The following is a 44,487-nucleotide window of genomic DNA, read 5'->3' on the forward strand; positions in this document are numbered from 1 at the left end:
CGTCGCCGTCGCCGGTGAGACGTTGAGCGAAGCGGCCGCCGCGGAAATCGAGTCGGTTGTCTCCGAGAATGCGGATTTCACCTTGGACGCGGCCCGAACGCACCAAGAGCTTCGAAGTATCCCACAGATTGATTCCGCTAACGCCTACGGAAGAGTCCTGAGCGAAGTCAAGGGTCAACGTCGCATTGCCACGCACGTCGATCGTTTGATCCATCGGGATGTTGTTAGTACCAATGACGTAGTCGACCGGAACGTCGAGGGCCCAACAACGCGAGGCGACCGCCATTGCGCACAAGGTTGAGAGTGTTCGCGCGAACATGATCCGGGCCTCTTTGCCGGCGCTTTCGTCCGCTTCCGTGCCGCCGTGGGACGTCGCGCTATCACGAATCTATCCCGAAAGTAGTAAAACCACAATAATTAGGTTGCGACGCCTTCGGCGGATGGAGTTTTTTCCCATCGGCCCACACAACGCAGTCAACCTACGGCAACCACGCGGCTAAGAGGCGACCAATCGGTGACTTCTCGATTGGCACTGTTTCGTGGATGATGATTCGATTCATACTTCGCCAGGTCTCGGATAGTCTGATGCGTTGAGTGAAGCTAGTCTAAAGGTGGGGTGGCGCAGGATTGTAGGCTCGCCAGCTCGCCTGTTCGTAACATGGATGTAGGAGGGCTTGGCGTGCCGTTGCTTCCGCCGGAGAAGGACATCTATCCCGATGATCTGTTGTCCCCACGGGACCCAATGGGGGCCGCTCGCAATTGGTGGACCGTCTATACGCGCGTACGGCAGGAAAAGTCGCTGGCGCGTGAACTGTTTACCTGGAAAGTCCCCTTCTACTTGCCCCTGGTGAAGCAGACTCGCCTCTATCGTGGCCGCAAGCGCAGCTCCTTTCTGCCCCTCTTCACCAGCTACCTGTTCCTTCAGGCTACCGACGAGGAACGCGTCAAGGCTCTGGGCACAGACCGCGTGGCGCAGATCTTACCGGTACCAGACCCGGCGGGATTGCTGCGAGACCTTCGTCAGATTCAGCGCCTGATTTTGGCTGACGTGCCGCTGACGATCGAAAGCCGGCTGCAGCCCGGGACGCATGTGCGCGTGCGTAGCGGCGTATTGGCGGGAATTGAGGGCGTGGTCCAATCGCGCACCAAGCCGACACGTCTGGTCGTGCTCGTGAACTTGCTTCAGCAGGGCGTTTCGCTCGAAGTCGAGGACTTCCTGCTCGACTCCTTGGAATAGACGCCGTTCACTTCGTATCGGCGACAGGGAGTTGAACCTCCTCGTCCGACGCAGGTAACTCGTCGGCCTCGCGGAGCACGACTTCCGGGCTTGCCGGCCGGAGCCGGAATTGTACCGCGCCGTCGCCTTGCGTTGACGGTTGCGGCGTTTCCTCTAGCAGGGGTTCCGCCATGATTTCGAGCGGTCGCGGCGCCGCCGAAGCGTCCTCATGCCGCACTGGCCGAGGCGATTCGGAATTCTCCGTTTCTTGCTCATTCAATTCTCGCCACTTCGACTTGCGATCCGCGGCGATCAACGAAGCAAATCGGTCAGTCCAAGGACTGGGCGCCGCATCGAGCGAAAACGGGATTTCGATCGTTGGCGGCTCGACGGCGACCGTCGCCGAACCGGCGACGAGCTCGACCTCGGGGAGAATCGCTGGAGTTGCCGGAACGACGGCCGGCGTCGACGCCAACGGTCTCCGTGCAGGTCGCTTACTCATCCCTGGCTTGAGCGTGCGCGCTTCGGGGGCGTCGCCCTGCTCCGGAATATCAGCACCTTCTTCCTGCACTTCCGGCTGCGGCAGCTCCTGCGATGGCTCGCCATCGGGCAACTTCTCTCCTTGCTCAACGGACTTGTCGACATGACGGGACCAGCCGCTGTGGCGATACTCCTCGGGCCAAGAATCCCACGACGTGCGGTGAAATCCGTGGAGCGTGGTGTGCTCCTCGTACATAAAGTCCGGGTGCGTGACGCGATCCCAGGTGGCGCTGCGTTTCAAGCTGCACCCGCCCAGTAACATCGTCGCCAAACAGGCGGTCAGGGCGCAGCCCTGCCGCGTTAAGCGTCGCGCACCGAGTTTTGTCGACGTCACGTTCATCTTATGCCCATTCCGAGGTCAAAAGCCTGTGGCGCCGCCACGAGTTCCACGCGACTTGAAGAAGCGAATGCCCGACACAGTTTGCGTGCCGAGCGACACGAAACCGGCCACGCGTTCGAACGGCGAGATGATCTTGCTCACGACCGTGTCGACGGCGACCAGTGGATCCTCTGCGACGAATACGCGGTCACCCGGCATCAACTGGTAGTTCGTGCTCGACGAACCCAATTCAGTGACTGCGTTCCAGTCCACCGGCAAAATCAGGTGACCGCCTTCCACGTCCGGCGCGGGCCGGGAAATCCAGATGCGCTTCGAACTCACCGAGTCGAGCCCTTGAATCTCCGCGATGGCGTCGAGCACTGTCTCATTGCCGGTGATCGAGAACTTGAGCAGTTGGTCGCCCAGTCCGGCGCCTTGCGTATAGACGTAATAGAACTTGCTGTTGTAGGCGTAAATCTCGACGGAGACCTCGGGGCCTTCCAACTGCTTGGAAAGTTGCGTCTCGATGGCTGTTTTCGCTTCATCTTGGGTCAGGCCGGCGACAAACACCTTGCCATAAGTGCCCAGGCTGACTTTGCCATCCGGCCCGACGAGATGTTCGCCGGCGATCTGCTGTTGCCCGATGGTTTCGCCCAACTGCACGGTAACTACCGCTTGAGTGAGCGCTTTGCCAAGGTGCGTTTCAATCGCGGCGACAGCCTCGTCGAGCGTCATCCCCACGACTTTCACGGAGCCGTACGGCTGACCAAAGTTGATCACGCCGCCCGATTCCACCGCGAACATGCCGTCGATCGGATATTCCGGCAACGTTCCTTGCACCTGCACCAGCACAGTGTCCAAGGCATGCAGGTGATACGGGGGCTTCGGGATCACCTGGATCGCATCGATCAACAGGATGTCCGGCGGTTCGATTACATATTCGGGCAGAGCTGTCTTGGCGAGTTCGCGCGGCATCGACGCCGCCTTAATCGAATCCTTACCGTGAGCTGGCATTTGCTCGTCGAACCACGGCCGGTGCGGCCTATGAATCGTCATGCAGCCCGTGCAGAGGCTGAGCGTCAATAGCGCGATGATCGGCAAAGTGCTGCGTCCGTTCGGCATCAGCTCGGCTCCCCTGCGAGTGAAAACCGCCAGGCGGGCTGCCTTGGCGCCCTGAAGCGTCAAGTGCGGCATCGCGTCTGGCGCGGTGACGTCCTGATGGAACGCTCCCGCCTGGACTTCATCGGATTGCGCGGATCACAATCTTTGTGCCGACTAGTGAAAATTTTCCGGTTGTGCCGGTTGTCACGGCACGTCGAGTGCGCCTGGGGGGACTGCGCAATGTGGGCTGAAGCCGGCGTGATTAGGGTCGTCCGCCAAGATGAGGCGGAGCCATCGACTCGATCGGTCGATGGGGCGCTTTAGAAGGGCGCCCTTCGTAGTAGGCCGTTCAAGCGCTTGTCTGGGGCCAGAGCCGGCAGACGATCCTATTTCTTCCGGCTGAAGTAGTGGGAATAGTGCCGGAAATAGGAGACGTGTCCGGTGGTCGGCAGCGGTTGCTGCTGCCGCGCCTGTTCGGTCGCCAATTGAGACCGCAATTGCGTCAATTCAGACTGCTGAACTTGGTTCACCCGCTGTTGCTGGACCTGGGGACGCACGAGCGTCTGGTACGTCGGCAAATCCTCGGTGTCCTGGCGATAGAGGTTCAAATAGGGGCTGACCGTGGGACGTTGAATCCGGGCTCGGGCGGCATTGCCGCGGCTGCCGCCGCCCTGGGCATCGGCGGAATTAGCCATCGCCATAATTCCCAACGTCATGACGAGCAGGCAAGTCGGCCGGATCATTTTGAGCTGTTTCATCGTCATCGGCCCCCACTGCGGAACGTCGGAAAGGACGGTCGTCCGAAGTATTATATCGTCCCCGCGTGGCGGTGAATCTACAGAACCTCCGCTGACTTTCCCGGCGGCGATTTGTCGAGAATCGCTTCGGGTTGCCAGGGAAGACACGTTGCGAATTGGATCGCGGCCGCCGTTCGATCAACGACCGCCAATGGGTTGGCGTGGTCATTTGCGGGTAGCCGCACAGGCGATTCCTCGACCGACGGCATAAAGTATTACGGCGAGCCATGGGACGCGCGCTTCGTGGTGCGACAGCGCCGGCGCCACTTAATGGGCAGATAAAGGCGTATGTTTGATTGAGAACGCAAAACCCCGCCGCTAGAATAGCGGCGCAGCGGCCACGAGTCCGTGGACGTTCTCTTCGTTTTCCTTCGCTTGCTCCGCTCACCAGGCTTCCTTGGAGGCGATCGTCATGAACTCGTTCCGTGCGCTGGCACTGTCTTTTGTAGTCGTCGCGGTCGTCGCGGCGAATGCCGCGGCCAACGAAACCGAGGTACGCGCCGCGTTGACTGCCTATGTGGAGTCGTTCAACAGGCAAGACATCGCGGCAGTCGCGGCCGCTTGGACGGAACAGGCCTCCCACACGGATCGCGAAACGGGCGAACGCACGGAAGGTCGCGAAGCCATTCAATCGGACATCGCCGCGTCGTTCAAGGAACAGCCGAACGCTCATTTGGCCGGTCGCGTGGATCGCGTGCGGATGATTAAGCCGGACGTGGCCAGCGTGGAAGGCGAAACCACGTTCGGAGCCGGAGACGAAGCGCCCGTCGTCAATAACTTCGCGGCCATCCTCGTCAAGCAGGGCGACAAGTGGTTAATCGATTCCATCGAAGAACTGCCACTGCCCACGCCGGCGACGTCGACAGAAGCGCTGCAAGATCTGGAGTGGATGATCGGAAGTTGGCTCGACGACGGTGGCGAATCGCGCGTCACGACCCAAGTGCGCTGGACCGCGAGTAACGCGTTCCTGTTGCGATCGTTCACCATTGAATCGGCCGACGGCACGCAACAGGGTACGCAAGTCATCGGCTGGGATCCGCGCAGCCAAGAAATTCGCTCCTGGTCGTTTAATTCCGACGGCTCCTTCGGCGACGGCGTTTGGACTCAGAGCGGCGAAGATTGGTTGATCAAGTCGAGCCAGACCCTGTCCGACGGCCGCGCGGCGTCGGGCACTTATGTGTTGAAGCGCCTCGACGACAACACGATCACGCTGGAACTGATCGGCCATGAAATCGACGGCGAGCCGCAACCCGCGAAAGAAGCCGTGAAAATGGCGCGCGCACCAATGCTTGGCGCTCCAACGGCGCCGGCTGGTCTGCCCACCAAGTAACATTCAGGCAAGCCTTGGAGAATCACCGATGTTCGGTTCCATCAAACAACTTGCCGTGGGCTTGGCGATCTTGGTATTGCTTACCGGCGACGCCTCGGGGCGCGGTGGCGGCATGAAAGGTGGCGGAGGAGGAGGAGGAGCACGTGGAGGAGGCGGTGGTGGCGGCGCCGCGCGCGCCGCGGCAGCTCGACCTGCTTCCCGCCCCGCGGCACGCCCCAGTTCACCGCACATCGGCGGCAGTCGGCCCCCGCCACGGCCCAATGTCAGCCGCCCCAGCGCAAGTCGCCCGGCGGTTAGTCGACCATCAATGAATCGCCCGACGCCTGGCCGTCCGGCTTCGATCAATCGGCCGACGCCCAGTCGCCCGCCCGCGATGAATCGGCCCGCTGGCGGCATGAAGCCGTCGACACGACCCGCCCCGCGTCCGGGCGGTCCCTCGACGCTGCCTGGGGTGAATCGCCCCGGGGCTGGCAATCGTCCGGACTTTAATCGCCCCAATATGAATCGCCCGACGACGCGACCGAGCGTGCCGAATTTGGGCGGCGGCGGTGGCAATCGCCCGGGAGTTGACCGCCCGAATCGTCCCGGTGGCGAGTTACCGAATCGACCAAGCGTCGATCGCCCCAATCGCCCGGGAAATACGCGTCCGAATCTTCCTGGCGCTGGAAACCGTCCGTCGCCGGGAGATGTCGGCGACTTCCTCGGCATGGACAGGCCTGTGCGCCCGGATACGTTGCCAGGCATCGTGCGTCCCGGCGCGGGGGGCGGAGGAATTGCCCGCCCTGGTCTGCCGGGACCCAATCGTCCTGGCGCTGGCGGAGGAGGAATCGCCCGACCCGATCGGCCTAGCAACCGGCCGGGTTTTGATCGACCCATGCGTCCCGGCCAGAACGATCGCCCGATCAACATCGGTAACGTCAACATTGGGAACAACGTCGCCATCGGCAACCGCCCGTCGTGGGCGAACATCGATCGCAATCAAATCAACGCGATCGGCAATCGCTGGCAGAACCAGATCGGCGGCATCCGCAATTGGGGCGGGCGCTATCCCAACCGGCTGGGCTACTGGAACGGCTGGGGCAATGGCGTGCGAAATAATTGGGGCTATTGGCACAACCACGGCAGCTGGTTTGGCGCCAACTGGTGGAACGGCCATCATCATCCTTGGTGCGGTTGGCACTATGGTTATGGGTTCAATCGATATCCGTGGAGCTACTGGTGGCGCTATCCGGCGTACGGGGCGCTGGCCAATTGGTTCGCCTGGTCCGCGCCAGCCGATGTCTGGTCGGAGCCGGTCTACTACGACTACGGCCAGGACGGCAACGTCACCTACCAAGACAGCTCCGTTTACATCGGCGGCGAACAAGTTGCCACGAGCGATGAATTCGCGCAGAGCGCCATGGATCTTGCCACCGTGGCGCCGCCGACCGATGAAGCCGCGGCCGAAGCGGCCGAATGGCTGCCCCTGGGGACGTTCGCCATTTCGTCGAGCGACAAGGATGTCGATCCCACGCGCGTGATTCAGCTCGCAGTCGACAAGCAAGGCGTGATCTCCGGAACGCTGTTCAACACGCAGACTGACGAGGCCCAGTCCATTCAAGGGCAAGTCGACAAGAACACGCAACGCGTGGCCTTCCGGATTGGCGAGAGCCAGGACATCGTCGTCGAGACGGGAATCTACAACCTGACGCAAGAAGAAGCGCCGGCGCTGGTGCACTTCGGCGAAGACCGTGTGGAGAACTGGCTGCTGGTGCGAATGGAGAATCCGGAAGCGGACGCGGCGAGCGCTTCGAACCCTTGATGTGAATTCAAATAACGATCCCGAAGTAGCGAGATGCGCCACCATGCAGAAAAGAATTCGACACCTGTTCGTGGTTATTGCCGCAGGCGGTTGCTTGGGGTGGCTGGCTAGTGCGTATCAAACGACGCATGCTCAAGAAGCGGCGACTAAGCCGCCGGCCTCCACGTCGGTCGGCGACGTGCTGCCGCTGCCGCCGAAGCCGTTTCAAGGCACGATCAATCTGCGGGCGAAGGATTCCAAGTCCGACTTCCCGCAGCCGATTCAAGTGCCGGAAGGCGCGCCGAACATTCTGCTTGTCTTACTCGACGACGTCGGGTACGGAGCGACGAGCACGTTCGGCGGTCCGTGCAACACGCCGACGCTCACCAGACTCGCCGAGAAAGGATTGAAATACAACCACTTCCATACCACGGCGCTCTGCAGCCCGACGCGCGCGGCGCTCATCACCGGGCGGAATCATCACTCCGTGCATACGGCTGCGATCATGGAAGGCGCGACCGGTTTTCCCGGCTATGACTCGCTGATGCAGAAAGATACCGCGACCGTCGCAGAAGTGCTCAAGCAAGCCGGGTACGGCACCGCATGGTTTGGCAAAAACCACAACGTGCCAGATTGGCAAACGAGCCAGGCCGGCCCGTTTGATCTGTGGCCGACCGGACTCGGTTTTGATCACTTTTACGGCTTCGTCGGCGGCGACACGAATCAATGGCGGCCGGCGGTCACCGAGGGAACGAAACCGATCGATCCCTACATCGGCAAGCCGGACTATAACTTCGACTACGACATCGCCGACCAGGCTTCGAAATGGATCAAGATGCAGAAGACGGTCGCGCCGCAGAAGCCGTTCTTTTGCTATTACGCCCCCGGCGCCACGCACGCGCCGCATCATCCAAAGCCGGAATGGGTCGCGAAGTACAAAGGCAAATTCGATCAAGGCTGGGACAAGGTTCGCGAGGAAACTTTCGCGCGGCAGAAAAAGTTGGGCGTGATTCCGGCGGATGCGAAACTCACGCCGCGTGCCCCCGGCGTGCAAGCCTGGGACGCCTGCAGCCCGGAAGAGAAAAAGGTCTACGCGCGTTTCATGGAGGTCTACGCTGGATTCCTGGAGCAGACGGATCATAACGTCGGCCGCGTGCTGGAGACGATCGACGAACTCGGCCAGACGGAAAACACGCTGGTCATATATATCGCTGGCGACAATGGTGCGAGCGCCGAAGGAAGCTTGCAGGGATTGCTCAATGAAATGACCTTCTTCAACGGCGTGCCGGAGAATCTCAAAGACGTCCTCAAGCATGCCGACGATATCGGCACCTGGAAGTCGTACAACCACTATCCGGTCGGCTGGGCGAACGCGATGTGTACGCCCTTCCAATGGACCAAGCAGATCGCCAGCCATTACGGCGGCACCCGCAACGGCATGGTGGTCTCGTGGCCCAAGGGGATCGCGGCGAAGAACGAGCTACGCGCGCAGTGGCACCACTGCATCGACATCGTCCCCACGCTCTTGGACGTCGTGGGCTTGCAGCAGCCGGCCTCGGTGAACGGCGTCGCGCAGAAGCCGATCGAAGGCGTGAGCATGGCGTATACCTTCGCCGACGCCCAGGCGCCGAGCACGCGCACGACGCAGTACTTCGAGATGCTCGGCAACCAGGGGATTTATCACGACGGCTGGACCGCTTGCACGACGCCCATCGTGCCGCCTTGGAGCGCCGCCGCGACCGAGGCGGACGTGATCTCCGGCTACAATTGGGAACTTTACGCTCCGACGGACTTCTCGCAGTCCGAGAACCTCGCGGCGAAGATGCCGGACAAGTTGCTGGAATTACGGTTGCAGTTTTACACCGAGGCGGCCAAACATAGCGTGCTACCGCTCGATAGCAGCAAGACGTCGCGCCTCGACCCGGCCATCCGGCCGAGCCTGACGCGCGGCCGGAAGTCGTTCACGTTCTACGATGGGCAAAGCCGCATTCCCGAGGGCGCTAGCCCGGACATCAAGAACAAATCGTGGTCGGTCACGGCTGACGTTGACGTGAAGGCCAATTCGAACGGCATGCTGATCACGCAAGGCGGCCTGTTCAGCGGCTGGGCCTTGTACCTGGAACAGGGCAAGCCGGTGTTCCACTCCAACTTTGTCGACGTGGCCCACTATCAGGTCGCCGGCAAAGTCGCGCTCACTCCCGGCAAGCACACCATCATGATGGATTTCGCCTACGACGGAGGTGGCATCGGTAAAGGCGGCATGGCCACGCTCACCGTGGATGGCAAGGAAGTTGCCAAGGGCCGCGTGGAAAAAACCGTGCCGATCCGCATTTCGCTCGACGAAGGCCTCGACGTCGGCGAAGACACCGGCACGCCGGTGAGCCTCGACTACGACGTGCCGTTTAAGTTCACGGGTGAAATCGAGCACGTGACCATCGATTTGAAGTAAACCGCGACCATCCGTCCTTGCGTTCGCGAATACGCTCCAACACTGTAATAGGCGCTTTTAGCATGCATCTACTGCGTTCAAACTTCATCGCCGTTCTCGTTGCTTACACAGGAGTCTGGTTGCAACCGGCGCATACGTTCGCGCAATCACCCGCTGTTGTTCCGCTCCCTTCGTGGAATTCGGGCCCGGCCAAGACGGCGATTCTGGAATTCGTCCAGAAGACGACGACGGCAGGTTCGCCGGAGTTCGTTCCGCAAGACGAACGCATGGCCGTGTTCGATAACGACGGCACTCTGTGGCCAGAGAACCCGGTCCCGTTCGAAGTAGCCTTCGCGCTTGATACGGCCAAGGCCATGCTGGCGGGGAATCCGAAGCTCCAGGAGCAGCCGGCTTACAAAGCGCTGGCGAGCCATGACATTGCCGCGCTGACCGAGAACCACTTGAAGTTGCTCTTGCAATTGGTGATGGAGACGCATGCGGGCCGCACGACGACGGAGTTTGAGAGATCGGTCGCTGATTGGATCGCCACGGCCAAACATCCGCGATATGGCAAGCTTTATTCGGAATGCACGTACCAGCCCATGCAAGAAGTGCTGAAGTTGCTGCGTGCGCACGGCTACAAGACGTATATCGTCTCCGGCGGCGGGCAAGAGTTCATGAGGGTTTGGGCGCAACAGGTGTACGATGTTCCGCCGGAGCAAGTCATTGGATCGGTGCTCAAAACAAAGTATGATCTGATCAACGACCAGCCAACGTTGACGATCCTTCCCGAACTCGCCCTGAACGACGACAAAGCCGGCAAGCCGGTGGCCATTCACCATCTGATCGGCCGCACGCCGGTGATGTGTTTCGGCAACTCAGACGGCGATCAAGAAATGTTGCAGTTTACCACGATCGGTCGGCAACCAAGTTTCGGGCTGATCGTCCACCACACCGACGCCGTCCGCGAATATGCCTACGACGCCCAACCGAAAAGTTCCGGCAAGCTTATCGAGGCCTTGGCCGCGGCGCCAAAACGCGGTTGGATCGTCGTGGACATGCAACGCGACTGGAAGCGCATCTTCTCCTTCACTGAATAAACGTCTGGCGGAATCAGCTACATGAAACGCAACAGTGGGACATCCCTGGCGACGGTCATCGCCGTCGGCGCACTTGCCGGTTGGTTGACCGCAAACTGGCAATCGAACCGCGCGCACGCACAGGCGGTCAAGCAACAGGCCGCTTCCAGCGCAGTCACGCAACTGCCGCAGCCAGATCCGGCGTTTGAGGGCAAAATCGGCGACACGTACAAGGACTCGACGCCCAGCTACCCCGCGTCGGTCACTGCGCCCCAGGGCGCGCCGAACGTATTGCTGATTCTGTTGGACGACGTTGGCTTCGGCATGTGCTCGCCGTTTGGCGGTCCCGTGCCGACACCGCAAATGGAAAAGCTCGCCGCGAACGGGCTGAAATACACCCGCTTTCATACGACGGCGCTTTGTAGCCCGACGCGCGCCGCCCTCTTGGCCGGCCGCAATCATCACAGTTGCGGGACCGGCGTGATCATCGAGATGGGGACGGGTTACCCCGGCTATACGGGGATTATTCCGCGCAGTACCGCGCTCATCTCGGAAATGCTGCGCGACAATGGCTATGCCACGGGAATGTTCGGCAAATGGCACAACACTCCCGAGCCGAATATCAGCCCGGCCGGCCCATTCGATCGCTGGCCGACGGGTCTCGGGTTCGATTACTTCTACGGCTTCAATCAGGGCGAGACGAATCAGTATTACCCGGTGATTTACCGCAATACGACGTGGACGCCGCAGCCGAAGTCGCCGGAGCAGGGGTATCACTTCACGGCCGACATGACCGATGAAGCGATCGCCTGGACGCGCAACGTCCGCGCGGCCGATCGTGCCAAACCTTGGTTTGTGTACTTCAGTACTTCGGGCGTGCATGCTCCCCATCACGCGCCGCAGGACTATCGGGAAAAATACCGCGGCAAATTCGACCACGGCTGGGACAAGCAGCGCGAATTGACGCACACCAGGCAATTGGAAATGGGCGTCATCCCTTCCGGCACGAAGCTGACGCCACGGCCGGAAGGTATTCCGTCCTGGGAGAGCCGCTCGGCGGATGAGAAGCAAGTCTACACGCGACTGATGGAGAATTACGCGGCGTACATGGAGTACACCGATTTCGAGGTCGGCCGCCTGATTGACAGTCTGGCGGCGTCAGGGGAACTCGATAACACGCTGGTGATGTACGTCGTCGGCGACAACGGCGCAAGTGCTGAAGGCGGCTTGGAAGGCACGTTCAGCGAAATCGCGAGTTTGATCGGAGTGCAGCTTGGTCTGGAAAGCACGATCAAACGACGAGACGAGATCGGCGGCCCGCGCAGCGAGCCCCATGTTCCAGTTGGTTGGGCGTGGGCCATGGACGCGCCGTTTCAATGGACCAAGCAAGTGGCGTCGCACTTCGGCGGCACGCGCAACCCGATGATTGTTCATTGGCCCCAGGGCATCAAGTCCAAAGGAGAAGTGCGCACGCAATTTCATCACGTGATTGACGTCGTGCCGACAATTCTGGAGGCCTGCAAGGTTACGGAGCCGAAAACCGTAAACGGCATCGTGCAGAAGCCGATCGAAGGGACGTCGATGGTTTACACGTTCGACGACGCCCAGGCGACAGGACGGCGCACAACCCAGTATTTCGAACTCGCCACCAACCGCGCGATCTACCACGACGGCTGGGTCGCGTGCAGCCACTTTGGCCTACCTTGGGAGACGCTTGGCAAGGGAGACGACTTCGTCAACGCGGCGTGGGAGTTGTACCACGTGGACGAAGATTTCAGCGAAGGCGTCGATCTGGCCTCGCAGCAGCCGGCGAAATTGAAGGAATTGCAAAGCAAGTTCCTCGAGGAAGCGAAAAAATACGGCGTGTTCCCGCTCGATCCCCGCTTTAGCGAGCGCATGGATCCCAAGTTGCGCATCTCTGGCGAGCCGCCGGCAAGCTGGGAGTATTTTGGCGACGACGTCTGGCTGCCGGAGCCGATTGGCCCGCAGCTCTTCCCGCGCTCGCATACGATGACCGCGACGCTCGATATCCCGGCCGGAGGCGCGGAAGGCGTCGTAGCGTGCGCCGGCGCATTCTCCGCGGGGTGGTCACTCTACATCAAAGACCAGAGGCCGATGTTCCGATATCAAGCCTTCGAATTGGCCGACGTCGACATTGCCGGCACGGCGCAGATTCCGGCAGGAAAAGTCGTGATCAAAACAGAATTCACGCCCGATCCCAAGTCGAAAACCGGCGGCGGCACGCTCAAGCTGTTCGTGAACGATCAGCCAGCCGGCGAAGGGGAACTCGCACGCACTTTTTTTCGGCACGGGCTGGAACCATTTGAAGTCGGACGCGACTCGATTACGCCCGTCGCACCGGCCTACAAGGATCAAGGAACGTTCGAATTCACCGGCAAGATTGAGTCGGTTCGCTTCGAGCTGACGAAGTAAGCATCTCACACAAGCCCGTAGCGCCAGCAAGGAACGAAAGCTGGTGATAATCCAATCGAAGACGCCCGACAGAACGCATCCTTACAATCGAATGCCGTTTTGGCGAAACGGACGATCAGCCCGGCGTTCACTTCAAGCGATCAGAAACGTCGACTCCCCCTTGCTGGCGCTTAGCGCTCGCAGGCCGCTGAAGAACTCCGCAAACGAGGCGTTTGTTCTCTTTTTGCGAGCTGGCTTTTGCTTGAGCTGGGCGGGTTGCCGGCAGGATCGCGGTGGTCAGTGGCGCTGTTCGCCCGACGGGCTTTCAGGCAACGGGCGCCGGGCGTCTCATGCTGACCAGGTTGAACGCTGCCGCCGACACGTCCAGCAGTTGCCGCAGTTTCCAGCGACCGACCACGCGACTGCGATCCATGCCTGCCACTGATTTCAGCCAGCCGAAACATTCCTCAATCTTCTTGCGGCACTTCTGACTCAGCGAAGTTCCCTCGGTCTTCATGCGTCGCTTCAAGCATCGCTTCATGCGACGACGCGCACGAATGCCAGGGGGCCGCTTCGGATGTCGCACCGTCTTCAACTTCGCCGGTTCGCGCACCAAGGGGGTGTGCGGTTCGATCGGGCGATCTTCCCACTCCTGGAAAAACTCGCCGTCATCGCATCCCGTATCAGCGCCCATCGTCGTGGGAACGCGTTGGTGTTTCGTTTTTAGATCATCGAGCATGTCCGTCGCGGCCTGGCGTTCGGTCTCGCCGTTGGCTTCCGTCACCGCGATCGTCACGATCAGGCGCTGGCGAAGCTCGCGATGAGCGTACTCCTGGCGGCTGAAAATAGCCAAGGCATATTCTAAAATGTCCCGCTCCCGTTCCAACTCCTGAATGCGGGCCTCCAGCGAGGTGGCCACCGGCCCGCTACGCTTCAACTGCTCGCGCTTCCAGCGATACAACTGGTTCGTGCCGGCCAAGCCCAGCCGCTCAGCCAACTACCGGCGATGCTCGCCACGAACACCGCCGCCATCCGATCGCTCCTGCCTGACCTCTGGGCCCTCAACACATCCACGCCTCGCGCGATCAAGTACGACAAAACGCCACCAGCCGCCGCCGTCGCACCCACGCAAACCGCCGCGCCGAAATGGCGGTGCGTCAACGGTTACATAAAACCTCTCACCCGAGCGCTTTTCCAAGCTCGTAAATCTCCACGGCATCGAGCACCAGATCGTTTTGCTCGAACAGCCGTTTCACGGCGGCCTTGTGGATTTTCATCTTCGCCCCGCCGACGCCGATGGCGCCATAGCAGATGCGCCCTTCGCGTTCTTTGCCTTTGTCCATGACGTCGATGCCGGCCAGACCGGCCGGAGGCACAGCGTTCAAATCCACGGCGACCTTCAGATCGCGCGCTTGCGTCAACGCGTGCGCGGATGCAAGTTCTACGCCCGCGGCGCCGGCCGCGATGACCACTGCAACGCCGTCGAACGCCGCCGCAGTCTCCTCGGCTTTGCCCGCGGCCACCGCCGTCAACTTCGCATTCGGTTCCTGCGCACGAATCGCCGCGCAGACTTGTTCCGCCCGAGCGACATCGCGTGAGGCGACTCGGACCGTAGCGCCTTGTCGCGCCAACAATCGGACTGCCCGCTGACCGACTGGGCCTGTGGCGGCGAGCACCAGTGCCGTCACGCCTGAGAGCGCGATGTACTTTTCCACCGCCAATACCGCTGCGACCGCGGTGGTGTTGGCGCCGCCGGAATCGATCATCGCGGAGACCCGCATCGGTCCGAAAAACGCCTTCTTGACGGCCTTCAGTACGGCTTCACCGCTGCGCACGTCGGAACCGCCAATGAAGAGCGCCGTCCGCGCCAAATCCTCTCCGCCTCGGGTAAAGATGGCCCCATACACGCGATCGCGCACGTTCTCCGGCGTGATCCCATGATGCCGCAACAGATGCTCCGCGCCGGCGTCAATCGCCACGACGCTATCAAACACGCTCGGCTGGTCGTCCGTATCCAGTTGAATGAGGATGGAAGGCTTCATCGCAGACGATTCCCGACGAAATCGGATGGTGCGAAAAATAGATTTCGAAACTCGCAACCAAAATGAGCAACGCCGACCAGTTTGGTCGGCGTCGCGTAAAACTCAATTCTCCCCAATCCTCTCCGCGCCTCAGCGACTCCGCGGTTCAAGGAAATAAGTCTAAAACCCGCGGAACGGATGCGCGGCTTTGTCCTTGCCGGCGAGCATTTCATCCACAGTGGGCTTGCCGCCCATGGCGTTGATGATCGACTGCTTCGTCGCGGCGTAGTTGTATTCGTAAATCTTCTTGTCGTCCGCGGCCTGCCAATGGATGAACACGCCGCACACGATGACGAGATCTTCCGCTTCGCTCTTCTTGATGACACCTTCGGCCACCGCATCGGCGACCGCCTTGGCAACCGCGGCTTGCGCCGGGCCGAACATCTGCACCGCCTGCCGCGCGTCCTTGATCGTCACCTTGGTGATCATCACCGTCGACGGCTTGACCGGCAAATTCGGCTCCAAAACGGCCAGCAAGTTGCTGTGACCTTTGCTCTGCCGCGCCAATGCGTTGGCGAACGCCACGCCCACGGGTCCGTCCTTGCTGCCGATCAGCAAGTCGATATGCGCGATCTCGTTTCCTTCCCCGACCAAGGCTTCCCCGACGAACATCGACACGGCAGTTCTCCCTATACAATGCGATTTTTGTTGCGCGATTTTCTCCACGGACCATTGGCAGGGCGTACTAGACACCGCGTGCGCGACCGCCGTGGGGCAAGTGTTTTGACCGGCTCAAGGTAGCAAACGGGGGGCAAGTTGCAAGCACCCCCACCAGGACGGCCCGAAGTTGCCCGGTCGGGCCACTTGAACGAAAAATCTCACCAGTTATGCTGGCCAACCTAACCGGAACACTCACCGCAACCAGCAAAGTCGCGAATGCGACCTAGCCATCCCCGCGGTGAGTCCCTGGCGACGCCTTGATGGAAGCGGTCGGCGCCGCCTGTTTTGCGGCCGACTGAGCGTCGCCACCCATGTCCCCCTTGGAGGAATCTGCATGTTGGCATCGCTGTTTGTCGTCGCTGCGCTCTCGGCCGCCCCTGAAGCCCAGCCGAATCCCGAGGTCAAGCCGAAAGTTGAAGCCGCCGAGCTGCACGCCATCGAGAAACGCATTCTGCAAGAGACCAACCGCGTGCGCCGCCGCCACGGTCTGCGTCCCTTGCGACTCGACGGCGGCCTGTTGAGCAGCGCTCGACGACACACCAGTTGGATGACGCGACGTCGCTCCTTGCAGCACACGTCGGCCCCGGTCGCGGAGAACATCGCTATGGGCCAGCACACCGCGCCGCAAGTGTTGAACGACTGGATGAACTCGCCCGGCCACCGCGCGAATATCCTCAACGCCAGCTACACGAAGATTGGCGTCTCGGCCTATCAGACAAACAGCGGCACGGTGTATTGGTGTCAGCAGTTCGACTAAACAAGTTTGAAGTTTTCAGTGTTCAGTTTTCAGTGAGGAACGCGGGCGTTCGCGAACTGGTTGCCTGATTGACGCACATCGTCCATCATGCAGCGTTCCGACTTCCGCGTTCCTCGCTTCGCGTTTTCCTCATGTCTCCCGTCGTGATTCTTGGCGCCGGCATTAATGGCGCGGCGCTCGCGCGGGAGTTGGCGCTGAACGGTGTGGACGTGGTCGTCCTCGACGCGGCCGATCTGGCCTCCGGGGCTACGGCCTATTCCTCGCGCCTCATTCACGGCGGCCTGCGTTATCTGGAATACGGCGAATTCGACCTCGTGCGCGAATCGCTCGCCGAACGCACGCGGCTCTTGAAACTCGCGCCGCAATTCGTCAAGCCATTGCGGCTGTTCATTCCCGTCGCGCATCGCTGGGGCGGACTGGGGCCGACGATGCGCCGCTTTCTCGGTTGGGAAACCAAGGCCGATCGCCGGCGCAACGTCCCGCGCGGGCTGTGGCTCGTGCGGCTGGGCCTGCGTTTGTACGACGCCTACGCGCGCGATCCCTCGTTGCCGGGCTACGAAGTTCATCCAGCGACAACATCGTCTGTCCCCGGCGTGAATCGCCAAGACTACCGTTGGTTCTGCGCGTATTGGGACGCCCAGATTCGCTACCCGGAGCGATTCGTCGTTTCGCTCTTCATCGACGCCCAACGCGCCGCGGCGGAACGCGGCGCGTCATTCGAGCTATTGACCTATCATCACGTGCGGCGCGATGGCGATTCGTTGATCGTCCGTCCGCATGATGGATCAACTGCGTCGGGGCGAATGATTCGTCCCAGCGCCGTGATCAACGCGACCGGCGCTTGGGTTGATCTGACGTTAGGACAAATCGAAACGCCCGCGCGAAAACTGATGGGCGGCACGAAGGGCAGTCACTTAGTCACGCACAGCGCGCCTCTGCGCGAGGCCCTACGTGGCGACGCCATTTACGCCGAAGCCGCCGACGGTCGGCCGGTCTTCGTATTGCCGCTCGGGGACTCGACGCTCATCGGCACCACCGACGAGCGCTACGAGGGAGATCCGCGCGACGCGACCGCCTCGCCGGAAGAAGTGCGCTACCTGCTCGAAACGGTCAATCGACTGGTGCCTGAAGCGAAGCTCACCGAGCCCGACATCGCCTTCCACTACAGCGGCGTACGCCCATTGCCGGCGGTCGACACCTCGAAAACGTCGGCGATTACGCGTCGGCACTGGCTCGAAGAACACGCCGGCGCGCCGTGGCCGCTGTATTCGGTGATCGGCGGGAAACTCACCACTTGCCGCTCTCTCGCGGAAGGCGCGGCGCGCACCATCGTGAACAAGCTTGGCAGCGAACCGAAAGAGAACTCGTCGAACCGCCCGCTGCCCGGCGCGCAGTATTATCCGGCGGACGCGCCATCACAAACGGCTCAATTCGCGCGCTGGACCAAGGATTCGCAACTCAGCGCCGAGCAAATCGCCGAGATCTGGCCGCTCGTCGGGATGGAAATCGAACGCTTTCTCCGCGAGCGACCTGCTGGGGATCACACATCCCTCCCCGGCACATCGCTCCCCGTGGAGTTCATCCATTGGGTGATCGACCAAGAATGGGTCGCAACCCTCAGCGACCTGATCGAGCGAAGATTGATGCTGCTGCATCAACCACAATTGAGCGCGTCCACGATTCATGCGCTCGCGGAAATCCTGGCGCATCATCGGCCGCTCGATTCAATCCTAATCGCAGCGCAGGTCGCCGCCACCGCGAACCAACTGCGCACCCGCTACGGCCTCGAACTAAAACCGTAGCGCCCGCCAAGACCAGCTGTTGTGGCACGGTCTCCCGACCGTGCCACGGCGGAACTATTGGCGCCTGAGCGGGAGACCTTCGGTCGGGCTGGTGACACGGTCGGGAGACCGTGCCACAACTTGGATTCCACCCACAACTCGCGCCCGGCCCGCCCTACCGCGACTCCCACTCACTTCTCCCGCCTCTCTCCCCTTCCGCGTCTCAGCGCCTCTGCGGTTCAAATCGAAGGCGCATCAATACTTCAACCCGTTCGCCCGCACATGGACCAGCGGTTCTCCTTCGCGGTGCCGTCGACCACCGACGATTTCTCCGAGTACGATGCGATGGTCGCCGCTCGAAATATCGCCCTTCACCACGCATTCCAAATGTCCCAGCACGTCGGCCAGCACGGGCACGTCGCGCGTTGAGCGTTCGATCTCCAGTCCCGTGAACGCCGGCTCGCCCGGCGCGAAGCCCCGGCCAAAGTGACTCAACAATCGGCGTTGATCGCCCGCTAGTACGTTCACCACGAAGGGCGATTCAGGCGTCAGCCATTCGGCAACATATCGGGCCTGGTTAACGGCCACGGTCAGCATGGGCGGCTCGATCCCGGCCTGCATGACCCAACTGGCGAGCATGCCGGTCTCTTGGTCGCCTTGCCGCGCCGTCACGATGAACAGGCCGCTTGGGATTTGGCCGAGGATGGGAGCGATATCCATGAGTTTGAAGTTTTCAGTGTTCAGTTTTCAGTGGGAGCGGGGGGCGGCGTGGGTTCTAGAACGACGTGTTCGTTCAAGTAGTTCACCATTTCGCGCAGGCGGCCGAGGTTGCGGCGGTTGAATTGGAAGACCAGTCGCGGTAAGTGTAGCACGAACTCGTCGTCCCGCTCGTCCGGCAAGAAATCCCGCACGGTGAATTGCCCGGAAGCGAGGATATCCGTGAAGTGCGTTTGAATGTATTCCAGTTGTTCCGCGTTGGGGGCCGCCTGGAGTCGTAACGCCAACTTGTTGCGCACGTACCGCAGGCTGTGGTAGATGCGATAGAACTTGAGAATCTCCGCCACCGCTTCGTCGACGCTGTCGGTGATCCGGAACAGTGCAAAATCTTCCGGCGAGATCAGCTTGTGGCCCAAGAGTTGCCGCTCGATAAACTCCTTCCATTCGAGCCAGAAGGAACCGCCCGGCGCGTCGAGGAACACCATCGGTACCAGGTCGCGCTTGCCGGTTTGCACCAGCGTCAACACTTCGAACGCCTCGTCCATCGTGCCGAAGCCGCCCGGCAGATTGCAGACGGCGTCGCACTCTTTCACGAACATCAGCTTGCGCGTGAAGAAGTATTTCATATGCACCAGCTTGGCGTCGCCGGCGATGATCGAGTTCGACGATTGCTCGAAGGGGAGCATGATGTTCAGCCCCATCGAGTTGTCGCGCCCCGCGCCCAGGTGACCGGCTTCCATGATGCCGCTCGCGGCGCCGGTGACGATCAGCCAATCGTGTGCAGCCATAATGCGCCCGAACGCCACGGCCTGTTGGTAGGCCAGGTCTTCCGGCTTGGTGCGCGCGGAGCCAAAGATCGACACCTTGCGCCGCGTGCGATACGGCTGAAAGACTTTGAACGCGTAACGCAGTTCCCGCAATGCGCGGCTTAGCAACTTCAAGTCGCCGCGGCTCGGCTGGTCCGTGGCGAGCTTTTCCGCCGACTCCTTGATCATGTCGATCAAGTCTTGAATGCGGCTGGGACTGACAGGCGGGACAGGGGGCGTTCCATCGCCGTTCAACGGGGTGGGAAGCGAATCGGCATCAGACGAATTCACGGATCAAACCTCATATCTGTGTGGGCGCACATCATTATACTCGGCTCACCCCAGCCCGAGGGGGAAGAGAAATCCATTCGGCTCGCATGTGAACCGCGCCCTTGGCGGCATTGTCTAGCCCCCCATATACTCAATCGCTTCGCTCGTTTCGGCGTAAACTGTTTGTGGAACTATGGCTATGACTCGCGTCGCCATTCTGGGGGCCACCGGATACTCGGCCCTGGAACTGATCAAAATCCTGCTTCGCCACCCCGAGGTGGAAATCACCGTCGCCACCAGCCGACAGGAGGGGAACCCGCACATCGCCAGCGTGCATCCTTCGCTGGCCGGCCGGTTGAACCTGCGACTGGAAGACCTGGGGCCCATCGCCGCGGCTTCGCGGGCCGACTGCGTTTTCTGCTGCTTGCCGCACGGCGTCACCACGACGCATGTTCCGCAACTGCTGCAGACGAAGGCCAAGATCATCGACCTGAGCGCCGACTACCGCCTCAAAGACCCGGCTGTTTACGCCAACTGGTACGGCGAGAAGCACGGCGATCCCGATAACCTCCCGCAGGCCGTGTACGGATTGCCGGAATTGTTCCGCGAGCAAATTGTCGGCGCAAAGTTGATCGCCAACCCGGGCTGCTATCCGACGTCGGCGATCCTGGCCCTCGCGCCGCTATTGAAGGCCGGCCTGATCGAGCCGACCGAAATCATCATCGACAGTAAGAGCGGCGTCTCTGGCGCCGGCCGCACGCCGAAGCTGACCACGCTCTTCCCCGAGTGCAACGAAAGCCTCTCCGCCTACAACGTCGGGCGACATCGCCACACGCCCGAAATCGAGCAGGTCCTCTCGACGGCCAGCGGCGCGAACATCGAAGTCATCTTCACGCCGCATCTCGTACCGATGGACCGCGGGATTCTTTCCACCAGTTATTCGCGCCCGTGCGGCGACGTCACCGAAGCGCAACTTTTCGCGGCGCTCCGGGAGTTTTATGCGAACGAACCGTTCGTGCGCGTTGTCGATCATCTGCCCGCGACGAAAGACTCGTCCGGCACCAACTACTGCGACGTCACGGTCCGCGTGGTGCGCGGCCGCGTGATTACGATCAGTTGCCTCGACAACCTCATCAAAGGCGCGTCGGGCGCGGCGGTGCAGAACTTCAACTTACTCTTTGGCTATCCGGAGACGACGGCGCTGTGAACGCATCGATTGCCTTGCCGGCAGGTTTTAGCGCGGCCGGTGTCCATTGTGGCATTAAGCGCGACACGGACAAGTTGGACCTCTCGCTGCTGGTCTCGGACCGCGACGCCGTGGCGGCCGGCGTCTACACAACGAACCTGGTGTTCGCCGCCCCGGTCGGACTCGATCGCGCCCGCACGCCGGGCGGCGATATTCGCGTCGTCGTGATCAACTCCGGCAACGCCAACGCCTGTACTGGCCCCAAGGGGGACGCCGACGCGAAGGAAATGGCCCGTCTGGCGGCCGAAGCCGTCGGCGCGAAGGCGGAACAAGCCCTCGTGCTGTCGACCGGCGTGATTGGCTTCTATATCCCGATGGAAAATGTCGCCGCCGGAATTCAAGCGGCAGCGAAGAACCTCGGCGACAGCGAGGATCACATCGTCGCGGCCGCGCGCGGCATGTTGACGACCGACACCGTTCACAAAGTCGCGGCGCGTGAGATTCAGATTGGCGATCGAACGGTCCGCTTGCTCGGCTTTGCCAAAGGCGCCGCGATGATCGGCCCGCGCATGGCGACGATGCTCGGCACGGTGCTGACCGATGCTCCGCTCACGCCGGACGTCGCGCAAGCGGCGCTTCGCCACGCCACCGAAGACACGTTCAACTGCATTACCATCGATGGCCACATGAGCACGAACGACACCGTGCTCTTGCTGGCCAATGGCGCTGCGGGCGGAAACCCGCTCTCGGGCGCCGACTTGGAACAATTCCAGCAGTCGCTTCACGAACTTTGCGGCGAGCTCGCGCGAGCCATCCCGGCCGACGGCGAGGGTGCTACGCACTTGGTGACGCTCGATGTGACCGGCTGCAAGACGCGAGAAGACGCGCGCGTCATCGCCAAAGCAGTCTGTGAAAGCGCGCTGGTAAAAACCGCCATCGCCGGCGCCGACCCCAACTGGGGCCGCATCGTCTCCGCCGCCGGCTACGCCGGCATTCCATTTCAGCCCGAGGGCGTCAGCCTCTGGGTGAACGACATCCAGCTCTACAAAAACGGCGCTCCCGTCCCTTTCGACAAGCCGGCGGCCAGCAAATCGATCCGCGAAAACCGCGACACCAAGGTTCTGCTCACCTTCTCAGAAGGGGAGGCCCGAATCCGCTTCTGGACCACGGACCTCACGGCGGAATACGTGCGGCTGAATGCGGATTACACGACGTAAGTCGCCCATGAGAATTTGGACGACTCATCCTTCAAGCCCAGGGAAGGTCGCCCTCAACCAATTCGTCATCCAAAGTTCACGCCGACCTTCCCTGGGATTCGACGCCGTTAGCGTCCAGACCCAGGGAAGGTCGCACGAGCCTAATTTGTCGCCGATGATCCGGGACGACCTTCCCTGGGCTTATTGGGCGACAGCAATTGCCGACTGTTCGATTCGCCAGTTACACTAAATGCGGCTATATCGAATTGCGCCTCTGACCCGCTAGTTCCGCCGCAATGCTCCGCAAACTTTTCGCCGCCTTCGCGGCCGTGATCCTGTTCGTCGTCGTATTGACTTTCTTCGGCGGCGAAACTCCCGGGCTAATCGCCCCCGGCGACGTCGCGCCGCAGATCAAGGCCGGGCAATGGGTGGGCGGCGATGCGCCTCAATTCGCGGGCAAGATTGTCGTGGTCGACATCTTCGCCACCTGGTGCGCGCCGTGCGTCAAAACCACACCGCCGCTGATCGACGTCTACGAGGAATTCAAGGATCACGACGTGGTCTTCGTCGGCCTGACGAACGAGGACGGTAATTCACGGCGCGAAGTGGAAGCGTTCCGCGAACAAATGAATATCCCCTGGACGTTGGGGATCGATGCCACGGAGACCATCGCCGAAATTGGCGTCCCGATCCTGCCGCTGCTGATCGTAATCGGCCCGGACGGCAAGGTCCTCTCCGTCGGCGGCGACGATCGTACCCTGCGCGAAACTCTGAGCCGCGCCATCGCTTACCAAAAAGCCTCCTAGCCCACTCAACTCCAGTCGCCGCTTGTACTTGGAATCAGGCGACACGGACGGCGGACGAGTTTGCCTCATTTGCGGGAATAGTTTTCACTCGCCGCGCATCTTCATCTCTGTCAGGCCGGGCACAGGTGCGTCGGTCGGAGTGGGGTAAATACCGTTCAAAAGGGTTTCGAGATGAAAAAGATTTGGGGATTCGTGGCGTGCTTGGGCTTGATCGCGTCGACCGTGGGTTGCAGCCCCGCCACTGAAACCAAGGTCGATGACGCCACGCAGGCGACGCAAGACGCCGCCGCGAGCGCCGTCGAGGACGTCAAGGACGCCGCAACGGGCGCCATGGAAGACGTCAAGGATGCCGGCGACGACGCCGTCGATGCCGTGAAAGACGCCGCGACCGACGCCAAGGACTCCGCTGCCGACGCCACGTCGGACGCCGCCGACGCGGTCAAGGACGCCGTCGACGCCAAGTAGTTCTCACTGCCTGGCGGGAATTTCCGCAAATACAGCCACGCACACACGCCCGCGAAGCACCGCTTTGCGGGCGTTGTCGTGCGCACTCGGTGCCAAATGTCTATTCTCGACAACCAGATCAGGTATGATCCTGACTGGTTTCAAGCTTTCCGGGGAGGTGATTCTACGCGCATGAGCAGCGACCACGCGGAGTCAACCTGCCAGCCACACGCCGTCCAAACCTGGGACGCTGGCGATCTTGCCTGCGGAGAGTTGGTGCTTGAACTGCGGATGCGGATGCAACGACTCGCGCCCGGGACGATGATGTGCCTCATCACGCGCGACCCCGGGGCGATCTTGGATATCCCCGCCTGGTGTCGCATCACCGGTCACTTGTTGCGGTCAGCCTCGCCTCCAAACTTTTTACTGGAACGCCGCCCGGAATCGTTGGATTCAATCGAATCAAGTTGATCGTCCACAATTGGGAGCCCTGGAAATGCCCGGAAAATTCTGCGTTTCTCTCACCTGCGCAAAGGACGACGCCGACCGCGCGACTGTGGCTTTTGTCGTGGCAAACGCCGCCGTCGGATCCGAACAAGAAACGGTCGTATTCCTGAGCACGGAGGGCGTGCGCCTCGCCGTCGCTGGCTACGCCGACGACATCGCGGAAGCAGGCTTCGCGCCTCTACGCGACTTGATCGCCAACTTCGCGACCGCAGGCGGGACCATTTATGTCTGCTCCCCCTGCTTCAAAAAGCGCGTTCTCGATGAGACGAAACTAGTCGCCGGCGCGAAGATTGTCGGCGGCGCCAAGCTGGTCGAATTCCTGGCCGGCGGCGCGCCATGCATCAGCTATTAGTCTCACACACCGCGGCCGCAGCCCGCCGAGAAACCCATTGCGATGAGCCCAGCGGATGACCTGCGCCCCGCCGCCAGCTTCGACGGCGGCGATCTCGATTGCGGCAACGGCCTACTGCTATTGATTCGCAAGCACATCGACCCCTTGTCCGCGGGGCAACTGCTCGAAATCTTCTCGCGGGAATCGTCCGTGGCCGAAGATCTCCCGTCCTGGTGCCGGCTGACGGGCAACGAACTGGTCACGCACGAGCAGTCAAATCGCGTGCATCGATTCCTGGTTTCGCGGGGGCCATTCGCGAAGCACGACGAAGCCAGCGTGACTTCGGTCACTCGGCCGGAAGTTCGCGATGCTCCGGCGACGGCCACGCCGCGAAATGCTTCGGTTCCGCCGACGGTAGCGCCCATTCCACCGCTCGCTGTGCTGGGCATCGGCAGTTGGCCGCGCCCGGCGTGGATGCTCCGCGCGCTGCACGAACGTCTATGCGGTCGGCTCGAGGAAACCGAATTTCAACAAACCGCCGACGACGCCATTCGCCTTGCCGTGGCAGCCCAAGAACGCGCCGGCGTCGACCTGATAACCGACGGCGAGCAGCGCCGCGACAACTACGCCAGTTTCGTCGGCGCGCTGCTGGAAAACTGCCAACTCGTGCCGATCACCGATTTGCTGGCCTACGTTGACGATCCCGAGCATTTCGCCGAAGAGCTGCGCGGCCTCGACGTGCCGGCCGACAAAGTGCGGCATCCCGCAGTGTTCGGTCGGCTTGCTCGCAAGCGTTCACTCGCACTGCATGAGCTTCAATTTGTCCAGAGTATCTCGCGCACGCCAGTCAAAGTCGCCCTGCCGGGGCCGTATTTGCTCACGCGTACGATGTGGCTGGAGTGCGTTAGTGATCGCGCCTACGCCTCGCGCGAAGAGCTGGCCGCCGATATTGTCAAGATTCTGCGCGCCGAGGCCGAGGCGCTGCTGCAGGCCGGCGCGACGCTAGTTCAATTCGACGAGCCGGTGTTGACCGAAGTTGTCCACGGACGCACTGCCGGCAATCGCGTTTTCATGTGCGGCGCGCTTGGGGCGCGACGCGACACGGAAGAGGAACTCGCCTTCGCCGAGCAACTGTTGTCGGAGACGCTCTCCGAGCTGCCGGCGGAACGTTTGGCGCTCCACATCTGCCGCGGCAACTGGACCACCGACGAAGGCGCGGCCCTCACCGGGGATTACGCGCCGTTGATGGGCCTGCTCGCGCGCGTGCCGGTCGGCGCAGTGCTTTTGGAAATGTGTACACCCCGCGCCGGCGATGTGGCGCTACTCGCTTCATTGCCACAGCGGCTTCGGATCGGCGTCGGCGTCGTCAATCAGAAATCGCCCCGCATCGAGACGCTGCCCGAGGTCCTGTCTCGGGCGGAACGGGCGATTGAACTCTTTGGCGCGGACCGCGTGCTGCTTCATCCGGACTGCGGCTTCGCTACTTTCGCGGATTCCCCTATCGCCGCGGCCGACGTGGCCGAGCGCAAACTCGCGGTTGTCGTTCAAGCAGCGCGTCAATTGCGCGAGAGCTTACGGTAAGGAAGTCTCGTCAAAGTGCGTTGACTCTGCCGACGCCCGTAACGCAACTTGCTGTCGATTCGATCGCCAATCGCGTCGCGCGATTCAGCGCCGCCAAATAAATCGGTGGGGCGCCGCCAGGCGAGAGCCGATTGGATTGGCCCGTTGGCGATCGAAAGCGGACGCAGGCCCCACCCGTGGGCTGCCTTGTCCAGCGGTCAAACCGGTAGATGCCTTCGAAATTGCGCGATCTACGCATGGCGCTAAGTCACGAATGGGACAAGTGATAGACGACACCTCGGTCTGTGAATCGAACTCACTGCGGTCGCGCTGAATGCGCTTCCGCACGTTCCAACAGTCGAGCGGAAACACTGCCGATTCCTGTGACCTTGAGGCTTATGCCAGAACCGCCGCGCTCGGCAGCCGTGGCGCAGGTCACTGCGAAGCGCGACGATAGATCATGCAGAACCGATACATCCGGCGACGGCGGCCAATGTTATTAGCCTCACGCCTATCGCCGCGGCATTTGGGAGCAAAGCTGGTGAAACTACGCAATTGGCTGCGTTGCTTGGGTTGTGGCGTCATGCTCTGCGGCTGGGAGGGCCCACGAGCCGTCGCACAAGACGATGCATCTTCGCTGGAAGCGGACGGCGAACCATCCACGCTGCCCCCCATCACCGTCACGCCGCCGGACGAGGAGACCAGCGTCGTCGACGAAACGCCTGCGTCGACGGCCCCAGCGGCGCGAAGTCCTTACGATCTTCCCTACAGCTATCCCAGCCTGTCGGGTCAGTTGTTCGAGGATCTCAGCGGCGTCACACGGCGGCCGACGAACGTGTTCGACGATCCGAGCGAAGTGACGATCATCAATCGCCAGCAGCTCGACGAACGTATGCCGCAGGACATGTTTCAGGCCCTGGAACGCGAGGTCGGCGTGCTCATGCAACGCACGGCCCGTGGCCAGGCGTCGCCGTTTCTGCGAGGGCTCACCGGCCAGCAACTGCTGATCCTGGTCGACGGAATCCGGCTCAACAACTCGACCTTCCGCACGGGCGCGAATCAATACTCCAACACGATCGATCCGGGCCAGGTGGAACGCATCGAAGTCATGCGCGGACCGCAATCGACCCTGTACGGCTCGGACGCCCTCGGCGGCGCCATCAACATCGTCACGCGGAGCGCAAGTCCTTTCGACGGCAATTACCGCGGCGGCTCGTTCACCGAGTACTTCAGCACGGCGGATACCGGTTCGTACAGCCGCGGCAACGTCGAAGGCTGGGTGCAGAATTCCGGTGTCTTCGCCGGCGCGAGCTACTTGAATCTCAACGATCTCGATCGCGGCGGCGATCTCGGCCGGCAGCCCTTCACGGGTTACGATCAATACGCGGGCGACGTGAAATACAACTACCTGCTCTCCGAGGACGCGCTCGTCACGGTCGCGCTGCAACACTTTGAGCAAGACGACCTCCCGCGCAGCGACCGCTTTCCGCCGTTTGTGTTCGGCCCGCCGGTCGGTGCGCCGCGCCCCACGTTCTTCGATCCACAGCAGCGCGACCTGGCGTACCTGCGGTTGCAGGGCGTCGCGTACAGCGGCTGGTGCGATAGCTACATGCTCACCGCGTCGTATGCGCGGCAGAAGGAAGGTTCTCGCGAGATTCGCAGCGCCACGCGGACCGATATTGGCGAATTCGAAGTCGATACGCTCGGCGTCAGCATGGTGATGACCAAGGATCTGGATTGGCTCGGCGCCTTGTCGTACGGGACCGACTTCTATCACGACGATGTCGACGCCTTCAAGAATCGACTCAACCCCGTGAACGGCGCCATCACGCCAGACATCGCGCAATTCCCGGACGACAGTTACTACGACCGCTTCGGCGTGTTCACGAATTGGAACGTCGAACTCACCGACCGGCTCACCGCGAACACCGGCGTCCGCTACGAGAACATTGGCGTCTCCAGCACGCCGCTCATCTCTATCGATCCGCCCGGCGCGCCTCCCGCGGTGCTGGTGCCGACACACATCTCGCCCAGCTATCAGGATTGGGTCGGCAACGTCGGACTGACTTACGCGTTGACGGAGCGTTGGAACCTGGTCGGTTCCATTTCCGAAGGCTTCCGCGCGCCGAATCTCGACGACTTGGTGGCCACCAACACCTTAGTCCAGCAGAACGGGCAAGACATTCCGAGTATCTCGCTCGATCCGGAACACAGCATCAACTACGAAGTCGGCATGAAATGGGACTACCGCAAATGGCATAGCCAGGCGTTCGTCTTCTGGACCGAACTGGAAGACAATATTCTGCGTACGCCTGTCGCGACCGGGTTGTTCCAACGCGACAATCGAGATTCCTACCTCAATGGTGTTGAGTGGTACGGCGAATACCTGCTGACGCCGCGCTGGAGCGTGTACGGCAACTTCGCCTACACCTACGGCAAAGACCTGGAACTCGACATCCCGCTGAGCCGCATCCCGCCGATGCAAGGCATCGCCGGGCTGCGTTGGCGCGACCAGCAGCATCGCTCTTGGTTCGACGTTTACACGTGGCTCGTCGACGAACAGGACCGGCTCAACTTTCAGGATCTGACCGACGCCCGCATCCCGGTCGGCGGCACGCCTGGCTACCAGACGTTCAACATCCGCGCCGGCCGGACGCTCGGACGCTGCGACAACCACCGCGTGAGCCTCACGCTGGAGAACATTTTCGATCAGGCGTATCGCGTTCACGGCTCAGGCGTCGACGGCCCCGGCTTCAACGCGATCTGCGGCTACGAGCTCCACTGGTAGGCTCGGGCGGCCCGGCGTGCGACAATGGGAGCAACCGAAGTCTGTCGAAACCCGCGCGCCGGCCGCCCATGAAGCGTATTGCCCCATCCCGCTACGCTAAGAGCTCGTTGGCGACATGGGGCTGGGCCATTTCGACATGCCTGCATGCAAGCGTCGGCGGAGCGCTGGTCTATTACGGCGGGGCATGGGAGCGCGATCGCGCCAAGTCGTATGGTTCGCTCGAAACGATCAGCATTGAAGTTGTCTCGCGCGGTTCGCAGCCGCAAGTCGAACAGGAAGCGACTACGGCCAGGATTGCGCTGACGAAGGCCGCGGACCCGGTCCCGCAACGACAGCCGATCGAGCGCGTTTCGGACCAACCGTCGATTTCCCGGTCTAAGGCCCCGGCGCCAGTCGACGCAGCGATGCCCCCGCTGCCCGCGGAAGCGCGACAAGAATCAGAAGAATTGCCCGAGATTGCCGCCCAGGTTGCGGAGCAAAACCTGCCCCGCCAATTGGCTTCCATCGCTGCGCCAAACGTCCTTGTCGTGGCGCCGGAGTTCGCAGGCACAAACAAAAACAAATCGGCCCGTCCCTTGGCCAATCGGCCGCCGCTCTATCCGGATCCCGCGATCCGCGAACGGCGCGAGGGCAACGTGACACTCCGCTTGACCATTGCCGCCGATGGCGCGGTGACGAACGTGGAGATCCTCCACAGCAGCACGCACAGTATTCTCGACGCCTCCGCGGTCCGCGCTGCGCGATCATGGCGTTTCGAGCCGGCAAGCGAGTCAGGCGTGGCGGTGGAATCGGTCGAAACGCAGGAGATTCGTTTCGAGCTGCGTTAGCGCGCCATCGCTAAGGCAAATGCGAAGGGTGCTTCGGCTTGCGCCACGCGTCCCGGTTGGCGCAGGAAGGATTGATAGTTCGCCGCACTGCCGGCCACAACGAGCACGTACAGCCGATTGTTCTCCTGCCATGACGCCGCGGCGCAGCCGGCGGTATCGGCTTGCGGCGATTTGGGGGGCTTCGTCGGAAACGAGGACAACGTCGCGCGCGGATTTAACACCAAGAGCGTTCCCAGCGCGCCGGTCCGCCCTTGCACTACGTACGCCACGCCGGAACAACCGGCCACGTCACGTACCGTGCGCTGCGGCGGGTTGCGCCGAGGCGTCAAATGCCGGCTCAAGGGAAACGCTGCAGAAGCGGCCTTCCCGCTCGTCCACAACCGTTGTTCGCGCGGATTGAATTCGCTGGGGAAACCGTGCACCGCGGCGTCGGCGATCGCCTTCGGCTTCCAGTCGTCGCCAGCGTCGAACCAGCGCATCGTCAATGACAGCAACAGCACCGCGGCGGTCCCGAGTAGCACAATTCCCGCATAAGCGGGAATGCGCCAACGTGATTCTCGGCTGTGGTCCGCTACCGCGATGACGGGCGTGGCGACATCACGTGGGGTTCCAGCCGCCAATGCGGCCATCAACCGATCCTGCAGCCCAGCCGGCACGGCCAAGTCTTGCATCGCGGCCGCAACCGTGCGATCGAACTGCTCGGAGCGGCGGGCCTGCCGTCGCAACACCGCGTCGCGCTCCAACTCTGCGCGTGCCTCGGCCAACTCCGGCAGCGCCAAATCAGCGCTCTCCGGGCGGCAGGCATCGATCATTTCGCGCAGTTGTTCGCGGTCCATTCGTCGAATCTTTCTGCCAGGTCTTCGCCACCGAGGTCACAGACCTCGGCTACAGCCGCGCCGTCCTCAAACGCAATCCGCAGTGGCGCCCCGGTCAATGTTTCACTACCAGCAATTCCTTCAACCGTGGCCCCCACAGGCCAGCCCGAAGGCAGGCCTTGGCCCGCGACAGCCGGCTCATCACGGTCCCGACCGGAATCTCCAGCGTCTCGGCGATCTCTCGGTACGAGCTGTCCTCGAAGTAGTACATCAACACGACCAGTCGATATTCCTCCGGCAACGCGTCGAGGGCTCGTTGCAGCAACTCGCTGTCGATCGCTGTCGGCGCCGCGGCCTCTTCCGGCAATTCATCCCAGCGTAACTCGCCGCTGGCGACGTTGGGCTGGTTCTGCCGCCGGGCCGCGAGAAAACAGTTGCGCACGATGGTGAACAGCCAACCCCGCGCCGCATCCATCCCGCGCAGCTGGTCGAGCTTGCGCTGGGCCGCCAGGAATGCTTGCTGGGTCAGGTCTTCGGCGTCGGCCGCAGTTCCGCTGAGCCGATAGGCGTAGCGGTACACCGCCGCGTAATGCTCCGCGACCAGGGCCGACAAATCCTTCGTAACCGTTTCGTCCACGAACCCGCCGCCTCGGTTCAAAAAGTAAGAAACAATCCAGGACCGATTTATTCCCTAAATGTCTTCGTTCTACGCCCGAACTGCTTTATCCGCCCAATTCCGCGGGCGGCCGCGAATGCCCAGGATTCTACGCAAGTTAAAGCGGTATTTGAAGATACGGCGTCGCCTGCCGGATAGAATTTGCGACTTGCCAGGAAAAACCTATGAATTCATACCGAATACCGGGGAATAAACCAGCCTTGCCCGGTATCTCTAGCTACCAGTGGCCGACGCGGGGGGTACCCGCGGCAAGTACGGACATGGAATTGCCCAGAACTTAATGCAGAAGGTGCGAATCATGAAGAAGCTCGGATTCTTGGCGTTGTTGTTGAGCGTGACGGTGTACAGCGTCGGTTGTGGCGGCAGTGGCACGACCACGACCACCCCGGCGCCCGTCGTCGAGCCAGCCCCGGCCGCCGATGCGACGGAACCGGCCGCCGACGCTGGCGCCGAAGCCGACCACACTCACGCCGATGGCGACACGCACACCGAAGGCGAAACCAAGTAAGCTGCCGCGATCGTCTCGCACGATCGCGATTGAGAATGGCCAGGGGCCGTACGGAAAAACCGTGCGGCCCCGACTTTTTTCAGGCTTGGTCTTCACGCGCAAATTCAAACCACGCTCGGCGCCAAGTCGCCCAGTTCAACATCGCTCCTTCGCGCGGTAATTGCACTACGATTCCGTGTGAGCTGGGATTGAGCGCTTTCGCCAGTCGGTCGATGTCTTCGCCGGCGCAGCTCCCTTTCAGTTCGACATAAGCGAGTCGCTCCGCGCGGTCGCACAACACGCCCTCCACCTGGCGATCACGCGCGGGATGCCACACCCAAGCGCCGTCCCCCTCGCAGAACATGCCGGGCAGCAATTCCAGCGCCGCGACGGCCTGCTCGAAACTGATCTCCCACGGCAGGTACAGATCGGCGTTCGCCACACTTAATGTTGGCAAACTTCCCAACGGTCCTGACCAGGTCGGACCTTCGCCGACGACCGTGGGCGCTCGATGCCAAACGACGAGAAAGCTCATGACACGAGTCTATCGCACGAAGCTCGGCATGAGGCGATTGATTCGCTCCAACAAGCCGGGCTTTGGTGGCACCGGCGGCGGCGTGTTCTGCGGGCGCGGCGGGCGTTCCGCCAGATTCACGTCCGAGCGCGACGGCATTGGTGCGCAACGCTCAATGAATTGCGGCCAGTAGCCTTCCATGAGCGTCTGGCAATCGCGCAGTTGTCCTTTATCCAGACGATCGCTGGCGAGTTGCAGAATCTTCGCCAACTCGGCCATCTCCGCTGGCCGGAAGCCGGCGGCGACCAGGCTCACGTCGTCCACCCAAACTTGCCCCGCGCCGAGCATCTCGAATCGCACGCGAATGGCCTCCACGCCCTCGGGCGGCAGGTCAGTGAACTCAAATTGCCGCTCGATCCAAGTATCCGAAATCGTTCCGCAACCCATGCGGCGTTCGAATGGTTCTCCATTCAACAATCCTTCTACGACGACCTGCAGCGGCGCTTCGCGGTTCGCATCCGCCGCGCGCAACCATGCGCGGACTTGCAAACGACCGAGTTGCGGCGACGCAAATGTCGGACTGATGAGCGACGTGACGTCTCCATCGCTTGTCAGCCGTACAGACAGTTTTCCGGCATGCGGTTGTTGCGGATCCAACGCGACCGATTGCTTCGATCCTGCCACGAACCAATCGGGAATGGTCACGACGTCATCGGTTGCAGCTTCGAAGTCCGCGTTCGCCAGCGGCGGCATCGTCTCTGCATTTCGCAGCAATTTGGCGCGCGTCCAAACGTCGTTCACGCGCCGCGCGAGCTCGTCCGTCGCTTGCTTCGTGACCGTGGACGTAATATTCGTCACAGCCACTTGCGGCGAGTTCATCCGCACTGCGACGAGGTCGTAGGCCGCCAATTCTACCGTCCACATCCTCGCGTTCCCGGTTCCGCGTGCCACTGGCAGCGTTCCGCGCGCGGCGAGGCCTTCCAAAGCAACCGCTGGCGGCAGCTGTAACGCCACGTTGGCCGTGACCGGCCACGGCGAGTCATTGACCAGATATAAGTACGTCGATTGCCCTGCGCGATGTGTGCGTCCGATGATCGGCTGCGTAGCGCCAGGCACGGTCACGAAACGCGCCGCCGGCAAGTTGCGATAGGCGTCGATCACGTCTCGCAGTGCGTCTTCATCACCTGTCGGAGGCGTCCATCCGCCGTCCACGATGACTTCCGCGTCTAGCCCTGCCAATGCATGCACGAAGCGGCGACGATTCTCCGCGCCAACAGGCGTGGGCTGAGAAATGAGCCAGCAGTAAGTCGACTTGAACGGACTCTGCCGCTCGAAATCGTGGACCCGCATCGTGCGCGGTTCGTGATAGAAGATCGCGCCCGTGGCAGACAATCGTTCCAGGCGGCGATCGATATCGACTGCCTGATTCATTTCCAGGTTGATCGCTCCCTCGGAGAGCGAATCCGCGGCCTCGAGCCGTGTAGGGCGCAACAGCAGCGGCAATTGGGCGCCAAGATAATGCTCGGGCGCGATCCCGGCTCGCAACCAGAGTTGCTCCAGACTCAGACTGCGCGACAGGCTCGGCTGTAAGTCTTGTTCCCAATGGCTGTGTTCCAGCAAGTGCGCCCCGGTCAAGAATACCCGGGCCGACGGTTTCACCTGCAGGACCGCCTGCTGCATTTCGCGATGCAGCGACGCTAGCCGTTCCGCGCGCCATTTCAACCAGGCTTCGCGATGCTTTCCCAACAATAGCGTCGTCGCTGCGGCAGTGTCCTGCGTAGGAATCGCGAAGCCAGTGTCGCGCGCGAACGCCGCGACCGTCACTTCGTCCATTCCCCATTCAGGGCCGGGCAATTGCGCATATCCATGCGCCGAGAGTTGGACCGCCAGGCCGGCGAACGACGGATGATGCCCATACCTGCCGGTGAGTTCGCTCACGACGGCCAGCATCGCCTGTTGCACGCGCGGATCGATCGCGTTGTAGTATGGCTCCTGGCCGCGAAAAGATGGCTCGACCTCGCTCCACGTTTTTCCCTCGGCGTTGACCCACTCCAAGCCAACGGCGGACGTCCCTCCGGCGCGCTTCAGCGCTTCCAAGCTGGCCAACGGAGCGCCGAAATCCAACTGCGGCGCGAATTGAATCCCTTCTCGATCGCACAATCGAAACAGCAACTCCAGCACGTCCTTGCGAATCGGATCCTGTGCTGTGGCAAAGAACGCCCCGTTGTCGTAGCGCGGCGTCGACTCGATCGTCAGACTCGGATACAGCGCGCAGCCGTCGCTCCAGGCCGGAGCAATCAGGCCGTTCCGGCCAGTCTGGCGCAAGTGATCGACCAATCGCGTGGCGCCGTCGTAGAACGTTCGCCAGTCTTTGAGCGAGCGTCCGCTGGTGGAATCGAGTGCTTCGGACGCGCCGAAATGCTCCGGCCACAGCGGTCGATCGTAGTACGCCGCGATCATTCGTTCCGGCGCTGCTGGGCTGCCGCGCGGCGCGCTCGGCAACCGTCCGCTGTGTTCGCTCAGACGGATTTTTCCATACACGGCGGACCGCGCGCCGCTTTGATTGGTCATCAATACCAGCGGAGTCTTGGTGCGCGGCCAGAAAATCAAGCGGTGCTTCACCGTGCCCGGCGCGGCGTCGCGAGCTTCGTCGCCCAGATAGACGCCGGAGTCGAGTCCCACCGGTGCGACCGCTCCCGCCGCATTCGGCTCGATCACGCTGATGCCGAGCTGTTGCGGCACGTTGCTCGGAAACTCTACTTCCAGCACATGCGGCTGGCCAGGGTGTTTCACCGGCAACAAGTAGGCTTCCCAACTGATCTCGCGCGGCGCGTCGTTCGCCGCGAGCTCGACGAACGCTCCGGTTTCGAGTCGCACAACACGCAAGTCGCCGCTGCCCATTGGGCCTTTGCGAATTCCCGGAATCAGCGGCACCGTCGTGAGCCGTTCCCACCAGCGAGCCGCCGTCGGATCGATTTCTTCCAGCGGCGTGGGCGGGGCGGTCGCTTCTTGCGCCGGCGCCGCCCCGGGATCAATGACGACGAGTTGCACACGGCGCTCCGCCACCGTTTGCTTCAGACCAAGCCGTTGCAAGCTGCGCCGCCGCGCGGTGATGACCACGTCATACACGCCTTCCGTGTCCGGCAATTGCAGGTCAAAGTCCAGGCTCTCTCCTGCAACGCCACGCGCCGGCGAATTCCATTCCTGTTCGTTCCGCCAGAGCGCGCCGTCCGCCCGCGCGGGCCTCAGTTCGCATACGACTTCGACCCGCGTATCCGCGGAGATTCCTAACTCATGCGGCCTGACGCGGAGCGCCAAGGACTCGCCGGGGCCGCACACCAGTTGATCGCGATCCAACTCTACGCGCAGTTGATCGCCCGGCGCGCGCCGCGCGACGAGTCGATTGTCCTGTTCATCGAGCTCCAGCGTGACGGTTTCCGCTACCAAATCCGCCACAGGAATGGACAGTGACTCGCCCGCGGCTCCGTCGGGCGCGTTCAATTGCACCAACAATTGCGCGTCGTCCGGAGCAGTGACCGTGACGTCGACTCCCTCATAGCGGCGCGGACTGCGTCCGGCGACTTGCAACGCGCCGTCTTCAATCCACATCGAGCCGGACTCGTCCGCTTCGATCCCTAATGGAACCGGCGCGGATAATTCGCCGGAGCTGAGCGAGATGACGCCTTGCCAGCGCGTCGCGGCGCCATCGCCCCAGGCCAGTCGTACGCGCAGTTCCAAGTCCGCGGCGGAAGCGTTGGCGCCGAGCAGGCACCAGACGGCGCACGCCCACCATCCTCCCTGAAGCGTCCAGCGCAGCGGGAGCCGATCCGAAAGCGATGTACGCGGACGTCCTTGTCCGGTCATCCTGCCCAGCAATTCGATGGGGTTGGCCGTAAAACGCGCTGGGAACTCATTTCCCAAGAGCGGCCGGATTATATCCCTATCGCCGCTCAGAGCCTACATCGCTCCCTCGCTCCAAAACCTGCGGGAGGCGTCTCCGACGCCGATTTAACGTTCACAAACCTAGCCGCGTCCAATGCGCCACCTAAGAAGACTGCCTAAAACTCCCCAAGCCCGTAGTCTTCGCGGGCAAGGTTCTCGAACCTCGTGTAGTCCTGCAACCAGGCCAGCTTGATATCGCCGATGGGGCCGTTGCGCTGCTTGGCGATGATGATCTGGGCCTCGCCCGCGAGCCGCGCTTTATCTTCTTCGTTGGTGGCGTAGTACTCCTCGCGGTGGACGAACATCACCACGTCGGCGTCCTGCTCGATGGCCCCGGACTCGCGCAAGTGACTGAGCCGTGGGATATTCTCTTTCGAGGATTCCGTTTGCCGGTTTAATTGTGCCAAGCAGAGTACCGGAATCGACAGCTCCCGCGCCAATCCCTTCAATCGCCGCGCGATCTTTGCCACCTGCTCCTGCCGCGGGTCTTTGGGGTTATCCGGCTCGATCAATTGCAAGTAATCGATCACCACGAGCCCCAGCTTCTCGCGCCGTTTGAGCCGCCGGGCCGTGGCCGCGATTTCGGTCATCGTGCGATTGGGAGCGTCGTCGATGAACAACGGCATCTTGCTCATCTCGGCGAAGGTCTCGACCAGTTTTCGCCGATCGCCAGGCGAAATGAAGCCGTTACGCAATTTGTGGCCGTTGATGCGCCCCCGCGCGCAGAGCATGCGTTCCGCGAGCTCCAGGCGCGACATTTCCAAACTAACCACGAGCGTGGCCAGGCCTTCGCGCGCGACGTTGTCCGCGATGTTCGTCGCCAGCGCCGTTTTGCCCATACTCGGTCGCGCGGCGAGGATCACCAACTCCGAGTTATGCAGCCCGCCGGTCTGCTGATCGAGGTCCCCGTAACCCGTGGAGATGCCGCCGATGCCAGCGCCGCGTTCCAGCCGCGCGTCGATCCGATCGAGCGCCGCGTGCAGCACGTCCGCCATGGGCGTGGCCTCGCCGCCGCCGCCGCCGCGCTCCAGGATGCCGAAGATCTTCTCTTCCGCACGGCTGAGCATCTGTCGCCCTTCGATCGATTCGTCGAAGGCGTCGCGAAGGATTTCCGTGCTGGCATGAATCAGCGAGCGCAGAGTTGCTTTGTCGCGGACGATCTGCGCGTAGTAGACCGCGTTCGCCGCGTGCGGCACCGACTCGGCGACTTCCATCAAGTAAGCGACGCCGCCGATGAAATCGAGATCGCCGCTCTTGCGCAACCGTTCGTGCAGCAGCGTGCTGTCGATCCGCAGCCCGTCGTTGTGCATGCCGAGCACGTGCTCGAACAGCTTGCGATTGGCGTCGGAGTAGAAATCCTCCGGCCGCACGACGAGCGACACTTCGTCGCACATGTCGGGATCATAGAGAATGCTCCCGATCGCGCCGCGTTCCGCCTCGAGATTCTGCGGCGGCAGCCGGTCCAGCACGTCGGATCCATTGCGCCGCGTGGAAGTTACTTCGTCAACTCGCTGAAATGCGGCCATCCGTGAGTTCCTTTTCCGTCAACCTAATCGGGCCCGGCATCTTAACGCAACCGGCAACGGACACAACCAGCCGCTTGGGGATGGTGATGGGAATGACGAATTTCCAAATCTGAATGTCGAATCAAATCTGAATGTCGAATGACTGAATGGCCTCAGCGGTGAAAAACCGGAATCAGCGCAGCAAAAACGCGGCGCGATTCTAGGTGAACCGCGCCGCGCTGTTTGGAAATACTGCGTGAATAACCTGTCGAATTCGCTTAGCCGGCCGTGGGTTCAGTCTTCACCGGCGGCGGCGTGGCTTCTTCGTCGCGCACGGTGGGTACGACCCAGACCTTGAGCTCGGCTTCGATTTCCTGGCCCAAGTGAATGTTGACCGTGTAGAGTCCCAATTCCTTGAGCGGTCCGCGCAGCTTGACCTGATCGCTGGTGATCGTGATGTCCTGGGCCTTGAGGGCGCGGATGATCTCCGACGAACCGACGGAGCCGTAGAGGTGGCCTTCGTCGTTGGCGTTGGCTTCGATCGTGATGCTCTGATGGCTCAAAGCGTCCGCTTGAGCTTGCAGTCCGGCCAGCCGGGAGCGTTGGATGTCCTGGAGCTTGGCCTTGTGCTTCTCGACCATCCGCTTGTGGTGCGGCGTGGCGATCGTGGCCAATCCCTGCGGCATCAGGAAGTTGTTGGCGTAGCCCGCTTTCACGTGGACCACGTCCCCCTGCTTGCCGAGGTGATCCACAGACTGGATCAGCAACAGCTCGATATCGCCGTTTTCCGCTTTGGGCAGCCGCTTGGAAATCGTCAATCCGCGCCGGCGACGTTTGAGTTCAGAGTTTGCCATGTCGTGCTACTTCGATTTCTGGTGATTCGTGGTTTGCTTCCGTGTCAACTTGTCTCGCGGCATTAGAACGGGATGTCGTCTCCGCCCCCGCCACTTGAGCCGCCGCCGCCACCTGATCCGCCGCCGCTGCTCGAGCGGCCGCCGAACTCCTCCGCTCCGGAGGAGTATTCTGATTCGTCAAATTGTGGCGCCGATCGTCCACCGCCTCCGCCGCGACTACTGCTTCCGCTACCGCCTCCTCCACCACCGCCGCCTCCGCGGCCGCCGAGCAGACGCATGTTTTCGCCTACAACCCGCAGCTTAGATCGCTTGTCGCCTTCCTTAGTCTCCCAGGAATCGAGCTTCAAGCGGCCTTCAATCAGCACCGGCGCTCCCTTGGAGAGGTACTCGCTGGCGATCTCCGCCGTGCGTCCCCACAGGGTCACGTCGACAAACGTGGTTTCCTCGACCCATTCCCCTTTGGCGTTCTTGCGCTTGTCGTTGACCGCGAGCCCCAGTTCCGTCACCGCCAACTGGGACTGCGTGTATTTCAACTCGATATCGCGCGTCACATTCCCCATCAGGATGACGCGGTTAAAGCTCGCCATAGGTTCATTTCCGGGTTGGGCCAACGCACGCACGGTCAGCGTGAAGTATTAACGCGCTCGCTGAGCCGCAGGCAGGGGGCAAACTAGGCTTCGATCGCAGCGGCAAGTTCTTCGTCGATCACAGGCACGGCTTCGACTTTCACTTCCGGCGGCGCGGGCGGCTTGGCCGCCTGCGGGCCGGCAATGGCATGGCTGATCAACGCGTCCGAGATCCGGGCGTCGATCTTGATGACCAGGTTGCGCAGGATGTTGTCATTCAACTGGCATTCCCGATTCACCGCCGCGACCTGCTTGGGGTCGAGCTTGAAATAGGTCAGCCAGTAGGTTCCCTTGCGCTGCCCGTTGATCGGATACGCCAGGCGGCGTTCCTCCCACAACCGGCTGACGAGAATCTCGCCACCGCACTTGGTGATGATCGCCGTGATCTGGTTCGCCACGCCCCCCGCATCGCGGGAATAGCGGTTCGCATCCAGAATGAACATGCCTTCGTAAACGTTGGTAGACAAGCGACTTCGCTCCTCGACAAGCCCGAGTTATTTCGTTGAATTGAATTGATTCATACACGCCGCGATGCCCGCGGTCGCCCAACATTCCACCGCATCGACCGTCCGGGCCACCGCGATGCCCACTTCCGTCTGCTCGTCCTTAGTGAACTTGCTGAGCACGAAATCGCGGCCTTCCCACTGCTCGGGCGGCTCGCCGATCCCAATCCTCAGCCTGGGAAACGTCTCCGTTCCCAAACAGCGGATGATGTCTTGCAGTCCCTTTTGACCGCCCGCCGACCCGCCTGCTCGCACTCGCAACTTGCCCAGCGGCAAGTTGAAGTCATCGCACACGATCAACAGCTCGGTGTTCTCCAACTTGTAAAAGTCTCGCGCCTTCAGCACGCTGGCGCCGCTCAGGTTCATGAACGTCTGCGGGCAAATCAGCAGCAGTCGTTCGGAACCCGTCGTCGCTTCCACCACTTCGGCCTGAAAATCGGTTCGCGGCCGGCCCGTGGCGAATTTGCGAGCTAACGCGTAAATCACCTCGAAGCCGATATTGTGCCGCGTGCCCTCGTACTTGCGGCCCGGATTGCCCAAGCCCACGACCAACTTCATGCGGCAACCCTCGACCTCGTTCCGGGGTGACTATTTCTCGTCGTCTCCTTCTTCCTTCGCCGCGCGACCGATGATTTCCGGCTCGACCGAACCCGCTCCACCGGCTTCATCCGCCGAATCGATCGGCGTATGGCAGGTTACCACCACCAGGTCCGCGTCGTCCAGAATCTTCACCTGATCCGGCGGCACGATGTCGCCGATCGTCAACGAGGTATTCAATTGCAAATCGGCGATCCGAACCACGATCTTTTCGGGGATCGCGCTGGCCGGGCACTCGATGTGGACTTCGTGAATGGGTTGTTCGACGATGCCGCCGTTCTTCACGCCGACGGCGTCGCCGCGGAGTTCGACGGGCACGGTCACATGGACTTTCTCATGCTCCGAAACGCGGGCGAAGTCGACGTGCAAGACGTGCTTGCCGTAGACATCCCACTGCAGCTCGCGGATGAGCGCCTTCTCGGTCACTTCGCCGCGCAGCTCGACCAGCTTGCCGCCGTGCTTGAGCACCGGCGTCAGCTCCGTGCTGGAGACCGAAAGTGTCACGTTGGCTTCTTTGTGACCGTAGAGGACTGCCGGCACGACGCCAGTCGCCCGCAACCGCCGGGTGGCTTTCTTGCCTTGCGTTTCCCGCTTCTTCACGTTCAATACGTCGCTCATCACACTTCCTGCGCGTGCTTTAGGAACCGATTCACACGGTGATTTGAGTCCGCTGGCCAACGAGGGCCGGCGTTCGGCCAGGCATCGCGGCGCAACGAGGTTGCTGCGATACGCGGCGTGAAACTTCGCTGGACTGCGTCCTACGAAGCCACCTTCGCCCGGCGGCGAATCAAGCCATTCTCCACAAATCCCCCGCCTCTGCAACCCCGCACCGAGACGTTTTCCGTCGTTCCGGGATGAGCTTAAAACCCGTGCCATCCGCAGATTGGGCACGCTTCAATCCGGGCGGGCGTCGGCGACGCGACGGACAGCGCGGTTTTACCGCTGGTAATGATTTCCAGCCTTGGTTTCCCAATTTTCCCGCCCCCCAGCCGCGCGTGGCGAATCGGCAACCTACCTTTGCGCAACGCCGCCACACCGGAGATTGGCTCCCCGGCGTTTGCCTCCCCGCCTTCCACAAGGGTCGAATCATGTCCGCGACCACCATGCGTCCCGACTTGGCGAAGCTCTCCGCTCGTCTGGCCGCCAACAACGCCCGCGTCGACGCGTTCCTCAACAGCTTGCCCAGCCGGATCGATCGCTTAGTCGAGGCCGCTCTGGCCGGCGATTGGGATCAGGTCCGCCAGGTCAGCGAGTTTATCGCCCTTTCCGGCGCCGCCTGCGATTGCCCGGAATTGGCCGCCAAGGCCGAAGTCGTCGCGAACGAAGCCAAGCAGGCGACCGACTCGACGACGCTGCGTCGGGGCGTGCTCCGGCTGATCTGCGAATGCGGCCGCGCGCGCCCCAAGTAGTCGCTTCCCAGGCTGACCTGCCTGGAAGGCGGGGGACGCGCTAGAATGCGCGTTCCCGATGGCGGATCTCGCCGCGTCGGCCCACCGACCTGCCGGGATGCAGCTTGAACGCCACGGAACTCGCCGCCCCCAACGCCGACTCGCCCGCGCCGCTGAATCCGCGGCCGCGCCGTCCCTTTGCCGGCGTTGTGGTAACCTGCCTCGGCACGCTCGCCAGTCGCGTATTAGGTCTACTCCGCGATATTGCCACCGCCTCGCTGCTCGGCATGTCCGGTAGCGGAGTACTCGATGCGTTCGTTGTCGCCATGCGGGTGCCGAACTTCTTCCGACGCCTGGTCGGCGAAGGCGCCCTCTCCGCCGGATATGTCCCAGTCCTCGCCCGCGCTGCGGAACATGGTCAACGCGATGCCTGGAAACTCGCCAGCGTGGTGCTGCTCTGGCTCGGCTGCGCGGCGACGCTGGTCGTCGTGGCCCTCGAACTCGTTTGCCTGCTGGCCTGGAATCTGGCTCCAACCGGCGGCGACGCCGCGCTGCTCGCGGAACTCGCCGCCACGATGTTGCCGTTCGTGGTTTTTGTATGCCTGACGGCCCATCTTTCCAGCACGCTGCACGTATATGGTAATTTCACGCTGGCCGCGCTGTCGCCCAGCATTTTGAACATCTCGATGCTCCTCGCCGCCTGGTGGCTTGCGCCTCGCTTCGCGTCTGACAATCGAGGCGAGGCCTTGATCCTGGCGGCCTCGGTTTCCGCCGCCGGCGTCTTTCAATTCATCGCGCTCTGGAGCGCGCTTCGCAGACTTGGCTTTCGCTGGGACTACGATTGGACTGCGGCCCGCGCAGGCTTTTTGCAGACGGCCAAGGCGACGCTGCCGATGGTGCTCGGCCTGGGCGTCACGCAGATTAATACGCTCCTCGACAGCCTCGTGGCCTGGAGCCTTACGGCGCCGAACGAAGGCGAGAAAGTCATCGCCTGGCTCGGGCCCGATTGGCAATACCCGTTGACCGTCGGCGCCGCCTCGGCGATTTACTACGGTGAGCGGCTGTATCAGTTCCCCGTCGGCATGCTTGGCGTGGCGGTGGCGACGGTCATTTTTCCGCTCTTGGCCCGTCACGCGGCGCGGGGCGAGCGCCAACGCATCGCCGACGATCTCGTAGCCGGATTGAGACTCGTGCTATTTTTCGGCCTGCCGGCATCCGTCGGCATGGTGTTATTGGCCGAGCCAATCTCGCGGTTGATGCTGGAACGAGGCGAGTTCACAGCGCACGACGCCGCCCGCACCGCGCGGATGATCGCCTGTTATGGCGCCGGGGCCTGGGCCTACTGCGGCATCCCGGTCATTGTCCGCGGGTTCTACGCCATGGACGATCGCAGGACGCCCTTGCGACTTGGAATGTTGATCGTGGCAATGGATTTCATTTCGAACATTGCGCTGGTCTGGCCGCTTGCCGAATTGGGTCTCGCGGTCGGGACGACGCTAACAGCGCTCGTGCAGTTTTTCGCGCTCGTATACTTGTTTGCGCGGTTCCGTCAGCCGCTGGCCTGGAATCAGCTTCTCAGTACTATCGGTCGCGCAGTCGCCGGTTGCCTCATCATGACCGTGGTCGTGCTATTGCTGCTGGGACAATTGCCGAATCTGCCGGGAACATCGTCGCAAGCGCTGCGGATGGGCGTGCCCGCCTTGGCCGGATTGGTGACTTTCTTAGGTTTCAACGTGATCCTCGGCGGACAGGAACTGAAACTCCTTGCGAGGCCCCGGTTTTAGGTTAAATTTGCTCAGGAGAAGTCCTTGCGCCGCGGACGCCGAGCGAATTGAGTCGCTCGACGGCAACGCCGGCCAACTCTAGGGAAGACGCGAGATGCCGATCGTCAATTTCGTGAACGAGAAAAAGCAGCTCCAGGTGCCCGAAGGCGCCAACCTCCGCCAGGAAGCCATGAAGGCCGGCATCGAGGTCTACCCGCACGTGCATAAAGTCCTGCACTGTCCAGGCTGGGCCCAATGCGGCAGTTGCCGGGTGCTGATCACGAAGGGGAAAGACCACGCCAGTCCGATGGGATTCCTCGAAAAAGCGCGGCTGAAGCTTTCGTTGGCTTACATTGGCAATGAGGAGACAATGCGTCTATCCTGTCAGACGGCGGTCCACGGCGATATGGACGTCGTCACACAGCCGCCGCTGAACCTGTTCGGCGAGAACTTCTTCAGTTAGCGTGCTAGTTTCGCCTGACGGCCAACCTCTTCCGCGACGGTTCCTGTGAAGCAAGTCATCGCCGTCATTAAGCCGTTCCTGGTCGAAAAGGTGCTCGAAGGACTCAAACGGGCGCCGATCGAGGCTTGCACGGTACGCGAGGTCAAAGGCTTCGGTCGCCAGAAGAGCTATCTTGACCAGTACGAAGGGGGCGAATACGCCCTCGCCTTTCTGCCAAAAGTCGAAATCTGCCTCTGGGTCGACGACACCCGGGTCGAGGAAATCGTCAAGAAGATCGTCGAGATCGCCCGCACCGGTCGCATGGGGGACGGCAAGATCATGGTTCTGCCGGCCTGGGAAACGGGCGGCGAGGAGTTTAGTCTGGCCGCGATGAGCGCGACGACTACCAACCCACCGATCGCAAATCGATCACGGCGCTAGCGGTTGGCAAGTGTGATTCAGACGCTTACAATCCGAGCATTCCAGACGCAAACGATTTCCCTGCAAGAGGATGTTGCCAGCGGATTTTCGCATCCAGCGGCATTCGACGGCCGTATCGGAGTGGGAATTTCGACCGGCCTAAAACTTGCAACCATAACTGTGAAAAAACTGTCGCATTTTATGTTGACGGCCGCGTAGTCCGCAAATACACTAAA

41 protein-coding genes are annotated in these 44,487 nt (G+C 61.9%); 22 read left to right on the forward strand and 19 right to left on the reverse strand.

Annotation, left to right across the window (positions count from 1 at the left end; genetic code table 11):
* Positions 1 to 286: hypothetical protein (locus tag SGJ19_02790; protein MDZ4779159.1), on the reverse strand; the 286-nt coding region annotated here is incomplete at its 3' end.
* Between the two features lie 393 nt (positions 287 to 679).
* On the opposite strand from SGJ19_02790, the gene SGJ19_02795 reads away from it, so the two are divergent.
* Entirely contained in the window at positions 680 to 1,237 is a 558-nt protein-coding gene (locus tag SGJ19_02795; protein ID MDZ4779160.1) for a transcription termination/antitermination NusG family protein, read from the forward strand.
* Between the two features lie 7 nt (positions 1,238 to 1,244).
* On the opposite strand, the gene SGJ19_02800 is transcribed toward SGJ19_02795, so the two are convergent.
* From SGJ19_02800 to SGJ19_02810, 3 genes are all read right to left on the reverse strand, one after another.
* Complete coding sequence (locus tag SGJ19_02800) at positions 1,245 to 2,096, reverse strand: hypothetical protein (GenBank protein ID MDZ4779161.1); 852 nt, start codon at positions 2,094 to 2,096, stop codon at positions 1,245 to 1,247.
* Positions 2,097 to 2,114: 18 nt separating this feature from the next.
* Positions 2,115 to 3,197: a polysaccharide biosynthesis/export family protein gene (locus SGJ19_02805; protein ID MDZ4779162.1), complete on the reverse strand. Its 1,083-nt coding sequence runs from the start codon at positions 3,195 to 3,197 to the stop codon at positions 2,115 to 2,117.
* A 365-nt stretch (positions 3,198 to 3,562) separates the two neighbouring features.
* Entirely contained in the window at positions 3,563 to 3,934 is a 372-nt protein-coding gene (locus SGJ19_02810) for a hypothetical protein (protein ID MDZ4779163.1), read from the reverse strand.
* 451 nt (positions 3,935 to 4,385) lie between these two features.
* On the opposite strand from SGJ19_02810, the gene SGJ19_02815 reads away from it, so the two are divergent.
* The 5 genes from SGJ19_02815 to SGJ19_02835 all read left to right on the forward strand — a co-directional run bounded on the left by SGJ19_02815 (position 4,386) and on the right by SGJ19_02835 (position 13,023).
* Positions 4,386 to 5,303 carry an SgcJ/EcaC family oxidoreductase gene (locus SGJ19_02815; GenBank protein ID MDZ4779164.1) on the forward strand — a complete coding sequence of 306 codons (918 nt, stop codon included), beginning with the start codon at positions 4,386 to 4,388 and terminating at the stop codon, positions 5,301 to 5,303.
* Between the two features lie 373 nt (positions 5,304 to 5,676).
* Positions 5,677 to 7,104, forward strand: coding sequence for a mu-protocadherin- cell-suface protein (locus tag SGJ19_02820; GenBank protein ID MDZ4779165.1), 1,428 nt, complete (start codon positions 5,677 to 5,679; stop codon positions 7,102 to 7,104).
* 43 nt (positions 7,105 to 7,147) lie between these two features.
* Complete coding sequence (locus tag SGJ19_02825; GenBank protein MDZ4779166.1) at positions 7,148 to 9,532, forward strand: arylsulfatase; 2,385 nt, start codon at positions 7,148 to 7,150, stop codon at positions 9,530 to 9,532.
* 62 nt (positions 9,533 to 9,594) lie between these two features.
* A complete protein-coding gene (locus SGJ19_02830) occupies positions 9,595 to 10,611 on the forward strand; it encodes an HAD family hydrolase (protein ID MDZ4779167.1) in 1,017 nt (338 codons plus the stop codon).
* 21 nt (positions 10,612 to 10,632) lie between these two features.
* Positions 10,633 to 13,023: an arylsulfatase gene (locus SGJ19_02835; protein MDZ4779168.1), complete on the forward strand. Its 2,391-nt coding sequence runs from the start codon at positions 10,633 to 10,635 to the stop codon at positions 13,021 to 13,023.
* A 304-nt stretch (positions 13,024 to 13,327) separates the two neighbouring features.
* On the opposite strand, the gene SGJ19_02840 is transcribed toward SGJ19_02835, so the two are convergent.
* From SGJ19_02840 to fae, 3 genes are all read right to left on the reverse strand, one after another.
* Positions 13,328 to 13,999 (reverse strand): transposase, encoded by a 672-nt coding sequence (locus tag SGJ19_02840; GenBank protein ID MDZ4779169.1) that lies wholly within the window; start codon positions 13,997 to 13,999, stop codon positions 13,328 to 13,330.
* A 181-nt stretch (positions 14,000 to 14,180) separates the two neighbouring features.
* Positions 14,181 to 15,044, reverse strand: coding sequence for an NAD(P)-dependent methylenetetrahydromethanopterin dehydrogenase (locus tag SGJ19_02845; protein MDZ4779170.1), 864 nt, complete (start codon positions 15,042 to 15,044; stop codon positions 14,181 to 14,183).
* A 159-nt stretch (positions 15,045 to 15,203) separates the two neighbouring features.
* A complete protein-coding gene (gene fae / locus SGJ19_02850; protein MDZ4779171.1) occupies positions 15,204 to 15,701 on the reverse strand; it encodes a formaldehyde-activating enzyme in 498 nt (165 codons plus the stop codon).
* A 376-nt stretch (positions 15,702 to 16,077) separates the two neighbouring features.
* Here fae and SGJ19_02855 point away from each other — a divergent pair, with 376 nt between their 5' ends.
* Together SGJ19_02855 and SGJ19_02860 are read left to right on the forward strand one after the other, a co-directional pair.
* Complete coding sequence (locus SGJ19_02855; protein ID MDZ4779172.1) at positions 16,078 to 16,500, forward strand: CAP domain-containing protein; 423 nt, start codon at positions 16,078 to 16,080, stop codon at positions 16,498 to 16,500.
* A 131-nt stretch (positions 16,501 to 16,631) separates the two neighbouring features.
* Positions 16,632 to 18,302 (forward strand): glycerol-3-phosphate dehydrogenase/oxidase, encoded by a 1,671-nt coding sequence (locus SGJ19_02860; protein MDZ4779173.1) that lies wholly within the window; start codon positions 16,632 to 16,634, stop codon positions 18,300 to 18,302.
* Positions 18,303 to 18,536: 234 nt separating this feature from the next.
* Here the strand turns inward: SGJ19_02860 and SGJ19_02865 are convergent, their stop codons facing one another.
* Positions 18,537 to 19,001 carry a flavin reductase family protein gene (locus SGJ19_02865; protein ID MDZ4779174.1) on the reverse strand — a complete coding sequence of 155 codons (465 nt, stop codon included), beginning with the start codon at positions 18,999 to 19,001 and terminating at the stop codon, positions 18,537 to 18,539.
* Between the two features lie 20 nt (positions 19,002 to 19,021).
* Positions 19,022 to 20,095: an LOG family protein gene (locus tag SGJ19_02870; GenBank protein ID MDZ4779175.1), complete on the reverse strand. Its 1,074-nt coding sequence runs from the start codon at positions 20,093 to 20,095 to the stop codon at positions 19,022 to 19,024.
* Positions 20,096 to 20,273: 178 nt separating this feature from the next.
* Here SGJ19_02870 and argC point away from each other — a divergent pair, with 178 nt between their 5' ends.
* The 9 genes from argC to SGJ19_02915 all read left to right on the forward strand — a co-directional run bounded on the left by argC (position 20,274) and on the right by SGJ19_02915 (position 29,719).
* On the forward strand, positions 20,274 to 21,281 hold the full coding sequence (gene argC, locus SGJ19_02875; protein MDZ4779176.1) for an N-acetyl-gamma-glutamyl-phosphate reductase: 1,008 nt from the start codon (positions 20,274 to 20,276) through the stop codon (positions 21,279 to 21,281).
* Entirely contained in the window at positions 21,278 to 22,477 is a 1,200-nt protein-coding gene (gene argJ, locus SGJ19_02880) for a bifunctional glutamate N-acetyltransferase/amino-acid acetyltransferase ArgJ (GenBank protein ID MDZ4779177.1), read from the forward strand. Before argC ends, argJ begins: the two co-directional genes overlap by 4 nt.
* Before the next feature lie 275 nt (positions 22,478 to 22,752).
* Positions 22,753 to 23,262, forward strand: coding sequence for a TlpA disulfide reductase family protein (locus SGJ19_02885; GenBank protein ID MDZ4779178.1), 510 nt, complete (start codon positions 22,753 to 22,755; stop codon positions 23,260 to 23,262).
* A 171-nt stretch (positions 23,263 to 23,433) separates the two neighbouring features.
* A complete protein-coding gene (locus SGJ19_02890; GenBank protein MDZ4779179.1) occupies positions 23,434 to 23,727 on the forward strand; it encodes a hypothetical protein in 294 nt (97 codons plus the stop codon).
* 171 nt (positions 23,728 to 23,898) lie between these two features.
* Positions 23,899 to 24,177, forward strand: a complete 279-nt coding sequence (locus SGJ19_02895; protein MDZ4779180.1) for a sulfurtransferase TusA family protein — start codon at positions 23,899 to 23,901, stop codon at positions 24,175 to 24,177.
* A gap of 25 nt (positions 24,178 to 24,202) precedes the next feature.
* On the forward strand, positions 24,203 to 24,565 hold the full coding sequence (locus SGJ19_02900) for a DsrE family protein (GenBank protein ID MDZ4779181.1): 363 nt from the start codon (positions 24,203 to 24,205) through the stop codon (positions 24,563 to 24,565).
* 42 nt (positions 24,566 to 24,607) lie between these two features.
* Complete coding sequence (locus SGJ19_02905; protein ID MDZ4779182.1) at positions 24,608 to 26,125, forward strand: 5-methyltetrahydropteroyltriglutamate--homocysteine methyltransferase; 1,518 nt, start codon at positions 24,608 to 24,610, stop codon at positions 26,123 to 26,125.
* A gap of 520 nt (positions 26,126 to 26,645) precedes the next feature.
* Positions 26,646 to 28,892 carry a TonB-dependent receptor gene (locus SGJ19_02910; GenBank protein ID MDZ4779183.1) on the forward strand — a complete coding sequence of 749 codons (2,247 nt, stop codon included), beginning with the start codon at positions 26,646 to 26,648 and terminating at the stop codon, positions 28,890 to 28,892.
* Positions 28,893 to 28,960: 68 nt separating this feature from the next.
* Positions 28,961 to 29,719 (forward strand): energy transducer TonB, encoded by a 759-nt coding sequence (locus tag SGJ19_02915; GenBank protein ID MDZ4779184.1) that lies wholly within the window; start codon positions 28,961 to 28,963, stop codon positions 29,717 to 29,719.
* Here SGJ19_02915 and SGJ19_02920 read toward each other — a convergent pair.
* Both SGJ19_02920 and SGJ19_02925 read right to left on the reverse strand, forming a co-directional pair.
* Positions 29,716 to 30,555, reverse strand: coding sequence for a hypothetical protein (locus tag SGJ19_02920; protein MDZ4779185.1), 840 nt, complete (start codon positions 30,553 to 30,555; stop codon positions 29,716 to 29,718). The genes SGJ19_02915 and SGJ19_02920 overlap by 4 nt on opposite strands.
* Positions 30,556 to 30,649: 94 nt before the next feature.
* Entirely contained in the window at positions 30,650 to 31,171 is a 522-nt protein-coding gene (locus SGJ19_02925) for a sigma-70 family RNA polymerase sigma factor (GenBank protein MDZ4779186.1), read from the reverse strand.
* A 337-nt stretch (positions 31,172 to 31,508) separates the two neighbouring features.
* Between SGJ19_02925 and SGJ19_02930 the strand changes: the two genes are divergently transcribed.
* Complete coding sequence (locus SGJ19_02930) at positions 31,509 to 31,718, forward strand: hypothetical protein (GenBank protein ID MDZ4779187.1); 210 nt, start codon at positions 31,509 to 31,511, stop codon at positions 31,716 to 31,718.
* 79 nt (positions 31,719 to 31,797) lie between these two features.
* Here SGJ19_02930 and SGJ19_02935 read toward each other — a convergent pair whose 3' ends face one another.
* The 8 genes from SGJ19_02935 to SGJ19_02970 form a co-directional block, all read right to left on the reverse strand.
* Positions 31,798 to 32,232, reverse strand: coding sequence for a hypothetical protein (locus SGJ19_02935; protein MDZ4779188.1), 435 nt, complete (start codon positions 32,230 to 32,232; stop codon positions 31,798 to 31,800).
* 9 nt (positions 32,233 to 32,241) lie between these two features.
* Positions 32,242 to 36,075, reverse strand: a complete 3,834-nt coding sequence (locus tag SGJ19_02940; GenBank protein MDZ4779189.1) for a family 10 glycosylhydrolase — start codon at positions 36,073 to 36,075, stop codon at positions 32,242 to 32,244.
* A 194-nt stretch (positions 36,076 to 36,269) separates the two neighbouring features.
* Positions 36,270 to 37,679, reverse strand: a complete 1,410-nt coding sequence (gene dnaB, locus SGJ19_02945) for a replicative DNA helicase (protein ID MDZ4779190.1) — start codon at positions 37,677 to 37,679, stop codon at positions 36,270 to 36,272.
* Positions 37,680 to 37,936: 257 nt separating this feature from the next.
* A complete protein-coding gene (rplI, locus tag SGJ19_02950) occupies positions 37,937 to 38,512 on the reverse strand; it encodes a 50S ribosomal protein L9 (GenBank protein ID MDZ4779191.1) in 576 nt (191 codons plus the stop codon).
* 62 nt (positions 38,513 to 38,574) lie between these two features.
* Entirely contained in the window at positions 38,575 to 39,099 is a 525-nt protein-coding gene (gene ssb / locus SGJ19_02955; protein MDZ4779192.1) for a single-stranded DNA-binding protein, read from the reverse strand.
* Between the two features lie 83 nt (positions 39,100 to 39,182).
* Positions 39,183 to 39,605 carry a 30S ribosomal protein S6 gene (rpsF, locus tag SGJ19_02960; GenBank protein MDZ4779193.1) on the reverse strand — a complete coding sequence of 141 codons (423 nt, stop codon included), beginning with the start codon at positions 39,603 to 39,605 and terminating at the stop codon, positions 39,183 to 39,185.
* A gap of 27 nt (positions 39,606 to 39,632) precedes the next feature.
* Entirely contained in the window at positions 39,633 to 40,199 is a 567-nt protein-coding gene (pth, locus tag SGJ19_02965) for an aminoacyl-tRNA hydrolase (GenBank protein ID MDZ4779194.1), read from the reverse strand.
* Between the two features lie 30 nt (positions 40,200 to 40,229).
* Complete coding sequence (locus tag SGJ19_02970) at positions 40,230 to 40,856, reverse strand: 50S ribosomal protein L25 (GenBank protein ID MDZ4779195.1); 627 nt, start codon at positions 40,854 to 40,856, stop codon at positions 40,230 to 40,232.
* A 470-nt stretch (positions 40,857 to 41,326) separates the two neighbouring features.
* On the opposite strand from SGJ19_02970, the gene SGJ19_02975 reads away from it, so the two are divergent.
* From SGJ19_02975 to SGJ19_02990, 4 genes are all read left to right on the forward strand, one after another.
* A complete protein-coding gene (locus SGJ19_02975) occupies positions 41,327 to 41,647 on the forward strand; it encodes a hypothetical protein (GenBank protein MDZ4779196.1) in 321 nt (106 codons plus the stop codon).
* Positions 41,648 to 41,751: 104 nt separating this feature from the next.
* Positions 41,752 to 43,410 carry a murein biosynthesis integral membrane protein MurJ gene (gene murJ, locus SGJ19_02980; GenBank protein ID MDZ4779197.1) on the forward strand — a complete coding sequence of 553 codons (1,659 nt, stop codon included), beginning with the start codon at positions 41,752 to 41,754 and terminating at the stop codon, positions 43,408 to 43,410.
* Positions 43,411 to 43,504: 94 nt separating this feature from the next.
* Positions 43,505 to 43,852: a 2Fe-2S iron-sulfur cluster-binding protein gene (locus SGJ19_02985; protein MDZ4779198.1), complete on the forward strand. Its 348-nt coding sequence runs from the start codon at positions 43,505 to 43,507 to the stop codon at positions 43,850 to 43,852.
* Between the two features lie 45 nt (positions 43,853 to 43,897).
* Positions 43,898 to 44,272 carry a P-II family nitrogen regulator gene (locus SGJ19_02990; protein ID MDZ4779199.1) on the forward strand — a complete coding sequence of 125 codons (375 nt, stop codon included), beginning with the start codon at positions 43,898 to 43,900 and terminating at the stop codon, positions 44,270 to 44,272.
* Positions 44,273 to 44,487: the final 215 nt, after the last annotated feature.

It is taken from the genome of Planctomycetia bacterium, assembly GCA_034440135.1.
Taxonomy (GTDB): domain Bacteria; phylum Planctomycetota; class Planctomycetia; order Pirellulales; family JALHLM01; genus JALHLM01.

Excerpts from the sequence above, each read along its gene's own strand:
- SGJ19_02930 (MDZ4779187.1), top strand. The coding sequence starts at position 31,509 with ATGAAGAAGCTCGGATTCTTGGCGTTGTTGTTGAGCGTGACGGTGTAC.
- SGJ19_02820 (MDZ4779165.1), top strand. The coding sequence starts at position 5,677 with ATGAATCGGCCCGCTGGCGGCATGAAGCCGTCGACACGACCCGCCCCG.
- SGJ19_02940 (MDZ4779189.1), bottom strand. The coding sequence starts at position 36,075 with ATGACCGGACAAGGACGTCCGCGTACATCGCTTTCGGATCGGCTCCCG.
- SGJ19_02800 (MDZ4779161.1), bottom strand. The coding sequence starts at position 2,096 with ATGAACGTGACGTCGACAAAACTCGGTGCGCGACGCTTAACGCGGCAG.
- SGJ19_02935 (MDZ4779188.1), bottom strand. The coding sequence starts at position 32,232 with ATGAGCTTTCTCGTCGTTTGGCATCGAGCGCCCACGGTCGTCGGCGAA.
- SGJ19_02985 (MDZ4779198.1), top strand. The coding sequence starts at position 43,505 with ATGCCGATCGTCAATTTCGTGAACGAGAAAAAGCAGCTCCAGGTGCCC.
- SGJ19_02915 (MDZ4779184.1), top strand. The coding sequence starts at position 28,961 with ATGAAGCGTATTGCCCCATCCCGCTACGCTAAGAGCTCGTTGGCGACA.
- SGJ19_02900 (MDZ4779181.1), top strand. The coding sequence starts at position 24,203 with ATGCCCGGAAAATTCTGCGTTTCTCTCACCTGCGCAAAGGACGACGCC.
- SGJ19_02975 (MDZ4779196.1), top strand. The coding sequence starts at position 41,327 with ATGTCCGCGACCACCATGCGTCCCGACTTGGCGAAGCTCTCCGCTCGT.
- SGJ19_02890 (MDZ4779179.1), top strand. The coding sequence starts at position 23,434 with ATGAAAAAGATTTGGGGATTCGTGGCGTGCTTGGGCTTGATCGCGTCG.
- SGJ19_02920 (MDZ4779185.1), bottom strand. The coding sequence starts at position 30,555 with ATGGACCGCGAACAACTGCGCGAAATGATCGATGCCTGCCGCCCGGAG.
- SGJ19_02805 (MDZ4779162.1), bottom strand. The coding sequence starts at position 3,197 with ATGCCGAACGGACGCAGCACTTTGCCGATCATCGCGCTATTGACGCTC.
- SGJ19_02810 (MDZ4779163.1), bottom strand. The coding sequence starts at position 3,934 with ATGAAACAGCTCAAAATGATCCGGCCGACTTGCCTGCTCGTCATGACG.
- SGJ19_02970 (MDZ4779195.1), bottom strand. The coding sequence starts at position 40,856 with ATGAGCGACGTATTGAACGTGAAGAAGCGGGAAACGCAAGGCAAGAAA.
- SGJ19_02855 (MDZ4779172.1), top strand. The coding sequence starts at position 16,078 with ATGTTGGCATCGCTGTTTGTCGTCGCTGCGCTCTCGGCCGCCCCTGAA.
- SGJ19_02895 (MDZ4779180.1), top strand. The coding sequence starts at position 23,899 with ATGAGCAGCGACCACGCGGAGTCAACCTGCCAGCCACACGCCGTCCAA.
- SGJ19_02905 (MDZ4779182.1), top strand. The coding sequence starts at position 24,608 with ATGAGCCCAGCGGATGACCTGCGCCCCGCCGCCAGCTTCGACGGCGGC.
- SGJ19_02835 (MDZ4779168.1), top strand. The coding sequence starts at position 10,633 with ATGAAACGCAACAGTGGGACATCCCTGGCGACGGTCATCGCCGTCGGC.
- dnaB (MDZ4779190.1), bottom strand. The coding sequence starts at position 37,679 with ATGGCCGCATTTCAGCGAGTTGACGAAGTAACTTCCACGCGGCGCAAT.
- ssb (MDZ4779192.1), bottom strand. The coding sequence starts at position 39,099 with ATGGCGAGCTTTAACCGCGTCATCCTGATGGGGAATGTGACGCGCGAT.
- SGJ19_02865 (MDZ4779174.1), bottom strand. The coding sequence starts at position 19,001 with ATGGATATCGCTCCCATCCTCGGCCAAATCCCAAGCGGCCTGTTCATC.
- SGJ19_02815 (MDZ4779164.1), top strand. The coding sequence starts at position 4,386 with ATGAACTCGTTCCGTGCGCTGGCACTGTCTTTTGTAGTCGTCGCGGTC.
- SGJ19_02885 (MDZ4779178.1), top strand. The coding sequence starts at position 22,753 with ATGCTCCGCAAACTTTTCGCCGCCTTCGCGGCCGTGATCCTGTTCGTC.
- SGJ19_02845 (MDZ4779170.1), bottom strand. The coding sequence starts at position 15,044 with ATGAAGCCTTCCATCCTCATTCAACTGGATACGGACGACCAGCCGAGC.
- argC (MDZ4779176.1), top strand. The coding sequence starts at position 20,274 with ATGACTCGCGTCGCCATTCTGGGGGCCACCGGATACTCGGCCCTGGAA.
- SGJ19_02830 (MDZ4779167.1), top strand. The coding sequence starts at position 9,595 with ATGCATCTACTGCGTTCAAACTTCATCGCCGTTCTCGTTGCTTACACA.
- pth (MDZ4779194.1), bottom strand. The coding sequence starts at position 40,199 with ATGAAGTTGGTCGTGGGCTTGGGCAATCCGGGCCGCAAGTACGAGGGC.
- rplI (MDZ4779191.1), bottom strand. The coding sequence starts at position 38,512 with ATGGCAAACTCTGAACTCAAACGTCGCCGGCGCGGATTGACGATTTCC.
- SGJ19_02860 (MDZ4779173.1), top strand. The coding sequence starts at position 16,632 with ATGTCTCCCGTCGTGATTCTTGGCGCCGGCATTAATGGCGCGGCGCTC.
- SGJ19_02825 (MDZ4779166.1), top strand. The coding sequence starts at position 7,148 with ATGCAGAAAAGAATTCGACACCTGTTCGTGGTTATTGCCGCAGGCGGT.